Source organism: Pseudovibrio sp. W74, from assembly GCF_001623085.1.
Classification (GTDB): Bacteria; Pseudomonadota; Alphaproteobacteria; order Rhizobiales; family Stappiaceae; genus Pseudovibrio.
This window is the reverse complement of sequence record NZ_LMCJ01000007.1, coordinates 43062-100195: the sequence shown is the minus strand read 5'-3', so window position 1 is coordinate 100195 and position 57134 is coordinate 43062. Positions and strand designations below refer to the sequence as shown.

Sequence of the window (57134 nt, the reverse complement as noted above, 5' to 3'; positions counted from 1 at the left end):
GGGCGAGATTATCGGGTTTATTGATGCTGCAGAGCGCTCGCTCGACATAGCAATTCAAGAAATAGACAATAAACGCATAACCAACGCACTTATCAACGCAAAGCGGCGCGGGGTGCGGGTGCGAGTGGTATCCGAGGCGGATTACTTAAGTGTGGATGAGCCTGCTGAAGACCCGCATTCGAGCGACCCTCGTGTTGAGAACGAGGTGAACCGGCAACTTCATGCGGCGTTGCTGCGCTCTAAGGTGTGGGTTCGGACCGACTTTAACCCACGGATATTCCATCAAAAATTCATTATCCGGGATGGCAATTCTGTTCTGACAGGTTCTACAAACTTCACTGAGACCGGCACACATCGCAATCTCAATCACCTTCTCATCATCAAAGATGAGAAGGTTGCCGATATCTTTGAACGGGAATTCAGGGAGATTAAACGCGGACGCTTTGGCCGATATAGCGTTGATGAGAACGAATCCGAGAACACGCCGAAAGAAGTGATTGTCGACGACATCCGCGTGAAAGTTTGCTTTGCGCCGGACCACGCGCCAGAGATGGAAGTCACCAAACAGATGACAAAAGCTAAGGAACGGGTAGATTTCGCGATCTTCACCTTCTCCAAGAGCTCCGGTATTGATGATGCCATGTTGCTGTTGATGGAGGCTGGACGAAAGGTACGTGGTGCGCTTGATGCCCGGCAAGGCGGTCAGGACTGGGCAGCGACCCAACCCCTTGCAGAAGCTGGTGCTGATTTGCATTTCGTTCGCGGATCAAGCCGAATTGGTAAGCTTCATCATAAGCTTATGGTGATTGATGATAGCATTATGATTGTTGGTAGCTTCAATTACACAGGCCCGGCGAACCGGTTTAATGACGAGAACATCGTCGTTCTGGGGGATTCTGTTGTGCCAACCGAGAACCAGAAACGGTTTGCGATGGCAGCACGGCAAGAGATTGACCGGATCATCAGTGATCATGGGCAGCCAATCGTCATCAACTAAATTTGCGCAGGCCTTTCTTAAAGGCGTGTATGTTTATCTTTTGGTAACCATTCAGCCAGATTTGGCGCTTACACTTTGCGAATGGCAAATTCCCTTGATAGCGGCGAAGACTTACTCATCATCTGCAAACCAGATGTTACCGCAGCGATTGAAGACTGGATTGATCATCTGGGATCTGAACGGCGACTGGCTGAACGGACACTGGAAGCGTATGAGCGCGATACCCGTCAGTTCCTGCGCTTCATGACCAGTTATGAAGGTGAACCGGTTGCCCTGCGGCATCTGGAGTCTTTGAAACCAAAGGACTTTCGCGCATTTCTGGCAACCCGCCGGAGGGATGGCGCACAAACGCGGACGCTTGCCCGTGGCCTTGCTGGCATCCGCTCCTTCCTCTCGTTTCTGGAGGAGCGCGGTGAGGTGAATGCGGCTGGTGCTGCGGCGGTTCGTACGCCGAGACTTCCCCGCAGCCTGCCCAAGCCTATCCCCGTTGAGGAAGCCAAAGCGATTGTCAGCAGCGATCTCGCTTTTGAGGACACTCCCTGGGTTGAAGCCCGAAACGCAGCGGTGTTCACACTGCTCTACGGTTGCGGCCTCCGCATTTCCGAAGCGCTGTCTCTGACATCGGCCTCCGCGCCGAAGGAGGGGGATAAGTCGCTGAAGATTCGCGGTAAAGGCAACAAAGAACGGCTTGTTCCGGTTCTGCCAGTGGTAATAGAAGCTATTGAGGCCTACAAAAAGCAGTGCCCTTATGATCTGTCGGGCAGTTCACCGCTGTTTCGCGGCGTTCGTGGCGGCCCGCTGAATGCGCGCATGATCCAGCTGGCCATGCAAAAGATCCGCAGTGCTCTTGGTCTACCAGACACCGCAACTCCTCACGCTTTACGCCATTCGTTTGCAACTCATTTGCTGTCTGAAGGCGGGGATTTGAGGAGCATTCAGGAGCTACTGGGGCACGCAAGCCTTTCTACCACACAGATTTATACGGAAGTGAACAGTGCACAGCTGTTGGACGCTTATGACAAGGCACACCCGCGTCGTTGATAGGTTGTCCCCCTCCCTCACATCACCTTGATCTCCCTTAGCAGATCCCCTAGGTTCATCGATGTGAAACGGGGTGCCCAACACGTTTGTTGTGGCTGAGATCATACTCGAAGAACCTGCTCTGGATAATTCCAGCGAAGGGAGCACTCACGCCGTGTTGGGGGATAGATTGTCTGGCAGTTTGCCAAGTCCCTGATACCAGCTCTCTTTCGCACAACAAGACCGAGGATAAAAATGGGTCGTGTCGAAAGCGCTTGCGCAACTCTTTCTGCAATTCGTGACAACAGTCCACTCGTCCATAACATGACGAACATCGTGGTGGCCAACACCACAGCCAACGCCCTGCTGGCCATTGGCGCCTCCCCTGCCATGGTGGATGGCCCGGAAGAAGCCCCTGAACTTGCAAGTGTTACAGGTGCATTAGTGGTCAACGTTGGCACGGTTACCCCTGCTCAGGCAGAGACCATGAAGTTGGCTACTGCTGCTGCCCACAAAGCTGGTCGCCCTTGGGTGCTGGACCCGGTGGCTGTTGGAGCGCTGACCTTCCGCACCGAGCTTGCTGGTGAATTGCTGGAGAATAAGCCGAGCGTCATTCGTGGCAATGCCTCTGAAATCATGGCACTTGCTGGTCAGGGTGCAGGTGGAAAAGGCGTTGATAGCACGGATAGCTCTCAGGCTGCTCTGGCAGGAGCGAAAGAACTGGCGAAGCAGACGGGCGCTGTTGTTGTCGTCTCTGGTCCTGTCGATTTTATCACTGATGGTGCGCGCACTGCTGAAGTCGCCAACGGGGATAAGATGATGCCTTATGTGACTGGTCTTGGCTGCACGGCAACAGCTTTGACTGGCGCGACACTGGCTGTTTGCGATGACCCGTTTGATGCTGCTGTTGATGCAATGGTTTTCCTCGGAGTGGTTGGTGAGATTGCTGCAAAAAATTCAGCAGGACCAGCAAGCTTGCAGCTGGATATTATTAACGGCCTCTATCAGCTGAACAGCGATATCCTCAACGCAACTGCACGGGTTGAAATGCATGAAACCGTTGCTTGATCTTTCCGTTTATCTGGTGCTGGGGCCGCAAGACTGCGCCGGTCAGGATCCCGTCGACATAGCAATCGCAGCCGCACAAAACGGCGCTACTGTTGTGCAGCTTCGTGACAAGACTGGCAGCACGCGCGAGCAAATTGAGCTGGCAGAGCGGTTGATGCAAGCGTTGAAACCGCTGAATGTGCCGCTAATCGTCAATGATCGCGTAGATGTTGCCTTAGCGGTTGATGCGGACGGTGTTCATGTTGGGCAGGATGATATGGATGCCACGAAAGCCCGGGAGCTGATCGGCTCTGATAAGCTGCTTGGTCTATCAGTCAGCACTCAGGACGAGCTGGATGCTGCGGACTTTTCCGCCTGCGATTACCTTGGCATAGGCGCCTGCTTCCCGACAAACAGTAAGGATGATGCGGCTGACATGGGTATGCAGAGCTTTGCCGGTTTAACGGTTCAATCTCAGTTGCCTGTGGTTGGAATTGGCGGAATTTCGCTTTCTAATGCGGATCAGGTGATCAAAGCTGGGGCAGATGGAGTTGCAGTTATTTCTGCAATCTGTGGGGCATCCAGTCCATCCGCAGCTACGCGCAAGCTTCAGGACATCGTCAAAAGCGTAAAAGACCTAGGGTGATAGGATAAAACACGCATTTACTCCTCGCAGAGCCCATCTACATTGATATATGAGAGGACTAGGCAGGGAGCTTTTAGTCATGAAACTTAGACAAACAACATTTATGTGCATTTTCTTCTGCACGTTTGCTTTTCTTGTTTCAGCAGCTCAAGCTCAAACAGCCTGTGAAGTCCGCAAATCAGAGATGGCGGAGCTGGGGGACTGGGAAAATCCCAAAGCACGTTTGAAAGAGCTTTCTCAGATTGAAGTTCAAGGCCAGTGCCTTGATGGGCAACTGGTTGTGCGCGCCCGCGCATTTACCAGCTGCTCCCCTCGCGATTGCAAATGGGGTTGGGCTCCAGGGCAGCTTAGTTTTTCTGGTGTACTAACGTTCCGGTTTGGCGGCTTCTTCAAAGCGCAACACATTGAGCTTCGGCCAATGGGAGAGCGTATTCAGGCTTACGTGCGAACAGAAAACCACGATCCAACGTTTCCCAATAAGACACGCAGCTACATCCTTGTTCGCCAATAGCAAAAAAGCCGCCTCAGTTTCCTGAAGCGGCTTTTTCTTAATCTGGAACTTCCAGATTACATATGGATTGGCTTGGCGAATGTCGCCATAGCAGCTTCTTTCACTGCCTCAGACATTGTTGGATGCGCATGACAGGTGCGACCCAGATCTTCAGAGGAACCGCCGAATTCCATCAGAACGCATGCTTCGTGGATCATTTCGCCAGCCCCAACGCCAACGATATGAACGCCGAGCACGCGATCTGTTTCAGCGTCAGCCAGAACTTTCACAAAACCGTCGGTGTGAAGCGTTGCTTTCGCGCGACCGTTTGCGGAGAACGGGAACTTGCCGGACTTGAATTTTATGCCAGCAGCTTTCAGCTCTTCTTCAGTTTTGCCAACGCTGGCAACTTCTGGAGAGGTGTAAACAACGCCAGGAATGACGTCATAGTTTACGTGACCAGCCTGACCTGAGAGCATTTCTGCAACTGCAACGCCTTCGTCTTCCGCTTTGTGCGCAAGCATTGGGCCCGCAATCACATCACCGATAGCAAAGATACCGTCAACGTTGGTTTTGTAGTGATTGTCTGTCTTCACGCGACCACGCTCGTCCAGTTCAACACCTGCTTCTGCCAGACCAAGGCCTTCTGTATAAGGACGACGGCCAATTGCGACGAGAACCACATCTGCATCTAGAGCTGCGGCGGCGGCTTCACCCGCTGCTGGCTCAACGGTCACTTCCAGAGCACGGCCTTTTTTCTGAACCGCAGTCACCTTGGAGGACAGCTTGAACTTGAGGCCTTGCTTTTTCAGCATGCGCAGGAACTGCTTGGAAACGTCTGCATCCATTGGGCCGAGTATCTTGTCCATGAACTCAACAACGGTCACTTCAGCACCGAGACGGGCATAGACGGAACCAAGCTCAAGGCCGATAACGCCAGCGCCGACAACAGTCATGCGGTTAGGCACTTTTTCCAGAGCCAAAGCGCCGGTTGAGGAGACAATAGTTTTTTCGTCAATCTCGATACCTGGCAGAGGCATCACATCAGAACCTGTTGCGATCACGATGTTCTTGGTTTCAACGATGGTAGTAGAGCCGTCTTCAGCTTTTACTTCTACGCGACCAGCGCCAAGTACACGGCCAGTACCAGTGTGAACGTCGATCTTGTTCTTTTTGAAGAGGTAATCGATGCCGGTTACATTGCCGTCGATCACTTTGTCTTTGTGCGCCAACATTGCCTTCCAGTCCACTTTTGGCTTGGAAGTTTTGATGCCCAGGGCTTCAAAGCTGTGGTTTGCTTCCTCAAACATTTCAGAAGCGTGCAGCAGAGCTTTGGATGGAATACAACCGATGTTCAGGCAGGTACCACCATGGGTCTTACGCTTCTCAACTACAGCAACTTTCATGCCGAGCTGAGCTGCCTTGATTGCACAAACATAACCGCCTGGGCCGGTACCGATGACGACGAGATCGTAGGACATTTGCAAATCCCTGTAAGTAGGCGGGAGAAGGCTGCAACGAAGAGAAGTGCGCCAATTTCCCTTAAAACAAATGTGCCCGGCCAGTGCCGGGCACGTTTACATCAGAGGTCCAGAATCAGACGCTGTGGATCTTCAAGGCTCTCTTTAACGCGAACCAGGAAGGTCACTGCCTCTTTGCCGTCAACGATACGGTGATCGTAGGACAGAGCCAGATACATCATCGGACGGATTTCTACCTGACCGTTGATCGCAACCGGGCGCTCCTGAATTTTGTGCATGCCGAGGATACCGGACTGCGGTGCATTCAGGATTGGAGAGGACATCAGGGAGCCGTAGACGCCACCATTGGAAACGGTGAAGGTACCACCCTGCATGTCTGCCATGGAGAGCTTGCCATCACGGCCTTTACGACCGAGGTTGCCGATTTCTTTTTCGATTTCAGCAATAGACATCTGGTCTGCATCACGAACAACAGGAACCACAAGACCCTTCGGAGTGCCAACAGCAACACCGATATGCGCGTAGTTTTTGTAGATGATGTCAGTGCCATCGATCTCAGCGTTTACAGCCGGGATTTCTTTAAGAGCATGGGTAATTGCTTTGGTGAAGAAACCCATGAAGCCAAGTTTTACGCCGTGCTTCTTCTCAAAGATATCCTTGTACTGCTTGCGCAGGTCCATGATCGGCTTCATGTCCACTTCGTTGTAAGTGGTCAGCATAGCCGCAGTGTTCTGAGCATCTTTCAGGCGGCGCGCAATAGTCTGGCGCAGCTTGGTCATGCGAACACGTTCTTCACGAACTTCATCGGTTGGAGCTGAAACGGCGCGCACCCCAACAGGAGCTGGAGCGGCTGCCGGAGCAGCGGAAGCGCCAGCAGCAATAGCTGCTAGAACATCACCCTTAAGAACCTGACCGCGCTTGCCAGAGCCTGCAACCTGATCAGCGGAGAGGCCTTTTTCAGCCATCATCTTTGCAGCAGAAGGTGCTGCTGGCATGCTTGTGCCAGAAACAGTTGGTGCAGGAGCGGCAGCTGCCGGAGCAGCAGCGGCAACAGCTGCGCCGTCACCTTTAGCGATTTTGCAGAGCAGGTTACCCGGCTCAACAGTTGCGCCAGTTGCCTGAGCGATTTCAACCACGGTACCTGCAACTGGGCTAGGTACTTCCTGAGCAGCTTTGTCTGTTTCCAGCTCAACGAGGATATCGTCAGCCTTTACAACGTCACCAACTTTAACTGACCATTCGCCAACTTCAGCTTCGGTAACGCTTTCACCAGCGTGTGGTACCAGAACTTCAACTGTTTCAGCAGCTGCAGCAGGCGCAGCTTTAGCAGCCGGTGCAGCTTCGGCAGCAGGAGCGGGCACAGCACCAGCTGCGCCCTCTGCGATGGAACCAAGAAGGGCGCCAACTTCAACTGTATCGCCTTCTTTCACATCAATGCTGTCCAGTTTACCGGCTACAGGCGCAGGTACTTCAACAGTTACCTTGTCTGTTTCCAGCTCAACCAGTGGCTCATCTGCATTCACCGCATCGCCCGGCTTTTTGAACCATTGAGCGATTGTTGCCTCGGTTACGGATTCACCCAGAGTGGGTACTCGAATTTCCGTCGCCATTGTCTCTATCTCTTTTCGTTTCAGGGCCCCTGAAAGGCCTGTCGGACTTACCTGATTACGAGGTACTTACTCGGCGAATGCATCGTCGAGGAAAGCTTGTAGCTGAGCCAAGTGCTTTGACATCAAGCCGGTTGCTGTTGCAGCAGCTGGTGGACGGCCAACGTAACGCGGGCGATGCACTTTTGCATTCACATGCTCCAGAACCCATTCAATGTACTGTTGAATGAAGAACCATGAGCCCATGTTCTTTGGCTCTTCCTGACACCAGACTACGTCTGCATTCTTGAAGCGGCCCATCTCTACGCACAAGGACTTGGTCGGGAACGGGTAGAGCTGCTCAACGCGGAGGATGTAAACATCGTTGATGTTACGTTTCTCACGCTCTTCGAGCAGGTCATAGTAGACCTTACCTGTACACAGGATCACGCGACGGATGTCTTCATCCTTCTTCAGCTCAACAGTTGAACCCGGGTTCGTTTGAGCATCATCGTGAAGGAGACGGTGGAAGCTTTCGTCTGCGCCGAAGTCTTCCAGTTTGGAAACTGCACGCTTGTGGCGAAGCAGAGACTTTGGCGTCATCAGAACGAGTGGCTTACGAATGTCACGCTTCAACTGACGGCGAAGGATGTGGAAGTAGTTAGCCGGTGTCGAACAGTTGGCTACCTGCATGTTGTCTTCCGCGCACATCTGCAAGAAACGCTCAAGGCGTGCTGAGGAGTGCTCAGGACCCTGACCTTCATAGCCATGCGGCAGCAAGCAGACCAGACCGGACATACGCAGCCATTTACGCTCACCAGAGGAGATGAACTGGTCGAACAGTACCTGCGCACCGTTTGCGAAGTCACCGAATTGTGCTTCCCACATGGTCAGCGCATTTGGTTCTGTCAGCGAGTAACCGTATTCAAAGCCCAACACTGCTTCTTCAGAAAGCATTGAGTTGATGACTTCATAACGGCCCTGCTTTTCACCAACGTGGTTCAGCGGGATGTAACGGCCTTCGTCTTCCTGATCATACAGGACGGAATGACGTTGAGAGAAGGTGCCGCGTTCACAATCCTGACCGGACAAGCGAACGGAATGGCCTTCTTTCAACAATGCACCGAATGCCATTGCCTCACCCATTGCCCAATCGATACCTTCTCCGGTCTCGATCATTTTGGCACGGTTGTTCATGAAGCGGCGGATCGTGCGGTGTGCATTGAAATCATCAGGAACATTGGTCAGCTTGCCGCCGAGTTCCTTGAGTTCATCCATTGGAAGACCAGTCGAACCACGACGCGGCTCGTCAACTTCCTTCGCAACCTTCATCTTAGACCAACGGCCATCAAGCCAGTCGGCTTTGTTTGGCTTGTAGGTTTGGCCTGTTTCGAATTCACGATCCAGATGCGAACGCCAGTCAGCTTTTGCTTTATTAACGTCCTCAGCAGACATCAGACCTTCTTTGACCAGCTTGTCAGCATAGATCTGAAGGGTTGTTTCATGCTTGCGGATCTTGCGGTACATGATTGGCTGCGTAAACGCAGGCTCGTCACCTTCGTTATGGCCGAAGCGGCGATAACAGATGATATCAATCACGACCGGACGACCGAACTTCTGACGATATTCAGTTGCAATCTTTGCAGCAAAAGTAACAGCTTCCGGATCATCACCATTTGCATGGAAGATCGGCGCTTCAATCACTTTCGCGGCGTCAGAAGGATAAGGTGAAGACCGTGAGAAACGTGGGTTGGTTGTAAAACCGATCTGGTTGTTGATGATCACATGGATCGAACCACCAGTGCGGTGACCACGAAGCGCGGACAGACCGAAACATTCAGCAACAACACCCTGACCAGCAAACGCAGCATCGCCGTGCAGAAGCAATGGGAGGACGTTACTGCGGTCAATTTCTGATGTCTCTTTCCAATCAGAAAGCTGGTCCTGCTTGGCACGAACCTTACCCAGAACAACCGGGTTTACGATCTCAAGGTGAGACGGGTTCGCTGTCAAAGACAGGTGAACGTTGTTGTTGTCGAAAGAGCGGTCAGAAGAAGCACCGAGGTGGTACTTCACATCACCAGAGCCTTCCACATCATCAGGAGCGTATGAACCGCCCTTGAACTCATGGAAGATCGCGCGATGTGGCTTGCCCATCACCTGAGACAGAACGTTCAAACGGCCACGGTGTGCCATGCCCAGAACGATGTCTTTAACACCAAGAGCACCACCGCGTTTGATGATCTGCTCAAGCGCCGGGATCAGTGCTTCACCACCGTCCAGACCGAAACGCTTTGTACCGGTGTATTTCACATCAAGGAACTTCTCGAAGCCTTCGGCCTCAACAAGTTTATTGAGGATCGCTTTCTTACCTTCCGGTGTGAAGGCAACATGCTTGTCCGGACCTTCAATGCGCTCCTGGATCCATGCTTTTGCAGCTGGATCAGAAATATGCATGAACTCGACACCAAGGGTGGAGCAATAGGTCCGTTTCAGAATTTCCAGCATCTCACGGATGGTGGCGAATTCCATGCCCAGAACGTTGTCCAGGAAGATCTTCCGATCCCAGTCCGCTTCAGAGAAGCCATAGGTCGCGGGATGCAACTCTTCATGGTCACCAGGAACAGCAAGGCGGAGCGGGTCAAGATCAGCATGCAAGTGGCCGCGCATACGGTAAGCACGGATCATCATGATCGCACGAACACTATCGCGAGTTGCCTGCAGCACCTGATCTTCGGTTAGCTCAACACCATTCTTCTTGGCCGTGGACTTGATCTTTTTGCTGACTTCTTTTTCAGCGGGCCAGTCGCCATCAAGAGCTGAAACCAGTTCACCATTTGCTGGAACTGGCCAATCAGAACGCTGCCAGGTTGCTCCGCGAGCTTCCTTGATTACGTCTTCTGGATTGTCCTGAAGCGAAGAAAAGAATTCTTTCCACTCGGGGTCGAGTGAATTCGGGTTTTCCTGATATTGAGCATAAAGCTCTTCAATATAAGGAGCGTTGGCGCCGTAAAGAAACGACGTCAGCGCGAATACGTTGTTCGCGTCCTGCCGAGCCATCGTTTTTAAGCGGACTGTTGATCCGCCCTACTTTCTTTGGGCGGGTGTCACACACCACATACCCTTGGGTCCCGCGACTGACAGCAAGCCTGGGGACTTACTGCCTTCTCAAGACTGTCGATGAAAGTGATTCACCGACAGTCGATTTAGTATGCCTCCTAAATGGTATAGGAGGTGTAATTTTTAAGCACCCTGCTTCAACTCTTCGAGAAGAGCAACAAGGGTCTTGCCAAGCTTAGCTGGGGATGGAGATACACGGATGCCCGCGTCTTCCATTGCAGCGATCTTGTCGTCCGCTCCGCCTTTACCGCCAGAGATCACAGCACCTGCGTGACCCATGGTGCGGCCTGGAGGCGCTGTACGACCAGCGATGAAGCCAACCATTGGCTTAGAACGGCCTTTTGCAGCCTGTTCTTTGAGCCATTCAGCTGCTTCTTCTTCTGCAGAACCACCGATCTCACCGATCATAATGATGGATTCTGTTTCTGGATCATCCAGGAACAGGTCCAGCATATCGATGAACTCAGTGCCCTTTACAGGGTCACCACCGATGCCGACTGCAGTGGACTGGCCGAGGCCTTCCTGCGAAGTCTGGAAGACTGCTTCATAAGTAAGTGTACCTGAACGGGAAACAATACCTACAGAGCCCTTCTGGAAGATGGAGCCTGGCATAATGCCGATCTTACACTGTTCAGGTGTCAGAACGCCTGGGCAGTTTGGACCGAGAAGACGGCTGTCGGATGCGTCGAGGCGAGCTTTAACCTTCACCATGTCTGCAACCGGGATACCCTCAGTGATACAAACGATGAAAGGAATGCCAGCGTCGATAGCTTCGATGATTGCTGCGCCTGCACCTGCTGGTGGGACGTAAACAACAGAAGCGTTTGCACCGGTTGCGTCTTTCGCTTCTTTAACGGAAGCAAAGATTGGCAGTTCAGCAGCAGATTCAAGTCCGGAAGACCAGGTTTCGCCGCCTTTTTTAGGGTGTACACCGGCAACCATTTGGGTGCCGAAGTATGCCAGTGCCTGCTCAGTGTGGAATGTGCCGGTTTTACCGGTCAGACCCTGAACGATGACTTTAGTGTCTTTGTCGACGAGGATAGACATTATGCGACCTCCTTCACAGCAGCCACGATTTTCTGAGCTGCATCGTCGAGATCGTCAGCAGGAATAACATTCATGCCGCTTTCGCTAATGATCTTTTTGCCAAGCTCAACGTTGGTGCCTTCGAGGCGCACAACGAGAGGAACCTGAAGACCAACTTCTTTAACAGCAGCCAGAACGCCTTCTGCAATCACATCACAGCGCATGATGCCACCGAAGATGTTGACCAGAATGCCCTGTACGTTTGGATCGGACGTGATGATCTTGAACGCAGAGGTTACTTTCTCTTTGGTAGCGCCGCCACCAACGTCGAGGAAGTTTGCAGGCTCAGCACCATACAGCTTGATGATGTCCATGGTCGCCATCGCCAGACCAGCACCGTTCACCATGCAGCCGATATTCCCGTCGAGAGCAACGTAAGCGAGGTCGTGCTTGGAAGCTTCGATCTCTTTTTCGTCTTCTTCGGTCTTATCGCGCAGAGCAACAATGTCTTCGTGGCGGAACAGTGCGTTGCCGTCGAAGGATACTTTCGCATCCAGAACGCGCAGACGACCACTTTCCATAACGATCAGTGGGTTGATTTCGAGAAGCGCCATATCCTTTTCTACAAATGCTTTGTAGAGGATTGGGAACAGCTTCATGCCATCCGCGCGTGCTTCACCTTCAAGCTTGAGGGTGTCACAAAGAGCAGATGCTTTGTCTTCGGTCACGCCCTGAAGCGGATCGATTGGCAGAGTGAGGATAAGCTCTGGCGTATTGTGCGCAACTTCCTCGATATCCATGCCGCCTTCAGTGGATGCTACGAAAGCAACCTGACCACATGTGCGGTCGACGAGCAGAGAGAGGTACAGTTCGCGGTCAATGTCCGCACCGTCTTCGATGTAAAGACGGTTCACGACTTTACCAGCATCACCGGTCTGTGCAGTCACCAGTGTGTTGCCGAGCATGTCAGCAGCGTGGGACTTTACTTCATCCAAGTTGAATGCAAGACGAACGCCGCCTTTTGCTTCTGGGCCGAGTTCTTTGAACTTACCCTTACCGCGACCACCTGCGTGGATCTGAGACTTCACAACCCACAACGGGCCTGGAAGGCTTTTTGCAGCAGCTTCAGCTTCATCAGCGGAGAAAATTGCAACACCTTCAGCAACAGGTGCGCCGTATTCCTTCAGGACCTGTTTGGCCTGGTATTCATGTATGTTCATCTGCCCTTCCCATTCTAAGGGGCCCTGCCGAAGCAGGGAGCTAGACTGGCAACGCCTAGTGCTGCCAGTCTTTCAGATCATAGCTCGCGTGGCTTATGCCAGAGCAGGCTGGATTTTCTTACAAGCGTCAACAAGGCCGTTTACAGAAGAAACGGATTTGTCGAACATCGCTTTTTCATCGCTATTGAGATCAATTTCAATGATACGTTCGATGCCGTTTTCGCCAATAACAGTTGGCACGCCAAGGTACATGTCTTTCTGACCATACTGGCCATCAAGGTATGCAGCACATGGAAGAACGCGCTTTTTGTCTTTGAGGTAGCTTTCTGCCATTGCGATAGCAGATGCAGCTGGTGCGTAGAATGCGGAACCAGTTTTCAGAAGACCAACGATTTCTGCGCCACCATCACGGGTGCGCTGAACGATTTCTTCGAGACGCTCTGCAGTGAGCCAGCCCATTTTCACCAGATCGGTGAGTGGAACGCCAGCAACAGTGGAGTAGCGTGTCAGTGGAACCATTGTATCGCCGTGACCGCCAAGAACGAATGCGGTTACGTCTTCTACGGATACTTTGAATTCTTCTGCAAGGAAGTAACGGAAGCGAGCGCTATCCAATACGCCAGCCATGCCAACAACTTTGTTTGCTGGGAGACCGGAGAATTTCTGCAGAGCCCAAACCATCGCGTCGAGTGGGTTGGTGATGCAGATTACGAATGCGTCTGGAGCGTACTTCTTAATACCAGCGCCAACCTGCTCCATAACCTTCAGGTTAATTTCAAGCAGATCATCACGGCTCATGCCAGGTTTACGAGGAACACCTGCAGTCACGATGACGACATCAGAACCAGCGATGCCTTCATAGGTGTTTGTGCCAGACAGACCAGAGTCAAAGCCGTCAACTGGAGAAGATTCTGCCAAGTCCAAAGCTTTGCCCTGAGGCATACCTTCAGCGATGTCGAACAGAACGATATCACCCAGTTCTTTCAGACCAGCGAGGTGTGCGAGTGTGCCACCAATCTGACCGGATCCAATCAAAGCAATCTTGTTGCGCGCCATGAGGAGCTCCCCTTTACGTAACATAGAACCATGATATATGGTGCCTATTTGTCGCAGTGGGTAGCGGTTTTGACGGATGTGCGCAACCCAAATGAAACACACATCCGCGTTATTTTCCGTAAAATGACGTTTTTTTAGCAGTTTGGATAAGCTCTCAATACGTCATTTCTGAATAAAATTAAATTTTTTCAGTTTTCGGTATTAAGCTCACGCATCAAGTACTCTTCCGAACGCATTTCGATCAGGCGCGAAGCTGTTCGATCAAACTCAAATGCTTCGGTTCCAGATGAGGCAACATAGAGGTCCTGCGGCTCTGCGCTTGCCTGAATCACGAGATGAACGTGATTGTCGTAGAGCGTATCAATCAGGTTGATGAATCGCTTTGCTTCGTTCCTACGTGCCTTGTCCAGTACGGGCACACCTTCGAGGAAAACTGTGTTGAAAGCATGTGCAATACGCAGGTAATCAGAGGGCCCTAGCGGGGTGCAGCACAATTCCTGAAATGTGAACCAGGCAATCGCGCTACAAGTGCGGCTTACTGGTATTTTCCGGCCTTTGTTTTCTAACTCAACAAGATGACATTGAAGGCCGTAGGTCATGCTGGCCCAAAGTTTCTCCATCTTCTGGAGGCTCTCAGGACCAAGCGGCTCGAGGTACGTATCTGAGCCGGAGAGCTTCTCAAGGCGGTAATCGGTCGGCGCATCCAAGTGAATGACACTCATTCGCTCGTTCAAAGAACGGATGAATGGAAGAATGTGATTTCTATTCAGTCCGTCTTTATAGAGCTCATCCGGCACCACGTTTGAGGTACACACGACGACAACGCCAGCCTCGAACAATTTGCCGAAAAGCCGTCCGAGCAACATAGCATCGGCGATGTCGGTTACAGTGAATTCATCAAAGCACAGGAGGCGCGTTGTGCTGATGATCTCCTCAGCAACCGGGATGATCGGATCGCGGTCCTTGATCGTCCCAGCACTGATCTTCTTGCGGACCATAAATATGCGATCGTGGATCTCCTCCATAAACTCATGGAAGTGGGAACGATGCTTTTTAGGTTCAGGACTTAGATCGTAGAACAAATCCATGAGCATGGTTTTGCCGCGTCCTACAGATCCCCAAATATACAGGCCTTTGATGTAGTCTGGCTCTTCCTTGCTTTTTCCAAGCAGGCGACCTAACAGCCCCTTCTTTTCTTCCGGCTTTCGCTGCACCATTTCTGCAGTCAAAGCATCCAGAGACTTTGCCACCTGAATTTGCGCCGGATCGGCTTCCAGGTCGCCCCGCGCCACCATCGCTTCGTAGTGGGCAAGGACGGTTGTTAGGTTAGACGTATTCTCAAGCACGGAGCTCACATTCCTTAAGCTGTATTTCAGAGGGCAAATCACGCCGATCCGATGGGCTATATTTGCCCATGGCATAAAGGAGAGCGCTACCCAGACGCAAGTACAATAGGGTTTATTCGTAAAACCAACGTCTCACATCCGATCAACTTCTGCGGCGCACTTAAGCAAACACAAAAAGCGCTGCACCTGATATTGGCGCAACGCTTCGAAATTTATAGAATCATCATCTGATGATTAGCGGGCGAAGTTGATTGGAGCGCCGTTCGCTGTTTGACCAGAGAAGTTGGTTCCAGCACCAGAGAGCGTCGCAACATTTCCGCCGCCAGCGTCTTTCAAGACAACCTGACTGCCGTTCAGATTCCATGCAGAGATCTGAGAGAGCGTTGCATCGCTACAGCCGCGTGTATTCGCACGGTAGCCGCCGCTCCACTTGGTCAGCGTCATGAAGAGCTTACAGTTGTCGCCACCTGAAGAAACGCTCCAGCCGCCAAGCAGATCGGTACGACCCACAGAGCCACCTGTTGCATTGACGTTTGGAGCAGGAGGTGCAGAAACAACCTGCGAATTAGCGTTCGCGTCCTGACCGTCAACCAAGATCTGGCCTTCAGAGCCTGGCTGACCAGGAGTGATCGGCGACAGGGTCTGACCTTCGATTGGTGAGATCGGAGAAGCAGGCAACGGAGAGACATAGCTACGGGTATACGTCGTCCGTTGGCACGCTATTGTGGAAAGTGCAATTACAGAAACAAATGCAATCGTCAAACTACGATTCATAGTGGTGTCATCCCAGCCTTGTGAATTAAGGCGTATTAACCATAAAGACCTTAAGAAACTGCCCCTAAAACAAGGCAGGTGAAAGGTTTACCACTCAAAAAAATGTGAGTTTCCCACTGAAACCCCTATTTCCTAAGGGAAACATGGGAAAATCTGACAACTCTCATAAAGCATTGGGCCAGCCAACCTTAACAAGCAGCACGCCAATTTAGAGAATCACTAGAAAAAACCTTAGAGGAGATTGCAAGATCTATAGATTCTTTAATTTTGCAGAATGCATCTGTTGCCTCTTTTATGTTCCGGGGAACATCTTCATCTAGGCAGATATCCCAGTTCAACTTTACTGGATGACCGGGCCACATTGGTTGCTTGTCAAGAAGCACACTTGTCTGAAGTCTTATTATGTAGTCGGGTTGAGGCGCATGGGGCAGCGAAAAAATCGTCCAGGGCTTCGGATGCAATCCTCCCTCATCCATACCGTTGGCGAAAAGAACTTTCTTGGTGAGCGAAACCATTTCCTCTCGTGGCAACGGGCCACCAGAGAAGGCACGCAACTCTCCCATGGAGGTATGGTTTAAGTAGGCTTCTGCAGCCAGACTCAGAAATGAATTATCTACGCAAACAAACAGTACATTTGCCTTAGTCATAGGCACGTCTCCACTGGAGCGCCGGACAATGTCCAATCATTCGGTGTCACTCGATTCCAGCACTTCATAGTGCCCTTTTTCTTCGGATCGATGACAACCAGACGATGCGCTTAAAATAATTGCGATTAGAATTGGAATGAGCGAAGCCAAAGTGCGGAAATATTCGCAATGGAGGCTTCAAACCTAAGTGAACTCAGTTCACTTTGCTTCTTTATGCCTGTATAAAGGCTCCGATTTTTCTGAGTTTATTTGGAGCTGCACAATGTCTTTCCCTTTATGGACCATACTGATTGCCGGTCTGATGCCATGGCTTTCTGTTCTTCCTGCCAAATTTTCCCGCAAGTTCGACAACTCAAACCCAAGAGACCCAGAATATTGGAAAGAAGGATTTCGCTTGCGCGCGCGCTCCGCAGAGATCAACGGCCTCGAAGCTTTCCCTCTTTATGCAGTATCTGTGCTCGTTGCCCTCGCCTATGGCGGTGACCCAGACTGGATTGAAAGACTATGCGGTTTGTTCATCGCAATGCGCGTGCTGTTCGTCGCATGCTATTGGCTTAACCGCGCCACCCTGCGTTCTCTTGTCTGGTTCGTTGGTTTGATTTGCGCTGTTGCGCTGTTCACGTCTCCGGCGTGGTCATAACAGCAAGCGCTGGGGGTCATAATCCCCGCGATTTCAAGGTATTGTGAGAAAGGTAAAGATCTTTCTCACGCAAACTGGCACGGTTCTGCTGTTTCTGCAGGACTACAGGTGAGAGAAGTAAACAGAAGGCCCTGTGAGACCCTTAGTTTTTAGGGATGACCGCCCATTTCAGGAAGAAACGATCTGCTTGGGCAGCCGTTTCCTGAGTAAACTGGCGACGACGGCGGGCCAGCAATGCAGGGCCAGCCTCCAATTCAGCCAGGATAAGATCGTTGATAGCGCCAGCAGGGCGAACGACATCCTTGATCATCCCAGCCTCGCTACGTTCTACCAATTCTTCAATCTCACCACGAAGCACAGGGCGAATAAAGGTCGCCTCGGCAATATCTGAGAGGCGAGAAGGCGGAACACCCTGATAGCGATTCTGATTGTACCAGCGCAGCACCAGTGATGAGCGGATGAGGTCATACAAGCGTTCAGGCACAATCTCGCCGAGTGACACACCGTCAAACCGATGCTTCTGTCGCTCAATCCGATTGTAATGATAAAGCGCAAAGCGAACCGGGTCACAATGCTCAAGGGCAAAGGAGATCAACGACTTCGGAAATTCGTCATGCCCTGCATATGGATCCTTCAACTGAACCCAATCAAGCGGTTCAGGATTGCCTTTTAACAGCGCAATGAGCGTTTTTTTCAAGTCCCAGCCAGACACATTTGCCGGGACATTCACATCAACATCTACCGTCTCATCGACCGGAAAAAGAGAAAGGTAGTGCTCAATTGATCGTATGTAGATGAACCGACAATTGGCGTAGTGAGCTTCAGACTTTTTATGAAGATACAGGTGCGAAAGATCGCCCGCGTGCAGAACACGCAGATTTCTTTCGTTTTCCAAGTCACGAAAGCTCTTTTCCAGCTCCATATAAACAGAAGAGCTTTCCGAACCAACCTGTGAAGGTGCACCCACCAATATTGCCTACCTGAAATCTAAGAGGCTTCCCCTCGTTGCACTTACCCTTGAACGCAATTCAGGGCAAGTGCACGCAAGCAGTTTGCTCTCTAAGTTTTAGGAAAACAGAGAGATTGGGTGAAGATACACCTTCTCTTACTTGGCTTCGGCAGAAAGGGCATCAAATGCGCTGAGGGCCTCTGCAGCGTACATTAGGGAAGGTCCACCACCCATGTAAACAGCCACACCGAGAGCTTCCATCAACTCTTCACGGGTTACACCATACTTGATGCAGGCTTTTGCGTGGTATCCAAGGCAGGCATCACAGCGTGCAGCAACACCGATGGAGATCGCGATGAGCTCTTTTTGCTTCGGTTCAAGAGCGCCAGTTCCAATGGCGCTTTTTGCGATTTCGCCAAACCCCTTCATCACACCAGGAATACCCGGGCGCAGTTCAGCGATGCGACCATCCGTTTGGGTGAGGAATTCTTGCCAATTTTCTACAGCCATGCTTCGACTCCTTTTATATTAGATATTACTAATACTAATAATTCGCAAAAATCCAACAATGACTAAAATCAAAGAAATCGCGCTTAGCGCATTAATATCATTCGTGTTTTTACATAATTTGTCCGTTAATATGACGCATACGTCATTGCAATCTCTACTCAGCTATGATTACTGAAGGAACTCTCGTTTTTTCATTTTCGGAAATTGATATGTCCATCGCAGAAATCCTGACTGCAAAGGGCCGTGCTGCTGACCTGCTCGCTGCCGCCCGTGATGCATTCCTCACCCAAGGGTACAAGAAAACCTCGGTGAGCGAGATTGCAGATGCCTCAGGTATCTCAATGGCACACATCTATAACTTCTACCCAAGCAAGATAGACCTTGCCTGTGCTGTTGTCGCTGCAGAGGTGGTGAAGCTGGTTGCGCGCCTTGAAACAGCGACTGACCCCAACGCCAGTGCCTCAGCACGTCTGAGCAAGTTTCTCATGATGGAATTTGAAGAGACATATCGCCTGCTGGAACTCAACAAGGGTCTGGCAGACTGCTTGCAGGTGCTGGAACAGAAGCGCCCGGAAGACTTTGAAGAACTGTTCCGGCTTGTGCGACAACCAATGCACACTATCCTGCATTCCGGCAACCTTGCTGAGGAATTTGACCTACGAGAAGTCAGTCAGGTGGCAAGACACATTCACGCTGCGACGATGAAGTTCCGCTTTCCTCAACTGCACAGCCACGAACCCTATGAGATACAGCGCAAAGAATGCATTGGCGTTATCAAGCTGGTTCTGCGAGGCGTTGAGCGACGCTAGAGAGTTGCTGACTTTTTCGTAAACCCGCCATGAGCTCATTGACGGTTTCGTAAGGATTGCAGGTATCGCCCCCTTAAGATTGAGAAATCAGCACATCAGTGCCTGTCAATTCCAACTAGCCTTAACGCAAATTTTCCTTTTTAAAATCAAGCATTTATAAAGATCGCAGTTCTAGACTTATTTGTATCAAGTTACCTATCACGTCTGATTATTTAGCCGTGTCATCCTCTTGCGTATTTTGGGGGAACCAATGAGTCGCTTAAGAGTATTTGCGTTTGCGGTATTGGGATTGCTCGGCTTCAGCAGCCATTCCTATGCTGTTGAATACCCACCTGGTGTAGAGGTGGAAGAGCCCTATGAGGTTTACGAGGAAGAAGTTGTCGATGGGCTGATCACCCCACCTGAATATGACTGGGATGGCTTCTATCTCGGTGTGCAGGGTGGCTGGGCCCGCCTTCATGGCACGAACCGCTTCAACAACAGTGGTACGCAGTATAACGGCGGGACCGTTGGGTTATATGGCGGCTACAACTACACTTATCAGAATATTCTGATCGGCGTAGAAGGCGAAGGCGCTTACTGGTCTTTTGGTGAGCGTTCTCGCGGTGAAATGTCATTGCGCTCTGATTACTTCGCTGCCGCAAAGATCCGGGCCGGCCTCACCTACGATTGGTTCATGGCGTATGTGACTGGTGGTGCAGCTGTTTCCACCTTCCGTGCTTCTAACCCGAATTTCGGTCCTGGCTCTGACAGCAACACGATGCTTGGCTGGGTTGGCGGTGCTGGCCTTGAGATGTTCGTCACCGAGCGGGTGATTGTACGCCTGGACTATGAGCGCATTGTCTTTCCCGGTCGTAGCTTTACCGTTGGTGGAACGCGCTTCAAGGAAGACATTGACAGCGACGCTATCCGGATCGGTGTTTCCTATAAGTTTTAGGCTATTAGCCTCAAATGAAAAAAGCCGCCTCATTTCAATGAGGCGGCTTTTCTTGATTTTACAACGTGCTTACACACTGATTATACGCGGCGCTCGACCATCATCTTCTTGATCTCAGCAATTGCCTTTGCAGGGTTCAGACCCTTTGGACATGCCTGAGAGCAGTTCATGATGGTGTGGCAGCGGTACAGACGGAACGGATCTTCAAGATTGTCCAGACGCTCACCAGTTGCCTCATCACGGCTGTCGATCAACCAACGGTAAGCCTGCAGAAGGACTGCAGGGCCGAGGTAGCGATCACCATTCCACCAGTAGCTTGGGCAAGAGGTGGAGCAGCAAGCACACAGAATGCACTCATAAAGACCATCCAGTTTCTGGCGATCTTCATAGGACTGCAGCCATTCTTTCTCAGGCTCAGGTGTCGTGGTTTTCAACCATGGCTCGATAGAGCGATGCTGCGCGTAAAAACGCGTCAGATCCGGCACAAGATCCTTCACAACAGGCATGTGCGGCAGAGGGTAGATTTTGACGATCTCGTGAGAGCATTCGTCAGCACCCTTTGTGCATGCCAGTGTGTTGGTTCCGTCGATGTTCATCGCACAGGATCCGCAGATCCCTTCACGACAAGACCGGCGGAAGGTCAATGTTGGATCGACCTTATCCTTGATGTAGATGAGCGCGTCCAGCACCATTGGGCCACAATCGTCCGCATCAACGTAGTAGGTGTCGATGCGTGGATTGCGTCCGTCATCCGGAGACCAGCGGTAGATGCGGTACTCACGGGTGTTAGTGGCGCCTTCCGGCTTTGGCCAGACTTTGCCCTCTCCCATCCGGGAGTTTTGTGGCAGTTTGAATTCAGCCATAACAGTTACTCCAGATTTCGGCGCCTTAGTAGACGCGGGCTTTCGGTGCGATCTTCTTCATGTCGATGCCACCTTGATCGTAGGTAGTCAGCGGCTCGAGAACAACCGGACGATAGCTCAAGGTCACCTTACCATCCTCAGAGAGGTGTGAGATGGTGTGCTTGCGCCACTCGTCATCGTTACGACCACCGAGAGGACCATCTTTATAGTCTTCACGAGCATGTGCACCACGGCTCTCTTTACGCGCTTCAGCGCCATAAACAGTGGTGATTGCGTTGGCCATAAGGTTTTCAAGCTCAAGCGTTTCGACCAGATCAGAGTTCCAAATCATGGAGCTGTCAGAGACGTGCAGTTCGCTCATTTCATCCCAGATAGCGGAGATGCGCTTACATCCCTGCTCCAGGCTTTCCTGAGTACGGAAAACAGCCGCATCTTCCTGCATAGTCTTCTGCATCTTAGAGCGCAACTCAGCAGTTGGGGTAGAGCCCTTAGCAAAGCGCAGTTTGTCGAAACGAGCCATGATTTTCTGACTGGAAGCTTCGTTAGGCTCTGGAATTGGAGCTTCACGATCAACAACTTCACCAGCGCGGATTGCTGCTGCACGACCAAACACAACAAGATCGATCAGGGAGTTTGAACCGAGGCGGTTTGCACCGTGAACGGACGCACACCCAGCTTCACCAACAGCCATCAGACCCGGCGCGATTGCGTTTGGATCTTCTTTGGTTGGGTTCAGCACTTCCCCCCAATAGTTGGTTGGAATACCACCCATATTGTAGTGAACAGTTGGCAGAACCGGGATCGGCTCCTTAGTCACGTCAACACCAGCAAAGATGCGTGCGCTTTCGGAGATACCTGGAAGACGCTCTGCCAGCAGATCAGGATCAAGGTGATCCAGGTGCAGGAAGATGTGGTCTTTGTTTTTGCCAACGCCACGACCTTCGCGAATTTCCATCGTCATACAACGGGAAACAACATCACGAGAGGCGAGATCTTTCGCGGAAGGAGCATAACGCTCCATGAAGCGCTCACCCTCGGAGTTTACGAGGTAGCCGCCTTCACCACGAGCACCTTCCGTGATCAAACAGCCTGAGCCGTAGATACCAGTTGGGTGGAACTGAACGAACTCCATATCCTGCAGAGGCAGACCCGCACGAGCGATCATGCCGCCGCCATCACCTGTACAGGTGTGGGCAGATGTTGCGGAGAAGAACGAACGTCCGTAACCACCAGTGGCCAGAACAACCATCTTCGCAGAGAAGCGGTGGATTGTGCCGTCATCGAGGTTCCAGGCGATCACGCCCTCACATACGCCCTCTTCTGACATGATCAGATCAAGTGCGAAGTACTCGATGAAGAAATCAGCGTTGTGGCGCAGAGACTGACCATACAGCGTGTGTAGGATCGCGTGACCAGTCCGGTCAGCAGCAGCACAGGTGCGCTGTACCGGGGGACCTTCACCGTAGTTCTGCATGTGGCCGCCGAATGGGCGCTGATAGATCTTGCCTTCTTCCGTACGGGAGAAAGGCACACCGTAGTGCTCAAGCTCATAAACTGCCTTTGGTGCTTCACGCGCGAGGTATTCCATCGCATCCGTGTCACCGAGCCAATCAGAGCCTTTAACAGTGTCATACATATGCCACTGCCAGCAGTCTGGCGTCATGTTCTTCAAGCTTGCTGCAATACCACCCTGTGCTGCCACAGTGTGGGAGCGAGTTGGAAACACCTTGGAGATACAAGCTGTTTTCAATCCCTGCTCAGCCATACCGAGCGTCGCCCGAAGGCCAGCACCACCAGCACCTACAACCACAACGTCAAACTTGTGGTCTACAAACTCATAGGCCTTGCCGCTCTGGCTTGGCGCTGTCGATACACCGGTCTGTTCAACCATCTAGATCAGCCTCCGAAGCTGATTTTAAGCACTGCAACCACGGAAGCGAGTGCGATAAAAGAAGCGAAGAAAATGTTTCCCATAAGAAGAAGAAGCTTGAGCCCTTCTGAATGGAAGTAATCTTCGATGATGACTTGCATGCCCAGCTTCATGTGCAGGCAGCCGACCAAGATCACCAAAAGCAGCAAGGTGGAGATGATCGGGTTTTGAAGTGCTTCAGTGAAACTCGCATAATCAGCGCCTTGCAGCGCGATGACGAGGATAACAAAGAAGGAAATAAGGAACACATTTGCTACAGCGGTCAAACGCTGGCGCCAGAAATGCGACGTGCCGTCCTTAGCTGAGCCAAGGCCGCGAACTTTCCCGAGCGGAGTGCGCATATCGGTCATTGATCTCTCCTTAAGCGACGATGAAACCGATGATCCAGAGGATCACGGTAAGAGCAACAGAGCCTACGATTGTCGCGCGAGCCATCCAGTTCGCTGCAGACAATTCAAAGCCATGCCCCATGTCCCAGATGAAGTGACGCAAACCGCCAATCATGTGGTGCACAAGTGCCCATGTGAAGCCGAAGAGGACCAGACGGCCCAGGAAGGAACCGAAAACGTCCATTGCGAATTGATAGGACTCAGGACCTGCTGCTGCGCAGATGAGCCAGAACGCCATCAAAATCGTTCCAAAATAAAGCGCCGCCCCGGTGATGCGATGTAGAATGGACATCACCATCGTCACGATCGGCTTATAGATCTGAAGATGGGGCGATAATGGCCGGTTGGCCTTGAGGTCAGCGTTCGCCATAAATCTCTCTCCCGTCCCTGGTTACAGTTACGCTTACGTAAACGTAACAAAACAAGGCGTTGTATGAGGTTCTAATACCTTCAGTTTCGGGGTGCGTCAAAGCATCCTATGCGACTAAATGCTTTTTCTACTAGGTTTGCCCTTAAAATTGGCCGAAATGATTAGATTTTGCGGTGTAAATTTTGTTGGTTTCTACCCGATCAAGTAACAAGAATCTGGTAGTTTATTATCTTGAGTTTTGTAGTCATGTTTTAATTTACTGAAATTGTGCGAAATTTTTCAGAAAATCACTTAAAGTCAAATTACGTTTACGTAAACTTTATTCAATGGGAGTGAGCTGACGCGACCCTCTACTTCAAATTTAGAGCAGCCGATCTTGATTTCCAGTTTAGGCAACTATCCCGTGCTCTATTCACTGGTAAAAAGAGGCGGAGCAGGTGTGGCCTGCCCCGCATTGGTGATAAGCTACTGCAGATCAAACTCACAATACTCAACGCCGCTATCATACAGCGTTGAAGAGGTACATTTGAGCTCGATCTGCTCAGAGACATTTGCAAATAACGGTGTCCCAGCCCCGCAGAGGACAGGTGTAACTTTCAGGCGCAGGACATCAATCAGTTTAGACGCAGCCAGCAAACCAGCAAACATCCCTCCGCCGCACAGGTAGATGTCGCTGCCCTGCTCGTTCTTCAGCTTAGAGATGTGCGTGGTGAAGTCTGCTCGCACTGCCTCAACCTGAGTGTCTTCAGGCAGCTGAATTCCTTCTGAGAAAATCAGATGCCGCATATGCGGGTAAGCTTTAGCGCCTGCGGGAAGACCATACTGGTAGGCAAACTCATAGGTATGGCGTCCCATGATCACAGTATCATAGGTCGCTAATCGCTCTTTGTAAGCGTCTACATGATCACCAGTATGAGGGAAAATTGAAACATCGCCATTTGGGCCAGCAATAAAACCGTCGCGACTAACGGCGACGTCATAAATAATGCGTCTCATAAAGACTCCATCAAAAACAAACAGGCATCAAACACCACCCACGTTGATTGTGGGAGTGCTGTTCAACAGAATTGAGTTGCCTTAGTTGTTCACTGACAGAGTCCTCCTCATTGCTGAATTACATGCTGAAACAGATTTCTCATTGGGTCAACCTACGCGAAACAAAGAGCAGTCAGATGGAGTAAAAAGAGAGTTGATGTGATGTTTGAGTAACAAGGGACAGCCAAGCTTCGCTCCCTTAAATCTCATAGATCAACACTCTTCAGAGCGCTTTTCCCATGTATCTGACGGTCTTTCCTTTTCCTTCCAGCTTAGCTTCCCCGACGATTTGAAAGCCTCGTGAAGCATGGAATGCGTCTGATGCCAGGTTGGGAGGATCTGAGTTTACTTCACATACAATGCGCTCGTATCCCTTCTCTTTCGCGAAGTTGAACAGGTCATCGTAGAGTTTGCCTGCAATGCCTTGCCCTCGTGTAGCTTTAGAAATCACAATCCGATCAACATAGAGAAAATTGTCGTAGCCTGCGCAGAACCATTTGAAATTAATCGAAGAATAATCACCGTCCTTGTCGTATGCAATGAGAAGGCCAGCTTCCTTGTCAGCAATCCTTACATAGGTTGCTTTCTTGATAAGCCCTGCAAAGCCATCACGTGTCAGAGAAGACAATTCGACAGCATGCTCTTCGTTTAGGGCGTGCGCCCAGGTTAGATCGTCAGCAATAAAGCTTCGAATAGGCAGCGCAGCTACTTCCTGTTATTTCTTAAAATTGTAGTTATTTTTGAGTCTAGACGGATAGATTGCGTTTTGTTCGCAATGTCTTGAAAACGTGCACCATAAAGATCGTCGCAAAGAGTGGCGTGATCAGGTTCACGATTGGAATTGCAAGAACGAATGCAACAATGAGTCCGGCTGCAAATACGGTTCCGCCTTGCGATTTACGAAAAGCTTTTGCTTCTTGCGGCGACATAAAGCGCATTGCCACAAACTCAAAATATTCACGGCCCAACAGATAGCCATTCACGAGCAAGAATGCGATTTGGCCGATACCGGGAATGAAGAACAGCATCAGAGCGAAAATGTTGGCGACAATGATAACGCCGACAAAACGGAGAGCCGTTACAATAGACTCGCCAAGCGGCAGTGCTTTGCCTCGTCTTTCATTGGGATAAGAGTGCTCTTCAACAAGTTCGGAAATCTGATCTTGATAGAAGGCTACAACCATCGCTGAAACCGGGGCCAGGATATAGCCGAGACCGATTAATGCACCGATGCCTGTTACGATACTAACGGTCGTATCCTGCCAGTCCTGTGGTAAGTCTATGAAGTAGCCGACTACGCCCTGAATTGCGATCCAGACGACAAGAAGAAGAAGCAATGTTAGCCCTAAGGCTTTGAAAAAGATGCTTCTGAAATGCGGTTCAAAAACCTGCGAAAATGATTTTATTGCTGCCGATAACATCTCTTGTGCCAAATTTATGAAAACAGATGGCACTTAGATAAGCATTTCCCCGAGCTGCAACAAGAGCTGACGCTTGTAAAGCAGCTTGCCATCCATCAGGATCAACAGGCTGCTCCAGTTCTTTGCGCCAGAACACTCCCAAGTTTACTGAGCGAGTTCCATCTCATCGATCAGCTGCCACTTCAGGTTCTCGAGACTAGCGGAACACTTCTCAAGATCGACTGGATCAAAACGGAACCAGCAACCACCTCCAACATTTGGAGGCTGATCGAAGGCGCGATCGATGGCATTGTTGGCGAGGTGGCATTTGAGCAGTGTTCCCACGCCTCCATGGCCAGAAAATAGAACAGGTTCGCCACTGGGTATTGTGGTGAGCGCCTGTTTAATTGCAGTGACGACACGACTTTGCGCATCCAACGCCCGTTCCCAGCCGCGAACGCTCACTGCGGGGCGACTGAAGAACTCATCAGCGACAAGCTCAAACTCATCTGGCTCAAGAAAACCGGTTGAGCTGCGATCATTTTCGTGGAGGCCTGGGGCTGTAATCAACTCCATACCCAAATGGCTTGCGATAATCTGGCCCGTTTCGATAGCCTTTTTTTCGCGGCTGGAAATGACGTGATCAATTTCCAAAAGCCACGGCTGGCGTAGACCTTGTTCTAAACGCTCGCGGCCTTTATCCGACAAATCCCAGTGCGGAACTGGGGTTGCCGGGTCGATGTCGACATTTGGGTGGGTCAAATATATACAGTAAGTCATGGCACCTCCCCGGTGCCATCAGGCACCTGTTAAATAACCACTGGCTCTACTCGTCCATGGGTCATTTTTCCTCGATATATTTCTTGATCAAATGATGCGCGATAGAGATGTCAGGGGGACAAATTAATCCCGACTCTGCTTCGCCTTGGAGCATCTTCAGTGTCTCCTCTTTAGAAAACCACTGACAATCCTCCATTTCTTCATAGTCGATATTCAAGTCAGTCGTCAGCGCTTCACCGTGGAACCCGATCATAATATTTGATGGGAATGGCCAAGGCTGGCTGGCGACGTATTCCACTTTGCCGACTTTAACGCCTGCTTCTTCAAAAACTTCTCGGCGGACGGCGTCTTCAAAGGTTTCGCCCGGCTCAACAAACCCAGCGAGTGTTGTGTAGACATTTTCCATCAGATGGTAAGGACGCCCCATCAGGCATTTGTCCCCGTGGGTGATCAACATTATCACCGCGGGGTCCGTTCTTGGGAAATGCTGCGCTGAGCAAGACGGGCAATCCCGTCGATAGCCAGATTCGGCGAGTTCCGTTGGCTGTCCACACTGGGAACACATCTTATGGGAGGAATGCCAGCGGCCTACAGAAGCAGCCTGTGCCATCATTCCAAGCACTTCCTGACTGGCTGCTCGTTTCATCGCTATTCCGCGCAGTCCGTATGCCGCGAATGCTCCGAGTTTTTCCAGTTCCTCATCAAGCGTTTCAGCATCCACTGTGTAACGCACACTAAAGTATGGGCGGTCTCCATCAGTTTCGTCAATGCCAAGAAAGATGGTGGTCGGATCAGTGATATTCAGAGTTCTGAGTATCTCAACGGAATAAATGAAAGGCTCAGTCATGACCTCTTTATTGAAGATGAAAGCGTCGTTTGCCTGAATTAAAAAGCGGGCATCCGGGCTCGTCATTAGCGAGTTAACCCATTCAGTATCTTTACGTTTTTCACCACAGCGATTAAGCGAGTTGGCAGAATAACAAAGAGCTGCAGAGGCGTCATACACCTCAGCTGTTTCGGCCAGCATTTCGAATTCCTTAAATTATAAACTTATGTAAAGTGAACCCGAGATAGCACTGAAATGCAATGTTGTGGCGACATTTTCTGAATTCGGATTTGGCAGAACTCTTCGAAAATTCACAGTCTCGTCCACAGTAGCAAGCGGTAAACATCAATGAACGCTTGCAAAATATAGGTAAAGCGACCATATACACGTTCGGGAGGTTGGTGGTGGACGAGCCACTCGCCAACCGGGTCAGATCCGGAAGGAAGCAGCCCTAACGAGTCCATGGCACGGGTCATCGTGCCAGCCTCCCACCTAATTTTCCCCGCGCCCATACTCGACAAGCGGCCGGTCTTCGTCTTGAATGGCCGGGAGTAAGTTTTACCTTGCCTTTGAAGTGGCTGAGGATTTGGGCAATATGGACGGAATAGACCTTCAAGACGAGCACCAGACAACAACAAGCGCGGAAGATAATTCTTCCAGCAGCGATGGTGCATATCGCGTTCTCGCCCGTAAATACCGACCTAGTTCGTTCGATGATCTTTATGGTCAGGAGCCGATGGTTCAGACTCTGCAGAATGCATTTGAGACTGGACGTATCGCTCAAGCCTGGATGCTGACCGGGGTTCGCGGTGTCGGTAAAACGACCACAGCGCGTATTCTTGCCCGTGGCCTGAACTACGAGATCGCAGGTGAAATTGATAAGCCTACCATACACTTAGATAAACCCGGCGTTCACTGTCAGGCGATCATGGAAGGTCGTCATGTCGATGTGATCGAGATGGACGCAGCGTCTCATACTGGCATTGACGACATTCGCGAGATTACCGAAGCAGCGCGGTATCGTCCGGCGAGTGCGCGGTACAAAGTGTACATCATCGATGAGGTGCATATGCTCTCCAAGTCGGCGTTCAACGGGTTGTTGAAGACGCTGGAAGAGCCGCCGGAGCATGTGAAATTCATTTTTGCGACCACAGAAATCCGCAAGGTTCCTGTGACTGTCCTCTCTCGTTGTCAGCGGTTTGACCTGCGCCGGATTGAGAGCTCTACGCTTGTTTCTCTGCTGCGCGAGATCTCTGGCAAAGAGGGCATAGAAATTTCTGATGAGGCGCTGGCTCTGATTGCTCGCGCTGGTGAAGGGTCTGCCCGAGACAGTTTATCCCTTCTGGATCAAGCCATTGCGCATGGTGCAGGCCGCATTGAGCCGAATGAAGTGCGCCAGATGCTGGGCCTTGCTGACCGCAGCCGGGTGATAGATTTGTTTGAGCACGTGATGCGCGGTGACATAGCCAGCGCTCTTGATGAGCTCAAAGCCCAGTATGATGTGGGCGCCGATCCGGCAGTTGTCCTCTCTGACCTTGCAGACTTTACCCATTTGGTGACTCGCCTGAAAGCAGTGCCGAAGGCGGGTGAAGAGAACTCTGTGACTGAGAGCGAACGGCAGCGTGGGCGGGACTTTGCTGAAAAGCTTTCCATGCGCGTTCTTTCCCGAACATGGCAGATATTACTGAAGGGAATTAACGAAGTACAGAACGCGCCTAAGCCGTTGGCTGCGGCTGACATGGTTCTGGTGCGCTTGTGCTACGCCTCTGATCTTCCGGATCCGGAAGAGGCGCTGAAGCTGCTGAAGTCTGGCAAGTTCTCCCCTGCTGGCGGCAATGCGCCTGCGGGCAACGCGCCACAGGGCGGTGGCGGATCAAGCGCAAGCGCTGTTCCATCCGGTGGCGGCTCAGCCCCTCAGTTACGTGCTGTGGCTGGCGGCCAGCCGATGACGCAAGCTATTGGCGCTGCACCGCAATCAGCTCCTCAAATGCGGCAGGCTGAGGAACTTAAAGAAAAGATTGCGATCCGCTCCTGGGCTGAGGTTGCTCAACTTGCGGCCCGCATGAAGGACATTCCAGTCAAGGTTTCGGTTGAGCGCGCGCTGCGTCTTGTCAACTTCCAACCGGGCCGTATTGAAGTACAGCCGACTGAGATTGCGACAGCTGATGCAGCTGGAGAACTGGGCCGAAAACTGACAGAATGGACGGGTCGTCGCTGGATTGTTGCGGTTAGTCGTGACCAAGGCCGGCCGACTTTGCATGAAGAAAAAGAAGCTAACCAAAGACAGTTGGTTTCGGATGCACATTCTGATCCGGAAGTGGTGAAACTTATTTCTGCCTTTCCCGGGGCTAAGGTTGTTGACGTGCGCATTTTGAAGCAGGAGGAAGATCTCCCCCTTGAAGCGGCGTCCGAGCCTGTCGACATAGAAGACATGGACTCTATGGATTTCACCCAAGATTTCTAAGGTTTCTGTGCTATGAAACCTTATGACCGAATTGATAGAGCGCTGATGTGCGCTCAAGAGACGTTTAAGGAGCGAGTCGATGGACTTTCTTAAAATGATGAAGCAAGCCAAGCAGATGCAGGAAAAAATGGGCGAGCTTCAGGAGACTGTAAACGACCTTTCTGTTGAGGGAACCTCAGGCGCAGGCATGGTCACCGTTACGTTGAATGGTAAAGGTGAAATGACTGGTTTGAAGATTGATCCTTCTCTCATCAATGCTGATGAAGTTGAGATCCTGGAAGATCTTATCCTCGCTGCGCATAATGATGCGAAGGGAAAAGGCGAAGCTTTGGTGCAGGAGCGTACGCAGGACATGATGTCCGGTATGGGTCTGCCAGCTGGCATGAAACTCCCGTTCGGCTCTTAAGTTCTTCAAGGCTACGTGTTGCCAAATCACCGCGACCCTGCGCAGATTTGGCCGTAGACCTGAAACGGATTTATTCCCTCTTGCCCGCCTCTTCAGGCGGGCATAGTTTATCTGGCATTGTCTCGCAAAACTGCTTTGCGGGTGCCTTTTCTTTCTCGCAGAGAGCATAGATTTTAGATGAGTACACGCAGGGTTGCTGGTCCCGAAATTGAACGCCTGATACAGCTGCTGTCCAAGCTGCCCGGCCTCGGCCCGCGCTCGGCCAGACGTGCTGCTTTGCACCTGGTTCAGAAGAAAGATCAACTGCTTATCCCGCTGGCGGAAGCCATGGGCGTGGCGGTTGAGCAGGTCGGCATCTGCTCAGAATGCGGTACCGTGGATACCAGTGATCCTTGCACCATTTGCTCTGATCCGCGCCGAGATGGAGCCACCATTGTGGTGGTTGAGGACGTCTCTGACCTTTGGGCGCTGGAGCGGGCATCCGCTGTGAGTGCGCATTATCATGTCCTCGGTGGCACCCTGTCTCCGCTGGACGGTATTGGCCCGGATGATCTCAACATTTCCAAGTTGGTTGAGCGTATTGAGGGCGGTGCAGTGAGCGAAGTTATCCTCGCTGTTAACGCGACCGTTGAAGGGCAGACTACTGCACATTTCATTACGGACCAACTTGCGCGATTTGAGAATGTGAAAGTGACCCGCCTTGCCCATGGCGTGCCGGTTGGTGGGGAATTGGATTACCTTGACGAGGGTACTCTGACGCAGGCTTTGCGAGCAAGAACAAAGTTTTAGCAGGTTTCTTGCTCTGTGCTTATGCGGGTATTTCCGCCGCATAAGTCGTTTGCGTTGCTATGTGCGTTGATTTGAAAGATTTGCGTATTTATTGCGTTGAACAGGATTTTTGAAAATGGACACATCTTCCGCCAAACCAACCCAGTTTTTCATCCGTAAAACCCAGCGCAATGATGTGGACGAACTGCTCGCCCTGCTCAACCGGATTATTGAGGCCGGGGGGACAACTGCGCTTGAGAAGCCGTTGAACAAAGGTGAGTTCATCGAGTGGTTTCTTGAAGCCAAAATTCTGGAGAGCAGTGTTTGCGCGATTGACCGTGACAGCGGTGAGCCGCTTGGCTTCCAGACTGCCAGCCATTACGGAGATATCCCCGCTGACTGGGTTGATATCGGCACCTTTGTGAAACCGGGTCTGCACAAGAGCGGCATCGGCAGTGCGCTGTTCAAAGCAACACTTGCCAATCTGGAAGGCAAAGGCCTCGTCGCTATCACCGCCACCATCCGCGCCGACAACACCGGCGGCCTCGCCTACTACACCTCCCGCGGCTTCAAAGACTACAAAGTGCTGGAAGCAGTTCCGTTGGCTGATGGGACACCGGTAAACCGGATTTGTAAGCGGTTTGATTTGGGGTGAGTTGGCTGCGTATTTTCGCAAGACATCACAGAACAAGCTCTGATGAGAACACTCAGTTCTGATTGTGTCGCTCTAGGTCCCGCATCGCGCTTTGCTTGTGCGGGATGACGTCATGGGGTTGGGGTAACATTGAAAATGCATTCCCCCTCGGTGTCTTCCCGCACTTGATGCGGGATCCATAACTTACATCTCTACATAGTTAAAAAGAATGCTTTTATGTTTCATGTTCTAAATTGCCAGTTTTCTGGCATGATGCATAGATGGGTTTAAACGCCGATTTTTCATTATTGGATTGCCATGCAAATTCTTATTTCATTCGCACTTATTGCCTTTGGTGGCGTTTTAGTTTTCTCCGCATTACAGCAGATCAGTAAGAAAGAGGGCACCGAGAGAATTAATCGACTAGCTCTGCTTGGTTTTCTGGGAGTGCTCGTCCTTTTCGTACTTCATGCTCTGTCTGTCTATTCAAACTGGTGGGGCGTTACCGAAGACCTAGCTAAAACACTCGGCCCCTTTGGCGATAGCTTTGGTCCATTAACCTCTCTTTTTTCTGCCCTTGCTTTCGCAGCATTAATTTGGACTGTGTTTCTACAAAGAGAGGAACTTCAGTTAAGTCGAAAAGAGCTAGCACTTACTAGACAGGAAATGGCTGACCAGCGATTTGAAAGCATGTTGATGCGTATGCTTGAAGTGCATACTAGTCTCGTTGCAGATATGGACGTTGACGTTAATGGAAGTAATGCTGCCTCACGCAAAGACTGCTTCAAGATATTCCTGTTACATAAGCTCCTTCCTAAAAAATATGGAATTTATGAAGAAGAAAAAAACCAAACAGGTACAACATCCAGTGATTTCAGAATTTATCAATCAGGCTCTGAAACAGATCGTATTTCAATCGGCTCAGACACTTTTACTATGCGCGCTTACGATCAGATGTACATAGAAAATAGGAGCGATCTAGGACACTACTTCCGTAGCCTATACAACATACTTCGCTTTATTTCGGAAAGCAGTCGACCAGATATATTTGAATACGCCCGTATTATTCGTGCCCAACTTTCAGATTTCGAACTAGCAATAATTTGCCTGAATTGCTTAAGTGACAATGGCACCAAATTAAAACCCCTCGTTGAGGAGTTCAGCATTCTCGATAACTTGCCGAAAGATCTGTACCTCTCCAAAAGCTTGATGGATCAATTCGACCCCAAGGCACTACAAACGCCAGAGCAGCAAGTATGACTCCATAGATCCCGGATCATCGCTTCGCTTGTCCGGGAAGACGCCGGTGGGTGGTGAGGTTGTTGCGGTTGCTTCAACGCCGTCGTCCCGCACTTGATGCGGGATCCAGTAGGTGGGGCGGTATAAGGAATGCTACCCCTGATTTTTCATGGGATAGACGCACTACTGTTGGCACTGGTATTTTTAAGGAGGCGCTGGCCTGCGGCGGGGTGGTATTGCCGCAGACCAGCAGGGCACCGTTTGGCGAGGATGCGGGGTGGATTTGCGTTTCGCCATTGGTACCGGAGGCAAGTGGCACGGGTTTGTGCCATTTACCCATCACAGTGCTGTTGAACGAGCTCTGCGTGGTCAGGGGTACCGATCACGTAGAGCGCGCTGCACGATCAAGCCATTTTGTGAGCCAGTCCTTTATTATGAGGCTGGCTTTTTTCTTTGCTCCTGTGCATCTCCCTGATCGAAAACCGATGGGGCTTTCGGGAGGGTGCCAGCGAGCAAAGAGCTGCACGGCTTAATCAGGAAGCGGAGTTTTTGTGTTTATTGGCTGCGGATGAGCGACTCGCTCTAACATTCCGCAGCTTTTCTTGAGCGCTTCGAGGCGATCGCGGAAGGCGTGATGCAGAGTGAACAGGGCATCGCGCTCACTGGAGTGCTGCATTCTCTCTGTCAGCACAAGATGCTGAATATACGAGAGGTTCTGCAAATCCGAGACAGCGACGATGACTTCGTCAATTTCATTTTGGAAAGTATTTGTGGTGCCACAGGCACATGCGGAGTCGATCATTCTCAATCCCTCTGTAAGTAGGGTGTTGAACAACCGCGCGACAACAAGGCTTTCGACGGCCCGCTGGCGAGCGGGAGGTTCGAAACCTGCAAACAGACAGGCGAGTTTATTCCCCTCCGAAGAAGGTATTGTATTCACCGCCCTCCCGCTCATAGCAATAGATTTGCGCGCTACCTATAAAGCAGGCACAAAAAATCCGCTAGTCGACGGGAGCGGTAACCGCTGTTTGGAGAGGTTTCGAAGCCTCACAGATGAATGTGGAATGAAAACCAGCGGTTGTCAAATTGACAGTTTTTACAAGGTTGTGGATGACGTGGTTTGCGAGGTGTTTGTGTCGTGGCTTATGCCTGAGCATGTCGCTCTGGATCCCGGATCTGCGCTGTGCTTGTCCGGGAAGACGAGGGTGGAGTGAGAACTCTTTGGCGAGCGGGAGGCTAGAAACCTGCAAACAGACAGGCGAGTTTATTCCCCTCGAAAGGGTATTCTATTCACCACCCTCCCGCCCATAACAAAGGACTTGTGCGCTTCATGCATGAGGATGGGATGAGGCAATTACTCTGTCAAACTGGTAGTTTTGACAGGGACATGGATGGCGGGGGTTAGCAAGGTGTTTGTGTCGTGGCTTATGCCTAAGCGTATTGCTCTGGATCCCGGATCTGCGCTGCGCTTGTCCGGGAAGACGGAGGGTGGTTGTGGTTGCTCGTTAAAGCTTGTAATCACCACCCGATAAGAAGAAGGGGCGGTGTCCTGGCTCAATGAGCATAGGAATTATAATCGGAGTTCCCTTATTCGCTTTGAAGATAAGGAGCTGCGGGATCGATGAAGAAGTATGGCCGCACCTATCACTTACCCAGCTCTCCCGGTGTAATGAGCGATGACAAGATCCTGCGGGATTTGGCGGCTCTGGAAAGCGCGGCAGAAGTCGTCTTTACCGAGAAGATGGACGGCGAGAACACGACTATCCTGCAGAGTGGATGCCATGCGCGTAGCCCTGACAGTGGGTATCATCCATCACGTGATTGGATGAAAGCTTTTGCGGCAGGTATTTCGCCGTGTCTTGCTGAGGATGAGCGGATCGTCGGTGAGTATCTGTTTGCCCGTCATTCCGTCGCTTATGACAGGTTGCCTACTTACTTTCTAGGTTTTGCATGGATTGTTGGCGGCATCACACAGAGTTGGGATGCGACGCTGGACCGTTTCTCAGAGCTGGGCATTGCTCCTGTTCCGGTGTTGCACAGGGGCGTTTTCACTCAAGCAAGCGTTGACAGAGTGCTGAACGGGCTCAACCTGAGCAAGCAGGAGGGCTTTGTCGTGCGAACCAGTGAGGCATTCCAAGAGCCTGACATGACGACACATATGGCCAAGTATGTGCGGGCAGATCACGTACAGAGTGACACCCACTGGATGCATAGTGAGATTATCAAGAACGGGTTGCGAAAGAGCTAGGAGCAAATGAGCTCGTGGCTCTAAGTCCCGCATCTAGTGCGGGGTGACTTTGGTGTGGTGATAGCTGCTATCAACAGCACCTCAGGTCTATTCTCGAAAGCGCTTGCAATTGAGGTCTGCAAAATTCAGTATGCGGGCCTATGGTTTCTGAGGTGCGAAAGGCCTCGGGATTAAAAGGGAACACGGTGAAGTGTAGCCAACAGGCGCTAATTCCGTGACTGCCCCCGCAACTGTAAGCGGCGAGCGACGCCAAGCATGCCACTGGAGAAATCCGGGAAGGCTGGCTGAACACAGACCCGCGAGTCAGGAGACCTGCCATTATGTTTCACTTCAACCCGGGCGGGGCGTCCCGGAGGAGGCCATAATGGTTGCATTGGCGCAAGCCTCTCACATATCCGGTTTCTGTTTGCCCCTGCCGTTGCGCGGAGGGCGTTATGTTACCTGTTTCCTCAAGACTTAAACTTTATCCCGGATCGTTTTGCGAACCGCTGATAGTCGACGCGCGCGTGCGCTTGACTTTTGCCTCAGGATTCGACAATCAATGTAACGTTATAACGTTACATTTATGATGTGTAGCGTTTCACTCAGGTGGGTTGGTACAATGCTGGATCCTGTTTCTCATCATTTAGGCACCTTCGGCTGGTTGATTGGGGCTGAGCTGCGCAAGGGTGCTTTGGCATGAGCGCGGCTTTTGTTTCTGTTCGCGATGTTTCGTGGGCACCTGATCGTAAGAGTTCGTTGGTTTTGCAGCCATTGAGTTTTGAGCTGGCTGCGGGCCAAGTGCTTGGCGTGGTTGGCGCGAACGGAGCTGGCAAGTCTACGTTGTTGCGGCTGCTCTATCGGTTCAACAAGCCGATGAGCGGGCAGATTTGCGTTGGTGGTGATGACATCTGGTCCCTCTCCGCCAAAGTGACGGCGCAGCGGGTGGCGGCGGTGTTGCAAGAGCAGCCAACGGACTTTGCGCTGAAGGTGCGTGAGATCGTGGAGCTGGGGCGCACACCGTATCGCAGCGGTCTGGCGGCATCTGGCGAGCGCGACCGGCAGGTGGTGGACCGTGCTATCCGCGCTTTGCAGCTGGACGGGTTGGCCGGGCGGTTGTTTGGCACGCTTTCTGGCGGGGAACGACAGCGGGTGATGGTGGCGCGGGCGTTAGCGCAAGAGCCAGAGCTGCTCATTCTGGATGAGCCGACCAACCATCTCGACATTCGCCATCAGCTGGAAATTCTGAAGCTCATTGAAGAGCTGGATCTGACGATCATCACCAGTTTGCATGACCTGAACATGGCGGCGCAGGTGTGTGACCAGATCCTGTTGCTGGACCACGGGCAGATGCTTGGCTTTGGGGCGCCGGAGCAAATCCTCTCCCCCGCTTTGGTTTCCAAGGCTTTTCAGGTGCGTACGACACGCGATCAGCTGATGGACCGACAACACTCTCTTCTGACATTCGATCTTCATTCTTAAGGGTATTTTTTCATGAAAAAACTTGGTTTGGCGCTGGCTGTGGCGCTGCTTTCCTCTTCTGCTGCGCTGGCAGAGGTTTCCGTCAAGAGCTGTAACCGCACCGTCACATTTGATGGTGTTCCGCAACGGGCCATTTCCAACGACTCCAATCTCACCGAGATGATGCTGGCGTTGGAATTGCAGGACAACATGGCGGGTTACACTGGCATTTCTGGCTGGAAAACGCTGGATGCTGAATTGACAGACCAGGTGGCTGTATTGCCGGAGCTTGCTCCCAAATACCCAAGCAAAGAAGTGTTGATTGGGGCTGATGCAGACTTTTTTTTTGCCGGATGGAATTACGGCATGAAGGTTGGCGGCCCAGTTACGCCGGAAACTTTGGCACCGTTCGGGATCAAGGTTTATGAGCTGACCGAGAGCTGCATCCATATTGGCGAGAAGCCAAAGGTTTCCATGGATGACATGTACAATGATCTTTTGAACCTTGGCCGCATCTTTGATGTTGAAGAGCGGGCGGAAGCGTTGGTGCAGGCTTATCGCGAAGACCTTGCGCAGTTCAAAGCTGGCTTGAAGGCTGCTGACACACCTCTGCGTGTGTTTGTTTATGACGGAGGTGAAGATTCTCCGTTCACTGCTGGTCGTTATGGGATGCCAACCGCGCTGATTGAGGCTGCTGGCGGCACCAACGTGACGGATACATTGGATAAGAGCTGGGTGCGCGTGAACTGGGAGGCTGTGGTTGAGACCAACCCGGAAGTGATCGTGATTATCAACTACGGCGAAGTGACTGCTGCACAGAAGCGTGAGTTCATGCTCAACAACCCCGCCTTTGCGGATATGGATGCGGTGAAGAATGACCGGTTCGTGACGCTGGAATATGCTGAAGCAACTCCGGGCCCACGGAACATCAAGGCGATCAAGAAACTCGCAACCGCATTCTGGGGTAACTAACAATGAGCGAAGGAACCGGCGTTGTTGTAGCCTCCAAAGAGGGCTCTTCTCATCATTTGCTGCAGATTTGCTGCGTGGGATTGGCTGCGCTGGTTCTTTCTGTTTGCCTTGCGGTCTCCGTTGGGGCGGTTTCCATTTCCATGGAGACTGTATGGGGTGTTCTTGCCAACAAACTGGTGCCGGGGACGATTGAGCCGAGCTGGTCGCTGGGGCGGGAGAGCATTCTCTGGGAAATCCGCCTGCCCCGTGCGCTGCTGGCGATTATGGTGGGGGCCGGGCTTTCCATCGTGGGAGCTTGCCTTCAATCCGTCACCCGCAACCCGCTGGCGGACCCGCACCTAATCGGCATTTCAGCTGGTGGTGCGTTTGGTGCTGTGCTGGCTCTGCTGCATACGGGGTTGTTTTTGGGGATGCTCACCGTGCCATTGCTGGCGTTTTTGGGTGCTCTTGGGGCGACACTTATTGTGATTGGGGTGGCGAAGTTTACGAGTGCGACCAGTGCAGATCGGCTGGTGCTGACCGGTGTGGCGGTGAGCTTTGTGCTGATGGCAGGCGCGAACATTCTCATCTTCCTGGCAGACCCGCGGGCAACGCACAGTGTGGTTTACTGGATGTTGGGTGGGTTAGGTCTGGCGCAGTGGGGACACCTTATCTATCCGTTGGTGGTGCTGGTCCTTTGCGGGGTCTGGCTGTGGCTGCGGGCCGGGCACTTCAACGCCATGACCATTGGCGATGAGACAGCGACCACGCTTGGCATCTCCGTTGGTGCATTCCGGCTGGAGACCTTTGTCATTGGGGCTCTGATTACCGGTGTTATGGTCGCGTTCTCGGGTATGATCGGGTTTGTTGGGCTTATGGTGCCTCATATTGTGCGGTTGTTTGTGGGCGGTGATTATCGGCGCCTGATCCCGGTCTCAGCATTGTTCGGGGCAATCTTTTTGCTGCTCGCGGATGTGGCGGCGCGGACACTGATGAAGCCGGAGGACACGCCGATTGGCATTATCACCGGGCTTGTTGGCGGGGTCTTCTTTATCTGGTTATTGAGAGAAAAGCGGTAGGTCTGCCGCTTTTCAAGCACTCCGGCATCTCGTAGTTGCTGTGATATGAGCTTGAGCTTGCCGTCACCACGACACAGTTTTTTCGCGTTAGACTCATACAAGGCCCATCTGGCAGCATGGCAGAAACACGGATTTTGAAAGGTATTTACTTTTATTCCGGTTGGTTTCGGCTGCTTTTAATTATGGTTTTGTCGCATATTCCTAGGCGTTGATCAGAGGTCTTGTTCGGGAACATGTGTTTGATGCGGAGTACGTGAATGACATCTCGGTTGTATAGCGATTTTGCCGAGCAGTATGATGAGGCCATTCAGGAGAACATCTACAACGCTCTTTTAGAGCGCCCCACCCTGCTTGGCATGCTGCCACCGCTGCAAGGGCTGAAGGTGCTGGATCTTGGGTGCGGCCCCGGCGTGTATGCGCAGTTTCTCTATGATCACGGAGCTGATGTAACCTGCATTGATGAATCCGAGCAGATGCTGAAGCTGGTGAAAGAGAAGCTGGACGACAACGTAAAGTGCTACACCTCTGACCTGTCTAATGGGTTGCCGGAGAAACTGGAAGGCACGTTTGATATCGTGATCTGTCCGTTGATGATCCATTACGTCGAGGACCTGAACAAGCTTTTCAGAGACATCGGGAACGTGTTGAAGCCGGGTGGTTACTTCGTGTTCTCAACCCATCATCCGCTGGTGGATGCACAGTGCTCTCCAAGCGGTAGTTATCTGCGTCAGGAACATGTGACGGAGGAATGGAACACCATTGGTATGCCGGTGAAGGTGAGTTTTTATCGCCGCCCACTCTCCATGCTGTTTGGGTGGCTCTCAGCTGCCGGAATGTGTGTTGTGGACCTGCGCGAAGGGATGCCAGCTGCCGAGATGAAGGAAAAATCTCCAATCCACTATGAGAAGCTGCAGAAGAACCCGAGCTTCATCTTTTTCAAATGCCAGAGCCACTGCAGCAAGTAGGCTGCCTCCTGGCCCGCTTCAGACTCACTGGCTACTTACAGTTTTGTGAGTCTCAATGTTTCTGCGGTTTATCTCCCGCAGAGTCAGTGCGCTGTATGAAGTCGGGTAGATTCATGAGTCATTTCAAGGGGATATTGACTCTGCGAAACTCACAGGTGTGTTAGTTGCCTCTGAGTCAATTCTCAACATCGGTGAATGTGGAATAAATGCTTCTGAAACGCTCGTAGCGAGCCTTGTTGGCGCCCATATCGCTGTAGCCAACGCGGGATTGAGAGCGGTAGTGCACGACGCCTGCTTCTTCATCGATCCAGAGCTCCACATCGTCGTTGTAACCCATGCTTGAGCTTGTGAAGACGGCGTGGAGGTATGATCCTTCCACCTTGCTGATCTTGTTCTTGCCCATCTCCTGCAAGGTGTTGGTGAGAGCTGCCTGTGTGATCTCAAAGGAGGAGAGCATGGGCAAAGGCTCCACACGGCGGGCTGTGTCTTCTGTTTGAGAAGAGACGGCATTGGGGGAGTTGGGCAGAGCCGCAAACTGACCATCTTGCACGCCAACATAATCCGGCACTCTGGAGTTTTGCCAAATAAGTTTTGCAGTGACGCCAACCACAAGCGCGACCAGAAGAATTGCAATAACAGCCATTTTAGAAAGACCTTTGAATATCATCGTTCCCGAATTTCCCACTTGCACAAAGCATAACTCATTCAGAGGTTGCGGGCGAAATGAATTTCTAGTGTTTGAGAGTGCGACACAATCTGTTGGCATCTCTTACAGGTTTGCGTGAGGGGTAGGAGTGAGGTCTGAAATTTAACTTCCACTCCAAACCAAGTAGTTCACGCTTCTTCACTGCAAGATGAACGCATAATTAAGGCTGTAGCCCCTCAAAACGGCTATATTGGTGCCATAAAACTTGACGATTTTGCAATTTCGCTCTTAATTGCCCTTTTAATAGCAAAATTGCTGCTTAAATCTCTCAGGTCGGGAGAAAAGCAACAAAAGGAAGCCTTTGCAGATGAATTCAGAACGCTCTACGCAGACAACTGAGCGCCAAGACGTTTCGCCACTTTTGAAACTGGCCCTTGAGCTCGGTCCATTGGGCGTTTTCTTCATCGCCAACTCCAGAGGCGCACAGCTTGCCGAGATGTTTCCTGCATTGGGTGCTCTTGGTCAGCCGATCTTTATTGCAACTGCTGCCTTTATGGTGGCAATCACCATCTCCCTCACCGTGTCCTATATCCTCACCCGTCATCTGCCCGTGATGCCGGTGGTGTCTGGTGTTGTAGTGCTCGTGTTTGGCGCACTGACGCTGTATTTGCAGGATGATCTGTTCATCAAACTCAAGCCGACCATTGTGAACACCCTGTTCGGTTCGATTTTGCTGGGTGGGCTGTTTTTCGGTAAATCTCTGCTGGGCTATGTGTTTGACAGCGCCTTTAAGCTGGATGCGGAAGGCTGGCGCAAGCTGACTATGCGCTGGGGTGTGTTCTTCTTTGTGCTGGCGCTGATCAATGAGTTTGTCTGGCGCAACTTCTCAACGGACTTCTGGGTGGACTTTAAGGTCTTTGGTTTCATGCCAATCACCATGGTCTTCACCATGATGCAGCTTCCGTTGATCCAGAAGCACAGCTTAGAGAGCGAAGAGAAGAGCTAAAGCTCTCTCACTTTCCCGAGTACAGACAAAATTAAAGCGCGGTTTGAGCCGCGCTTTTGTGTTTTTGTAGCAATGAATGCCGCTGGATTAGCGCGGTGCGCGCTTTGCCAGGATACGCTGGAGCGTTCTGCGGTGCATGTTCAGGCGTCGGGCTGTCTCTGAAACGTTGCGGTCACACAGTTCGTAAACACGCTGGATATGCTCCCAACGAACCCGATCAGCAGACATTGGATTGTCTGGTGGTGGGGCTTTATCGTTTGGACGGCGGGTCAGCGCTGCCAGAATATCATCGGCATCAGCAGGCTTTGCGAGATAGTCAATGGCACCAAGCTTTACCGCTGTTACAGCAGTTGCGATGTTGCCATAGCCGGTCAGGATGATTGCACGCGCGTCCGGCTTTTTCATGCGGATGGCTTCAACCACGTCCAGACCGCTGCCATCTTCGAGGCGCATGTCTACGACAGCATAATCAGGTGCCTGTGCTGCAACTTTACTCAGCGCTTCTCTTACGCCGTCAGCGGTTTCCGTGTGAAACCCTCGTTTCTGCATCGCACGTTCCAAGCGCTGCTGGAAAGCACGATCATCATCGACGATTAGAAGGCGTCCAAGAGGTGCAACTTCTGGTTCTGTCATTTTGCAGGTCCGATTAATCTACGGTATTCACAGGACACTTTAGTATATTTTTCAGTTAAGGGAAGTTCCCATGGGCTTTTATAGCCAGATTTCGCTAAAGTATTTTTACTAGGATACGTAGAGATTTACTCTCAGGATTCTGGAGTTTGCGCTCCCTGATCCATAGTTTCACGTAGCCAGCGGATATGAACCAGAGCGCCGCGGTCGGGATCTTTTCGATTATGAAAATTCACTCTTCCGCCAGACCGCTCCAGCAATGTTTTGGCAATGAAGAAGCCAAGGCCCAAGCCACCACCTGACTGGCGTTCAACCTCATCCTCAAATTCTTCCAGACCATCCTCTGAGATTGCTGGTGCAGAGCGCTTGGACACATATGGCTCGCCCATTCTGGCAAGTACGTCCGGCGCAAAGCCCGGTCCGTCATCCAGAATGAAGATCTCGACGTGCTTTTCGTCCCACTTTGCTTCAAAAAGAACAGTGGTTTCTGCGAAATCTACAGCATTTTCGAGCAGGTTGCCGAGGCCATAGCTGATGGCAGCATCACGGACGCCGACTGGCTCTGGTCCAACGCCTTCAACCTTGATCTGGATTTCAATGCCGAGGCCTCTGTGCGGCTCAGATACATCTGCCAGCAACAACGAGATTGGCATGCGCTGGAATACCTGATCGGCATCACTGGACAGGCTTGTGAGCTTCTTCAGGATTTCACGGCAGCGTGCGGCTTGAGAATAAACCAGCTCAGCATCTTCGCGTAGCGGGTTCCCCTCTTCAAACTCAGTAGAGAGCTCTTTGGCTGTCAGATAGATCGTGCCCAGCGGTGTGCCGAGTTCATGTGCAGCAGCCGTTGCAAGGCCGTCCAGCGCGGACAGGTGCTTCTGGTGCGCCAGGACCATGTCACTGGCTGCCAATGCGTTGGAGAGCTGACGTGCCTCTTCAGCAACCCGCAAAGAATATGTTGCCATGAAGAACATGGAGCACATGAGCGAGAACCAGACGCCGACAAGATAGAGCGGTGGCAGATCGATCTGCGTACCATCATACCACGGCAGCGGCATGTGAAACGCGGTGAGCAGTGTGACGACTGCCCCAGCCAGCGCACCGAGAATGATGGTGTTGCGGGAAGAAAGCGCGGTTGCTGAGACGACAACGGGTGCAAGAATGAGGAAACAGAACGGGTTGCCCAGACCACCGGTGAGGTAGAACAGGCCTCCGAGCTGAATGATATCGTAGGCCAGTTGAGCTGCGGCTGCATTTTTGGATATGCGCGTGCTTGAAGGCCAGCGAATTTTCAGGATGACATTGAGCCAGGCGGATGCAGCTACCAGAACGTAGCTGTAGCCAATGGGCAGCGGGAAGTTGAGCAAATAGTGCACCACAAGCAAAGAGACAGTTTGTCCTGCCACTGCCAACCAACGCAGACGCACAAGCGTATCCAGCTTGATCTGCGGGTCTAACAGTCGCGACTGCCCTTCCGGTGTGCCTATCATTTAATCTTGCTCCAATATGTCACAGAGGCCCTTCATAAATCACAGGTGATCCACTTGCCAATGGGTTATGTGGCAGAACTATCTTGTTTTGCCGCTGAAATGTTAGCATAGTCTTGTATCCGCCTCTGGGGCATGCTAGCCACCATTTAGTTGCGCAGGTACGGCAAACAAACGCTTAAGAGTGACAGTCTGTTGTACCAGTGATTATTATTGCGACACGGGAAAAACGATATGAGTGAAGCTAATACTGCTGGTGAACAGGGTGAAGAAGCTGCTCCAGGCATGAACATCCTGGCTCAGTACATTAAAGACCTTTCTTTTGAAAACCCTAATTCTCCAAAGTCTCTTCAGCCGGGTGAACAGCCTAAGCTGGACATCAACGTGAATGTTGGTGCGAACCCAATTGGCGAAGACCAGTTCGAAGTTATTATTACTTTGAACGCAAAAGCGAACACTCCTGAGCAGGTTCTGTTTGCTGTTGAACTCGTTTACGGTGGCGTATTCCAGATCACCGGTGTTCCTCAGGAGCATATGCACCCGTTCATCCTGATCGAGTGCCCACGCATGCTGTTCCCGTTTGCTCGCAACATCCTTGCAGACACCACACGCAATGGCGGCTTCCCTCCTTTGCTGCTCGATCCAATCGACTTTGCAGCTCTGTACCGTCAGAACCTCGCTCAGGCTGCTGCTGCTCAGCAAGCAGTACCTGCTGGCGAGAACGGCGAAGCAAAGCCAAACTAAGAATTTTAAGTTTCCGGCACACCGTCGGTACTTTGACAAAGCCACGTTGGATCCCAGCGTGGCTTTTATTTTGCCTGCAATTCGACATTTCGATCTAGGAAGATATTTATGTTCGCCGCCTAGGATCTCCGCGATAAACGGATAGAGGCCTCAAGAGACTTAAGATGCGGCATCCAAAACTTCGAAGTATCGCTGGTGCTCTGGGCATTGTTGCCCTCATGATGACACCTGTTGGTTCCCTTGCTCAGGACGAGCCGGAAATTGCCGGCCCGGAAGACTGGCACGCCTACAGCTTTTCTGCTGAACAAATCACCGGAGATATTATTCTGGCTCCCGGGACGATCGAGATGGGCAAGTCGGGAATTCTGACAATTACAGGAGTTGAAGGGTATACTCCCAACCTCTTCTCCTTCTCTGGTGCAACTTCTCTCGATCTGCCTGAGGGCAAGTTTTTCTGCGAGGAAGGCGTCGATAAAGGTTTCATGATCATCGACCGATCGCAGCCAGATTTTCTCGTGATTGATGTCTTCGGTGGTGATGTGCCGCCTGAAGCTGGCAAGAGCGTTGATCAGCAAGCCGGTTTCTGTGGCTCATTTACCTACAACAAATCGTAGGGGCAACCTACGCCCTGACTGGTTCAATCAAGGTGGTTCCAAATGAAAATCAAGATGACTTCTGTCTTTTTGGGCTTGTCTCTCGCTTCCATTCCGCTTGCTTATGCTGGCGAAGCTCCTGATAAAAAATGGGGTGCCTCCAGCACCACCGCAACGAGTATTACCGGTGATATCGTCTTAGGGATGACCTCCATCACTATGGCGACAGGAAGTGTGCTGCGTATTAAGCCTGTAACCAGCGACGTTCCCAATCTCTACCGCTTTACGGGTGCTGATATGCTCATGCTGATCCGTGACAACAATCTCTGTTTGCCCGACACGACAGATGGCTACCTCGTTCTCAGCTACCCAAGCAAGAACATGCTGGCAATCGATGTTTTTGACGGAGATATGCCGCCTATGACGGTAGAAGGGATGGAAAGCCAATCCAATTTCTGCGCTTCTTACAGCTATGAAATGCCTGGCTAAAACTTCACATTGCACCTGAGTTAGCACTATGCAAAATACGGAGCATTCTGTCGGTTGCACGAGCCTGATATTCAAACCAAAGGCGCTAACTTCTATCGGAAACACTGTATGAGGTATCATGTCGCGCGAGATTTTCTCCTGACTGACCTCTTTGGCGGGCTCCCTCTGCGAAGAAGCTTGCAAGCCTTGGGACCAGCTCCGCGCAATAGGGCTCCGTTAAAGTTTGGACCCTTATTTCAACTGGTCTTCAATTGCTCTTGGGAAAAGTTAGTCTGTCCTGGAGTTTGTGGCACTCACGTGCTGCGCTCTAATATTTGATTTGAGTAGACCGATGCGGTTTGATTGAATCCGGCCGCATGGGTCATACTTTCTCTCTTCTCTTGAGGCGGCGGTTTTTCTGCGATGTCTGAAAACGCATACGCGCAAGAAGTTTGTTACAATTTGCGCGGTGGGAACCGCGCATTGCTGATGGATGCGTTTGCCACTGTTCGCAAAGAAGATTTCCTCTTTCCTCCTCCTTGGCGTGTCGCTATCACAACGCAGGGATATGGCCGCAGGGCGGTTCTGGAGGATCCAGAGGACCTTTATCAGGACATGCTGGTAGAGCTTGTGCACGAGGCCAATATCAATACTGGTCAGCCGTCTTTATGGGCGCAGATCTTCAACTGGTCAGACCTCAAGCCGGGTATGGCAGTTTTTGAGTCAGGTTCTGGCCTTGGTTATTTCACTGCCATCATTGCTCATGTGGTTGGCGCTGAAGGCGTTGTCTACTTCGATGAACCGCATGACAAACTGCATGATCCGTGTCGTGAGAATCTGGCGTCCATTGCGAACGTTCATGCAGATTACAAAGGCGCGCCGTTAGACCGGGTCTACCTTTGCTATGGCACAACAACGATCCCGGCCCAGCTTTATCTCAATACCAAGCTGCGGGGGCAAATCGTGTTTCCCTTTACCAATGACTGGGGGCATGGCTTCTTTATCAGCTTGAAGAAGAAAAAGAAGGCGTGCGAGCTGAAGGTCAGCTCCCCGTGTGCATTTGTTGTCAGCCACACATACAAGAACAGTCCGTTTACAGACGATTTTGGCGAGCTTTATGACATGACGGTGGACATCAACTTGGTTGAGCAAGCGCTGAATGATGACGTGCTGGACGTTGCGAAAATGATCCATCTGGCACTCGAAGCCAGGTCGAATTCTTAGAACACATCGCGCTCCAAAATCTTTAGTACAGCGACTTCTTGTAGTTTGACTGAAGCCAATCAGACACAACGCGCTTTAGCCATTATGCCGCACGGGAATCCTGCTTGCCAAACACCCGGTAGCTCTATAAGCTCATAGATGTTGCACAAGAGTGTGATGCCCGAAACGTAACCAAAGGAGGTGTTTGATGATTGTAATAAAGGTGCCTCAGGCAGGTTCGTTTAAATAGGCAACACGCCTTACCTGCCTGACCCACTTTGGGGTCCGTATGCGATAGCTACGGCGACCCTATGGTGCTGTTCTATTTCAGGCAGATAAATGTCCCATAAATTGATTGAGCTGGGTTGGTCGGCTCATTTTATGATGCAGCTTCGCTATGACGAGCTGCAATCCCTTTCTGTTGCGCGCATTATTCAGGTTCATAGGAACCAGATGGTCGCCATCAGCAGTGAGGGAGAGTTTTCTTTGAGCGTCCCAGGCCATGGTTCTACTGGCTCTTATGCCGTTGGTGACTGGGTGATCTATGATTCTCAGTTTCAGGTTACGCGTGTTCTTGACCGCCTTACTGTCGTGGAACGACGGGCCGCAGGCGAAGATGCACGCACGCAGCTGATTGCGGCTAATCTGGATGTGCTGTTCATAACCACCTCCTGCAACAAAGACTTCAACATTGCGCGCCTTGAGCGATATCTGGCTGTTGCCCAGCAAGCTGGCATTCAACCTGTTGTGCTGTTGACCAAAGCCGATTTGGTGGAGGACACGCGGGACTTTGAAGTGCAGGTGCAAAAGATTGATCCTTTGTTGCCGGTCATCGCGCTGGATACCCGCGATGCCTCTCAAATCACGCCGCTCTTTGACTGGTGGAAAGCCGGACAAACAGCAGCCTTGGTCGGGTCGTCTGGTGTTGGTAAGTCTACTATTCTCAACAGCTTGAGCGGATCTTCCGCCAAAACCTCTGGCATTCGTGAAGATGATGCCAAAGGCCGGCATACAACGACCGCACGCTGCCTTTACCCGATTGGTGAAGGACGCTGGCTTATGGACACGCCGGGTATGCGTGCCTTGAGGCTCTATGAGGTTTCCGAAGGCGTTTCGGCGGTGTTTCAGGATCTGGTTGATCTTGCTGAGGACTGCCGGTTTGGTGATTGCAGCCATGATGCAGAGCCTGGGTGTGCCATCCAGGCTGCGATTGAGTCGGGTGAGCTGGATGCTGCCCGGTTGAAACGCTGGCAGAAGCTGGTGCGGGAAGAGCAATACAACAGTGAGACTGTTGCGCAGTCCCGGTCCCGTTCAAAAAACTTCTCAAAAATGATCAAACGCGTGCAAAGCGGTAACCGACACATGAAAGGTGACGCCTGATACTCATACAATGCGCTCCCGTGAATGCTAGTTTGCGGGAGTGCATAAGGGCGGTTTCCTGCGATTTTCAGCATATCCAAGGGGGAGCCGACCCACGAATTTGGCAGTTTCCGCAGGTCGGCCAGATGTCTTTGAAGTGTTGTTGTGTTGAGGCAACTTCAAAGACCTCGGGAGGCTTATCCACTCGGTAAATTTGCTGTCTGACCGAAGTGGTGACGCTCACCTATTTTTAACCGAATGCAGTGCTGCAATACCGTATTCGGTGTGGCAGCCTTGTTTTTGCAGCTGCTTTAGATGAGTGTCGCGCGGATCCATGAAACAAGCTGTCCTATAAAGAACAGCGCAAGAATTTTTTTTAGGCTAGACGCTCCCCGCGAAGCAGGGGGAAGCCACACACAGATTCGGGATTATGCGTCCTGTGGCAGGACTTTGGGCAGCTCAACACAGAAGGTTGTTTCTGCACGATCCGCCAAAAAGGTGAGAGAGCCGTAGTGAGACTTCACCATAGATTGCACGATGCCAAGGCCCATTCCGGTCCCACCTTCTGAGCGGCGGGTTGTGAAGAACAGGTCAAAAATTTTCCCTGCATTCCCCTCAGAAATACCGCTTCCATTGTCGCAAATGTAGAATCGCAGTGTTGTCGGCGTTTCTTCGATTTGGATAGTAACTTTTGTGGCCGCGTGGTTGATCGCATTGTCCACCAGGTTGAAGAAGATGATTTCTGCATTTTCAAGCGTGATCGGCACTTGGACCGAAGATTGGCTCTTACAGTTCACTTCAAGACTAGCGTATTGATTTTGAAGGTGGTCGAGCAGGTTTTCCAGATCCAGCTGGCCCGTTGATTTCGGGTTATCTGCACGCGCCAGATGACGCAAGCGATCCAGCAGAGCTGTTACCCTGTCGGAGTCTTTGAGTATATTATTAAGAAAGCGGTTTCGCTGTTCCTTCGACATGTCCTCACCAGACTCCATGAGCAGCTCTACCGCGCCCTTGGTTGCTGTGATCGGAGACTTCAGTTCATGCGCGGCGTGTGAGGCAAATGTTGAGATGTAATCTGCTCTCTCGGATATCTTGCGCGCCATAGACAGAAAGCTATCTGCCAGCGATGCAAACTCACGTGTGCCGTTGTGTTTGAGCGGGGCGATTGCGTTTGCATCACCCGTACTGATTCGCTGCGTGCGCTCTATGAGCTCATGGATTGGCTTCGTGATTACCCGCAGAAAGACAAAGCCAATCAGCGCTGTCACCAGCAATGTGAATGCGCTTGCTATGGCAACAATTTCCCATTGCTTGAAGAGCTGTCGCATTGTGTTGCTTGGGGTTCTGGACGCATAAATCACGCCGACAACCTTGTTGTGCAAGATGACTGGCATTGCGGAGAAAATACGCGTTGCCGTTCCGCGGCTTAAGGATGAGAAAGCTGGAGCGGGTTCATCTGAAATGCGTTCTCGTAAAACGCTCTTGTATTCACCCGAAAGAGCTGCCTGAACCTCTTCAATGTGGCTTAGAGAGAGCCCCAGTTCGCTGCGCCCAGCGATGACATTTCCTTTGTGGTCCAGCACCCGGAAACCGGCCAAAGTGACCTTTTGAGTTTCTACGAGCAAGGGAGACAAGCGGCTCCCGATCTCTTGCATAATGTCGCTCGATGAATCACCTGAAGGACGCGCTTTTGCCCGGCGTGGGTATGTTTTTGCAGAAAACAGATAGGTGCGGGGGGTGATGGGTTTGTAGGGGCCATTTTCAATGGAGATGGTTTGTTCAACGGCTGCAAACTCACCGAACTCTATCTCCTCTTGCTCTGCGACCATGCGTGACATGACTGCAGACAGGACAGCGCTTTGGGCGATCAGTGCATTTTCTGTTTGCTGGAAAATCTGGTGCTCAAAGATGCGGAAGAACAGGATGATGGCGAATGGCAGCAGAAGCACGCTTAGCAACACAGCAATGACAACCATGCTCAGGGTCGGGCGCCACTTTTTGCGGGTTGTGGCAGCCTTCATGTTGCAGCAGACATGGCTGCTAACCGAAACCCGACGGCATGAACGGTTTCGATGAGGTTGGGAGCCCCTGCATTTGTCAGCTTCGAGCGCAGATTGCGGATGTGGCTGTCGATGGTGCGGTCGGAGACATGGATATTCGGCGGGTATGCGAGATCTATAATTTTGTCGCGCGAAAACGTCATTCTTGGACGGTCGAGAAACAGTTTCAGGATCTCAAACTCGATAGATGTCAGCTCCACAGGTTGCCCGCGATACGTCACAGATCGGTACGCGGCATCCAGTTGCACGCCTCCGGCTTCTCGTTGAGCAGAGCTTGCCGGTTCTGCGAGCTTAGGGCCTTTCGTTCTCTTCAGAATTGCGCCAATACGCGCGACAAGCTCCCGAGGGCTGAATGGCTTGGTGACGTAGTCATCACCGCCCATCTCCAAACCGAGGATCCGGTCAATTTCTTCATCGCGCGCTGACAGGAACAGGATTGGTACTTCTGAGTGCTTGCGGATTTCCCGACAAACCTCAAAGCCATCCATTTCAGGCATGCCGATATCGAGGACGATCAGATCTACCGGCTCGTTCCTGAAACGGGCGACAGCTTCGAACCCATCTTGAGCAACACTTGCTTTGTAATTGGCTTTTTCGATTGCGAAGGTGATGACGTCGCGAATATGAGCGTCATCATCAACTACGAGAATATTTTGCATTATCAGAGGCCCGGATCATCACGATATCGAGTTTTACTGTCGCTCGGTTCGGTTTGCAACTTGGTTGGGGTTTGCAATTCGACCGGGACCTCATTCTCTTGCAGATAATCGAGCAGCAACTGATTTCTAAGGCTCCAAAGGCGCCAGTCTCTTGCGTCGAGCCGCACGTGGAGAGCCATATAACGCCGGGAGGACTGCAACTTTATCAGATACTTACTTTTGCCTTCACTTTCGCGGTCCAACTCGCTTCTGATCTTAGCATCAATTGCGGGGATTGCCTGCGGACCAAGCTTGATCAGATACCAATGGTCAAACTTGGTGCCCTCGGCGTAGGTCACATTGTAGTTTGCGATCAAAGCGGCAGTGTTTGTGAGGCTGAGGGAATACAGGATCACCGCGACCACAAGCATGTTCACCCGAACAAGCCAGCTGTTGTTACGCTTCAGCGCGAGCTTCACAACAATGCTAAGCACCCCGATAAGCACCAGCATCACCCAGATCAACGCGTAAAAGCGCAGGTAAGTCATTGAATACTCGCTGACGTAATTGCCGAGGCGAGCAAGACAGGAGACCACAAGCAGAGTGGTTTGAACTGTCCATGCCAGCAGCAGTACCTGCACGAGCTTGGATTTTGCGGTCGCAGCCCCTGAACGGCTGGCAAACAACACGAAAATTGCAGCAAGCAGAGCGGCGATGATGAGCGTATAAACGCCTGAGTGTGCGTAATCGGCGTATGTGGTTCCTGCAGGAAGTTCTTGAGAACCCCACAGGTAGACAGCATCCAACACCGTTTGCAGGGCGAAGAGACCGTTGAAAAGGACCAGTGAGCGAACCACTGCCTTGTAGCCAAAGAGATCATCCATCACTGATTGATAGGCCTGGACGACTTCCTGCTCCGGTGTTTTGACACTCGGTACAGTAGTTTTCTCTTTCTTCAGCTTTTTTCTGAACTTGACCCGCAGAAACGGCCAGACCAGAGCAAAAGCAATGGACCAGAACACGATGCGTGCCATGTTCAGTTTTTCGAAGAACTTTCCAGGATTGATGTTGAGCAACCACTGCTCAATGACCGGGTTTGATGAGCTGAACAGGTAGAGGAAGACCGGGAACAGCGTTAGCGGCAAGAACCAGGCGAACGCCAGTTTTGCGTAGTTGGAAAATGGCCGCTTGCGACGCTTCACGCGACTTAGGGTGATCATGTCCTTTACAAAGCCCAGCGGCCAGCGGCGCAGGAAAACGAGCAGAACTCTTAGTAACTTCAGGTCGAAGGCGTTTATGCGCAAGTTCATGATCAGTGCGCTTATGGCTAATGATAGGATCGCAATAAGGCCGCTGAGGAAATCCCACTGGAGCACGCTTGGAGCAACGCCAGCCATCACTGTCAGTCCTGCGATCCATGCACGGTGAGCACTTACCCTGCCCGCACCTGCCAGCATGATTGCAAAGGCAACGGCCACGATGAAGATGCTGAAGCCGATTTCTGCGCGGTGGCCAAAGAACAGGAAATCTGCGAGCAGGCAGAGCCCCAGGCCGAGGATAAGACGCGCCTGAATGCCAAGGACAGGCATCCATGGCAGTTGTTTGCGAGAGGTCGATAACATTGATTTTGCCCCAAAATCACTTGAAAGAATGAAGTTGGGGGAGATCTAGAGGCCTCGATTGCAGGGAGTTGGGCAAAACACATGAGATCGCGTGCAGATTTGTGCAGTTTCTGTGCAGGCGGTTTTCATGATGTGTTGGGCAGCGGAAAAGGCAGCCTACACTGATGTGCAAACTGCCTTTGGTTTGTTGTTTCAGTCTCCCTAAGCCGCTTTTATGTCGCCGAGGAACTGGTCGATTTCCGTGCGGAGGTGATCAGCTTCCGTGCGGAGTTCTTCGGAAGCGATGAGGACTTGCTTGGAGGTTACGCCGGTTTGGATGGCGGCCTCGTTGACCTTGGAGATGTTTTCCGTGACCTCCGCCGTTCCACCTGCAACTTCGCTGACGTTGGTTGCAATTTCCTGCGTGGCGAACTTTTGCTCACTGATTGCGCTGGAGACAGCACTGGCACGTTCGTCGATCTCACGAATGATCTTGTCGATGTCTTCCATTGCCGTGAGAGAGCCCTCTGTTGCGCTCTGGATATCTGCAATCTCGTTGCGGATCTGCTCGGTGGCCTGAGATGTCTGCTCTGCCAGCGACTTCACCTCGCTTGCCACCACAGCAAAGCCTTTGCCTGCTACCCCTGCCCGCGCGGCCTCTATTGTGGCGTTGAGCGCAAGCAGATTGGTTTGCTCGGCAATATCTGTGATGATGCTGACCACATCCCCCACACTTTGCGCAGCCTTGCGCAGTTCTGCTGCATCGGAGTTGGCGCTGTGTACTTGCTCCACGGCCTCTGAGGCCGCTTTTCGGCAATGGTGCATCTGGTTACCGATTTCGGCGACAGAACTGTCGAGTTCCTCCGTTGCTGAGGCGACGGACTGGACGCTGCGGGATGCTTCTTCAGCTGCGGAAGCCACAGCTTTGGATTGAGAGCTTGTGAGCTCGGAGATATTCGACATTTCCTGAGAGGAGAGCTGCATGGTCTGCGAGTTGCGGCCCATGGTCTCCAGCACGTATGAGACAGCCTGCTCAAAATCAGCGATACGCCCTTCCAGAAACTCGCCACGCTCAAGCTGGGCTACGTGCTGAGTGTCTTGCTCGTGCTTCAGATCACGCGCCAGGATCATATTTTCCTGGAATACGGATACCGCCTTGATCATCTGGCCCACTTCGTTTTTAGCAGACTCCGGCAGTTTGATGTTCAGATTGCCACTCGCAAGTTGCTCCATGGCTTCAATGATACCTGCGAAGGAGCGCTGGATGGATTTGATAAGGATGAAAGACATCAGGAACACCAGTAGGAAGGCAGCTGCTGCTATACTCATGTGAAGTGTCAGGCGTCCGTTGGCATTGGCCTGAAGATGCTCCGTATCTGTGATCAGGCTTGCGGCGATGGTGTTTTCCAGTGTCTTGAGCTGATTGATCTTCTGGGAAGCTGTTTCAAACCACTCCGGACCGCTTATTGCTTTCAGGCCAGTTGTGGAGTTTGCACCATCCAGCGCGATGCTGCGGTAGGTGTTCAGCTTCGTGTTGGCGGCCCCTTCCTGCACCTTTGTGAAGTCTGCAAAGATTTCACGTGTGGCATAGGTCTGGAAGATATGGGTAAAAGCCTCTTGTTCCACGATCAGCTTTTGAAACTTCTTCATAGCTGCAGGTGGGAACGCGTTGCTTGCAAAGCCAGCAGCACCAACCGCCCGCTCCAACCCTGCCCGCTCCTTTGCCAGAAGGAAGGCATGATAACTCACAATTCGATCTACAATTTCCGCGTTGGGGCTGAGCTCGCTCATGGAACCGATGATATCCAACTTCTCGGAGTTTAGTTGGGTGTAGAAACTGACAGCCTCTCCAATCTGCACGTTGAGGTCATCTACTTTAGAACGCATGGCTGGTGTCTTTTGCAGTTGCGCGTTGATGCCTTCCAGGCCTGCTGCAAATTCTGACTGATAGATGGTCAGGTCAAAGCCATTTAGAAACTGCAGGTAGTCGATGCGCGCTGTATCGGTTGCCCGGCGTTGCTCTTTCAGGTCAACCGCAAACTGCTGGCCTTTGCTGGCGAGGAACAAGGCGGTGGCTCCACGCTCCTTTTGCTGCTCATGCACCAGACTGCCGATTTTGACCGACAGGCGCGTGAGCTGAGACAGTGCTGCCAGCTTCTGCTCGTCCTCGGTATCCACCTTGATGAGCTGATAGAGAAAAACGAGAGCTGCAATACTTGGAATAATTGAGAGCAGTGTAATGGTATGAACAATTCTGAGCTTAGCTAAATATGCAAACATGATAATATGGGTCCGCTGAAATCTAGCTAAGCATTTGCCCTTGTTTATTTACGACCAGTTAACGATACAGGGCCGATTTCATGCATGCGAGTAGCATTTGGGATCGTGTGAAAGCTGCACTTTTGATAGAGCCTTGTTCAGAAGTTCTTTTTCTGGAAATGAAGTCCTTTTGTTATTCAGATAAAAAACATTAGTTATTTCGTATATTCTTTAAAAACAAACATTAGAGACATCAGTAAACTGATTAATCAGGTCAACAATTATTCGCAGACAAACTTGAATCAGAGCAGAGATTCGAAATAAAACGCCTCATTCAGTAAACTAATACATTCTGATTAAGAGTTTTACTTAGCTGAGCAAAATGCACGACTTACGTTACGTAGCATGCGCCAGGAAATGAACTTGTGGGCCGGACCAACGGGCAGCATGTAGAGGTTGCCGAACCAGTTGTGGGTGATGACTGAGGACGTGATGCGGACCAGCGTCCCTTCATTAGCGGCATCGACACTAAGGGTGGTCATGACTGAGAGGTGCTTGTCTCTTGAGGTAAGCACTAACTCGCGATCCTCGATATGTTCCACCAAAAAGAAGTCGAGATATTCTCCCGCAGCAGGCGGAGTGGCTGTACGTTTGTCTCCAAATCCTTTTATCTTTGTGACGCCCGCTAATGCGGAGATTTGGTCTCTCACCCAAAACGCAGCGCTGAGCCAAGCGGAGCGTTTGCTGAACAACGCACGGTAGACTTCAAATGCGGTTGGCTGTGCGCTTATCTTCAAAGAATTGACGTGATAGAAGTTAAGCTCTTCGCGTGGAGCAACCAATTGAGGGACCGGGAGGGATGAGATTTCCGGCATTTCTGATGCTCCTTCAATGCAGCCATGACTAATGTGACCATCTCTTTAGAATAATCTAAAGTACTTTTATAGACAACGGATTAGATCCTGTTACGCAGCTTGCCTGAAACTATAATTATATATCTTAGGTGCCACACTCTCGCCTTATGATTGCAGCACACTTTTCCTTGCACCAGTTCGGTGTTTCTATTTTTATATTACGGGCAGATCACGTTGAGTATGAGGTACAGCAAGACAGGCTTTTCTGTATGGCTCTGTGCGCTTGCTGGGTATGCTCATGGGGGAATTTATGCAATCTAGTTTGCTTCGTGTTGCTATTGGGTGTTCCGTTCTCTTCACTGCTCAGGCCGCTTTTGCATCAGGCCTTTATCTTGTGCGTGAAGACGGCAGTGAGATCACAATCTATCTGAAATCCCAAAGCCCGAAGGATGCGACCGACCTCCTTGTTCTCATTCAAGGCTCTGACTGCAACAGCGTTGCTCACAATACTCTGATCAATGAGGAATTCTCGCAGGTGCTGCCAGAAGCGGATGTGTTGACTGTTGAAAAATACGGCATCACTTCGGATCTTTCCTGGGATCGTAATGATGAACGGCCAGATTGCCCAGCGGATTACATCGAGAATGATTCACCGGAACGCCGAACAGCAGATTACATCAAGGCTATCAATCAGCTGAAAGAAGGCGGGATTTACGAGCGGGTGTTTCTGTTGGGCGGCAGTGAAGGTGCTGTGGTTGCCAATATGATTGCTGCAAAAACTGATTTTGTGACGGCCAGTGTTGCTCTGAATGGTGGAGGGCGTCACTTTATTGATGATATCCTGCACAACATGAAGTCCAGCGGCATGCCTAATGAGGCGTTTAAAGAAGCCTCTGCTGGGTTCAAAGGCTTTGCGCAGCAGATCACCACAAGCAAACCGTTTGACGTCAACATGAGCGGGCACGGCTATAGCTGGTGGAACGCTATGCTGAAACTAGATCAGTTAGAGATTCTGGCTCAGGTTGAGAACCCTTTATTGATTGTGCAAGGTGGGCAAGACCAAAGCGTTTCACCTGAAGCTGTTGATCAACAGATTACGAAACTCACGGAGTTGAGTAAGACCAATATTACTTACAAATCCTACCCAGACATGACCCACTCCTTTGAAGGGGCTGGAGGGGAAAGCATGGTCGAGCAGGTCATCACCGACATTGAGGGATGGTTGGCGCAGCTGGATTGATCCATCGAAGGGCAGTTTTCTGCCCTTTTCTTTTTTGGTGGGGGATGGATTGTCAGCTTGGGGTGCTGACTAATGCAGTTCCAACTTTGCCTTGGCGCTATCCTGCGAGTGACATATACCATCGCGCTTCATTTTGCGCTCGCACTGACGTTGGGAGGCAGGGGTGAACTTTGGCTTCCACGCACGGACAACTTCTTTAAATTCTGCGAGGAACAGTTTGAGTTCTGTGGCATCAAGCTCTTCAAGAGCGATGCAGGA

Annotated in this window: 55 protein-coding genes, 1 other RNA gene and 2 riboswitches (1 of these 58 only partly in view); of the genes, 26 read left to right on the top strand and 30 right to left on the bottom strand. The window is 51.4% G+C overall.

Going from position 1 to position 57134, the window contains the following annotated elements; all coding sequences use genetic code 11:
• The 5 genes from PsW74_RS06240 to PsW74_RS06220 all read left to right on the top strand — a co-directional run.
• Nucleotides 1-997, top strand: the 3' portion of a protein-coding gene (locus PsW74_RS06240) for a phospholipase D-like domain-containing protein (protein WP_063286417.1). 89 nt of this gene lie to the left of the window's left edge; the window shows 997 of its 1086 coding nt (coding positions 90-1086); its start codon lies off the left edge, out of view; the stop codon is at nt 995-997.
• An 81-nt stretch (nt 998-1078) separates the two neighbouring features.
• The gene (locus PsW74_RS06235) at nt 1079-2038 is read left to right on the top strand and encodes a tyrosine recombinase XerC (RefSeq protein WP_057462974.1); all 960 of its coding nucleotides are present in this window, start codon (nt 1079-1081) and stop codon (nt 2036-2038) included.
• 59 nt (nt 2039-2097) lie between these two features.
• Nucleotides 2098-2200: riboswitch (TPP riboswitch) on the top strand.
• Between the two features lie 72 nt (nt 2201-2272).
• Nucleotides 2273-3085, top strand: coding sequence for a hydroxyethylthiazole kinase (gene thiM / locus PsW74_RS06230; RefSeq protein WP_063286416.1), 813 nt, complete (start codon nt 2273-2275; stop codon nt 3083-3085).
• On the top strand, nt 3069-3710 hold the full coding sequence (gene thiE / locus PsW74_RS06225) for a thiamine phosphate synthase (RefSeq protein ID WP_063286415.1): 642 nt from the start codon (nt 3069-3071) through the stop codon (nt 3708-3710). The genes thiM and thiE overlap by 17 nt, the downstream gene beginning before the upstream one ends.
• A 79-nt stretch (nt 3711-3789) precedes the next feature.
• Nucleotides 3790-4221: a hypothetical protein gene (locus PsW74_RS06220; RefSeq protein WP_063286414.1), complete on the top strand. Its 432-nt coding sequence runs from the start codon at nt 3790-3792 to the stop codon at nt 4219-4221.
• Between the two features lie 56 nt (nt 4222-4277).
• Here PsW74_RS06220 and lpdA read toward each other — a convergent pair whose 3' ends face one another.
• From lpdA to PsW74_RS06175, 9 genes are all read right to left on the bottom strand, one after another.
• Nucleotides 4278-5681, bottom strand: coding sequence for a dihydrolipoyl dehydrogenase (gene lpdA, locus PsW74_RS06215; RefSeq protein WP_063286413.1), 1404 nt, complete (start codon nt 5679-5681; stop codon nt 4278-4280).
• Nucleotides 5682-5782: 101 nt separating this feature from the next.
• On the bottom strand, nt 5783-7291 hold the full coding sequence (gene odhB / locus PsW74_RS06210) for a 2-oxoglutarate dehydrogenase complex dihydrolipoyllysine-residue succinyltransferase (protein WP_063286412.1): 1509 nt from the start codon (nt 7289-7291) through the stop codon (nt 5783-5785).
• A 66-nt stretch (nt 7292-7357) separates the two neighbouring features.
• Nucleotides 7358-10327, bottom strand: a complete 2970-nt coding sequence (locus PsW74_RS06205; protein ID WP_057462980.1) for a 2-oxoglutarate dehydrogenase E1 component — start codon at nt 10325-10327, stop codon at nt 7358-7360.
• A 183-nt stretch (nt 10328-10510) separates the two neighbouring features.
• On the bottom strand, nt 10511-11434 hold the full coding sequence (gene sucD, locus PsW74_RS06200; RefSeq protein WP_057462981.1) for a succinate--CoA ligase subunit alpha: 924 nt from the start codon (nt 11432-11434) through the stop codon (nt 10511-10513).
• Nucleotides 11434-12633 (bottom strand): ADP-forming succinate--CoA ligase subunit beta, encoded by a 1200-nt coding sequence (gene sucC / locus PsW74_RS06195; RefSeq protein ID WP_057462982.1) that lies wholly within the window; start codon nt 12631-12633, stop codon nt 11434-11436. The genes sucD and sucC overlap by 1 nt, the downstream gene beginning before the upstream one ends.
• 93 nt (nt 12634-12726) lie before the next feature.
• Nucleotides 12727-13689 carry a malate dehydrogenase gene (mdh, locus tag PsW74_RS06190; protein ID WP_057462983.1) on the bottom strand — a complete coding sequence of 321 codons (963 nt, stop codon included), beginning with the start codon at nt 13687-13689 and terminating at the stop codon, nt 12727-12729.
• Between the two features lie 188 nt (nt 13690-13877).
• Nucleotides 13878-15035, bottom strand: coding sequence for a cell division protein ZapE (gene zapE, locus PsW74_RS06185; protein WP_063286494.1), 1158 nt, complete (start codon nt 15033-15035; stop codon nt 13878-13880).
• Between the two features lie 234 nt (nt 15036-15269).
• On the bottom strand, nt 15270-15809 hold the full coding sequence (locus PsW74_RS06180) for an AprI/Inh family metalloprotease inhibitor (RefSeq protein WP_057462985.1): 540 nt from the start codon (nt 15807-15809) through the stop codon (nt 15270-15272).
• Between the two features lie 188 nt (nt 15810-15997).
• On the bottom strand, nt 15998-16456 hold the full coding sequence (locus PsW74_RS06175) for a hypothetical protein (RefSeq protein ID WP_063286411.1): 459 nt from the start codon (nt 16454-16456) through the stop codon (nt 15998-16000).
• A 262-nt stretch (nt 16457-16718) separates the two neighbouring features.
• On the opposite strand from PsW74_RS06175, the gene PsW74_RS06170 reads away from it, so the two are divergent.
• Nucleotides 16719-17096 carry an MAPEG family protein gene (locus PsW74_RS06170; protein ID WP_063286410.1) on the top strand — a complete coding sequence of 126 codons (378 nt, stop codon included), beginning with the start codon at nt 16719-16721 and terminating at the stop codon, nt 17094-17096.
• A 142-nt stretch (nt 17097-17238) separates the two neighbouring features.
• Here PsW74_RS06170 and PsW74_RS06165 read toward each other — a convergent pair whose 3' ends face one another.
• Together PsW74_RS06165 and PsW74_RS06160 are read right to left on the bottom strand one after the other, a co-directional pair.
• Nucleotides 17239-18063, bottom strand: coding sequence for a nucleotidyltransferase domain-containing protein (locus PsW74_RS06165; RefSeq protein ID WP_208987867.1), 825 nt, complete (start codon nt 18061-18063; stop codon nt 17239-17241).
• A 138-nt stretch (nt 18064-18201) separates the two neighbouring features.
• Nucleotides 18202-18555 carry a carboxymuconolactone decarboxylase family protein gene (locus PsW74_RS06160; RefSeq protein ID WP_063286408.1) on the bottom strand — a complete coding sequence of 118 codons (354 nt, stop codon included), beginning with the start codon at nt 18553-18555 and terminating at the stop codon, nt 18202-18204.
• A gap of 209 nt (nt 18556-18764) precedes the next feature.
• Here PsW74_RS06160 and PsW74_RS06155 point away from each other — a divergent pair, with 209 nt between their 5' ends.
• Together PsW74_RS06155 and PsW74_RS06150 are read left to right on the top strand one after the other, a co-directional pair.
• Entirely contained in the window at nt 18765-19364 is a 600-nt protein-coding gene (locus PsW74_RS06155; protein WP_057462990.1) for a TetR/AcrR family transcriptional regulator, read from the top strand.
• Nucleotides 19365-19614: 250 nt separating this feature from the next.
• Nucleotides 19615-20301 carry an outer membrane beta-barrel protein gene (locus tag PsW74_RS06150; RefSeq protein WP_063286407.1) on the top strand — a complete coding sequence of 229 codons (687 nt, stop codon included), beginning with the start codon at nt 19615-19617 and terminating at the stop codon, nt 20299-20301.
• An 80-nt stretch (nt 20302-20381) separates the two neighbouring features.
• Here the strand turns inward: PsW74_RS06150 and PsW74_RS06145 are convergent, their stop codons facing one another.
• The 9 genes from PsW74_RS06145 to nudC form a co-directional block, all read right to left on the bottom strand.
• Nucleotides 20382-21164: a succinate dehydrogenase iron-sulfur subunit gene (locus PsW74_RS06145; RefSeq protein WP_057462991.1), complete on the bottom strand. Its 783-nt coding sequence runs from the start codon at nt 21162-21164 to the stop codon at nt 20382-20384.
• A 25-nt stretch (nt 21165-21189) separates the two neighbouring features.
• Complete coding sequence (gene sdhA, locus PsW74_RS06140; RefSeq protein ID WP_063286406.1) at nt 21190-23055, bottom strand: succinate dehydrogenase flavoprotein subunit; 1866 nt, start codon at nt 23053-23055, stop codon at nt 21190-21192.
• Nucleotides 23056-23060: 5 nt separating this feature from the next.
• Complete coding sequence (gene sdhD, locus PsW74_RS06135; RefSeq protein WP_063286405.1) at nt 23061-23444, bottom strand: succinate dehydrogenase, hydrophobic membrane anchor protein; 384 nt, start codon at nt 23442-23444, stop codon at nt 23061-23063.
• 10 nt (nt 23445-23454) lie between these two features.
• Nucleotides 23455-23853 (bottom strand): succinate dehydrogenase, cytochrome b556 subunit, encoded by a 399-nt coding sequence (gene sdhC / locus PsW74_RS06130; RefSeq protein WP_057462994.1) that lies wholly within the window; start codon nt 23851-23853, stop codon nt 23455-23457.
• A gap of 465 nt (nt 23854-24318) precedes the next feature.
• Entirely contained in the window at nt 24319-24849 is a 531-nt protein-coding gene (locus PsW74_RS06125) for a dihydrofolate reductase family protein (RefSeq protein ID WP_063286404.1), read from the bottom strand.
• A gap of 262 nt (nt 24850-25111) precedes the next feature.
• On the bottom strand, nt 25112-25516 hold the full coding sequence (locus tag PsW74_RS06120; RefSeq protein ID WP_244271705.1) for a GNAT family N-acetyltransferase: 405 nt from the start codon (nt 25514-25516) through the stop codon (nt 25112-25114).
• 118 nt (nt 25517-25634) lie between these two features.
• A complete protein-coding gene (locus PsW74_RS06115) occupies nt 25635-26309 on the bottom strand; it encodes a sulfate transporter family protein (protein ID WP_057462997.1) in 675 nt (224 codons plus the stop codon).
• Nucleotides 26310-26453: 144 nt separating this feature from the next.
• A complete protein-coding gene (locus PsW74_RS06110; protein WP_063286402.1) occupies nt 26454-27068 on the bottom strand; it encodes a histidine phosphatase family protein in 615 nt (204 codons plus the stop codon).
• 61 nt (nt 27069-27129) lie between these two features.
• Nucleotides 27130-28095, bottom strand: coding sequence for an NAD(+) diphosphatase (gene nudC, locus PsW74_RS06105; RefSeq protein ID WP_063286401.1), 966 nt, complete (start codon nt 28093-28095; stop codon nt 27130-27132).
• A gap of 192 nt (nt 28096-28287) precedes the next feature.
• Here nudC and ffs point away from each other — a divergent pair.
• From ffs to PsW74_RS06075, 6 genes are all read left to right on the top strand, one after another.
• An RNA gene (gene ffs, locus PsW74_RS06100) (signal recognition particle sRNA small type) lies at nt 28288-28386 on the top strand.
• 103 nt (nt 28387-28489) lie between these two features.
• Complete coding sequence (locus PsW74_RS06095) at nt 28490-30358, top strand: DNA polymerase III subunit gamma/tau (protein ID WP_208987866.1); 1869 nt, start codon at nt 28490-28492, stop codon at nt 30356-30358.
• A gap of 79 nt (nt 30359-30437) precedes the next feature.
• Nucleotides 30438-30764 (top strand): YbaB/EbfC family nucleoid-associated protein, encoded by a 327-nt coding sequence (locus PsW74_RS06090; RefSeq protein WP_057463002.1) that lies wholly within the window; start codon nt 30438-30440, stop codon nt 30762-30764.
• A 177-nt stretch (nt 30765-30941) separates the two neighbouring features.
• The gene (recR, locus tag PsW74_RS06085) at nt 30942-31553 is read left to right on the top strand and encodes a recombination mediator RecR (protein WP_063286399.1); all 612 of its coding nucleotides are present in this window, start codon (nt 30942-30944) and stop codon (nt 31551-31553) included.
• A 115-nt stretch (nt 31554-31668) separates the two neighbouring features.
• Nucleotides 31669-32187: a GNAT family N-acetyltransferase gene (locus tag PsW74_RS06080; protein WP_063286398.1), complete on the top strand. Its 519-nt coding sequence runs from the start codon at nt 31669-31671 to the stop codon at nt 32185-32187.
• A gap of 297 nt (nt 32188-32484) precedes the next feature.
• Complete coding sequence (locus PsW74_RS06075) at nt 32485-33426, top strand: putative phage abortive infection protein (RefSeq protein ID WP_063286397.1); 942 nt, start codon at nt 32485-32487, stop codon at nt 33424-33426.
• 508 nt (nt 33427-33934) lie between these two features.
• Here the strand turns inward: PsW74_RS06075 and PsW74_RS06070 are convergent.
• A complete protein-coding gene (locus PsW74_RS06070; protein WP_057463006.1) occupies nt 33935-34207 on the bottom strand; it encodes a hypothetical protein in 273 nt (90 codons plus the stop codon).
• Nucleotides 34208-35026: 819 nt separating this feature from the next.
• Between PsW74_RS06070 and PsW74_RS06065 the strand changes: the two genes are divergently transcribed.
• From PsW74_RS06065 to PsW74_RS06045, 5 genes are all read left to right on the top strand, one after another.
• On the top strand, nt 35027-35653 hold the full coding sequence (locus PsW74_RS06065) for an RNA ligase family protein (RefSeq protein ID WP_063286396.1): 627 nt from the start codon (nt 35027-35029) through the stop codon (nt 35651-35653).
• Nucleotides 35654-35777: 124 nt separating this feature from the next.
• Nucleotides 35778-35988: riboswitch (cobalamin riboswitch) on the top strand.
• A 343-nt stretch (nt 35989-36331) separates the two neighbouring features.
• Nucleotides 36332-37114 (top strand): ABC transporter ATP-binding protein, encoded by a 783-nt coding sequence (locus PsW74_RS06060; protein WP_063286395.1) that lies wholly within the window; start codon nt 36332-36334, stop codon nt 37112-37114.
• A gap of 12 nt (nt 37115-37126) precedes the next feature.
• Complete coding sequence (locus PsW74_RS06055) at nt 37127-38065, top strand: ABC transporter substrate-binding protein (protein ID WP_063286394.1); 939 nt, start codon at nt 37127-37129, stop codon at nt 38063-38065.
• A gap of 2 nt (nt 38066-38067) precedes the next feature.
• Nucleotides 38068-39123, top strand: a complete 1056-nt coding sequence (locus PsW74_RS06050; RefSeq protein WP_063286393.1) for an iron ABC transporter permease — start codon at nt 38068-38070, stop codon at nt 39121-39123.
• Nucleotides 39124-39380: 257 nt separating this feature from the next.
• On the top strand, nt 39381-40088 hold the full coding sequence (locus PsW74_RS06045; RefSeq protein ID WP_057463012.1) for a class I SAM-dependent methyltransferase: 708 nt from the start codon (nt 39381-39383) through the stop codon (nt 40086-40088).
• 175 nt (nt 40089-40263) lie between these two features.
• On the opposite strand, the gene PsW74_RS06040 is transcribed toward PsW74_RS06045, so the two are convergent.
• Nucleotides 40264-40731, bottom strand: coding sequence for a DUF1499 domain-containing protein (locus PsW74_RS06040; protein WP_063286392.1), 468 nt, complete (start codon nt 40729-40731; stop codon nt 40264-40266).
• A 370-nt stretch (nt 40732-41101) separates the two neighbouring features.
• On the opposite strand from PsW74_RS06040, the gene PsW74_RS06035 reads away from it, so the two are divergent.
• Complete coding sequence (locus PsW74_RS06035) at nt 41102-41740, top strand: septation protein A (protein WP_063286391.1); 639 nt, start codon at nt 41102-41104, stop codon at nt 41738-41740.
• An 87-nt stretch (nt 41741-41827) separates the two neighbouring features.
• Here the strand turns inward: PsW74_RS06035 and PsW74_RS06030 are convergent, their stop codons facing one another.
• Entirely contained in the window at nt 41828-42373 is a 546-nt protein-coding gene (locus PsW74_RS06030) for an ActR/PrrA/RegA family redox response regulator transcription factor (protein ID WP_057463014.1), read from the bottom strand.
• Nucleotides 42374-42504: 131 nt separating this feature from the next.
• Nucleotides 42505-43860, bottom strand: a complete 1356-nt coding sequence (locus tag PsW74_RS06025; protein ID WP_063286390.1) for an ActS/PrrB/RegB family redox-sensitive histidine kinase — start codon at nt 43858-43860, stop codon at nt 42505-42507.
• Between the two features lie 231 nt (nt 43861-44091).
• Between PsW74_RS06025 and secB the strand changes: the two genes are divergently transcribed.
• From secB to rsgA, 5 genes are all read left to right on the top strand, one after another.
• Nucleotides 44092-44601: a protein-export chaperone SecB gene (gene secB / locus PsW74_RS06020; protein WP_063286389.1), complete on the top strand. Its 510-nt coding sequence runs from the start codon at nt 44092-44094 to the stop codon at nt 44599-44601.
• Nucleotides 44602-44765: 164 nt separating this feature from the next.
• Complete coding sequence (locus PsW74_RS06015; RefSeq protein ID WP_063286388.1) at nt 44766-45215, top strand: hypothetical protein; 450 nt, start codon at nt 44766-44768, stop codon at nt 45213-45215.
• Nucleotides 45216-45257: 42 nt separating this feature from the next.
• Nucleotides 45258-45683 (top strand): hypothetical protein, encoded by a 426-nt coding sequence (locus PsW74_RS06010; RefSeq protein WP_063286387.1) that lies wholly within the window; start codon nt 45258-45260, stop codon nt 45681-45683.
• Nucleotides 45684-46085: 402 nt separating this feature from the next.
• A complete protein-coding gene (locus PsW74_RS06005) occupies nt 46086-46886 on the top strand; it encodes a protein-L-isoaspartate O-methyltransferase (RefSeq protein WP_063286386.1) in 801 nt (266 codons plus the stop codon).
• A gap of 318 nt (nt 46887-47204) precedes the next feature.
• A complete protein-coding gene (rsgA, locus tag PsW74_RS06000) occupies nt 47205-48245 on the top strand; it encodes a ribosome small subunit-dependent GTPase A (protein WP_063286385.1) in 1041 nt (346 codons plus the stop codon).
• A gap of 407 nt (nt 48246-48652) precedes the next feature.
• On the opposite strand, the gene PsW74_RS05995 is transcribed toward rsgA, so the two are convergent.
• From PsW74_RS05995 to PsW74_RS05975, 5 genes are all read right to left on the bottom strand, one after another.
• Nucleotides 48653-50245, bottom strand: a complete 1593-nt coding sequence (locus tag PsW74_RS05995; protein ID WP_063286384.1) for a HAMP domain-containing sensor histidine kinase — start codon at nt 50243-50245, stop codon at nt 48653-48655.
• Nucleotides 50242-50943 (bottom strand): response regulator transcription factor, encoded by a 702-nt coding sequence (locus PsW74_RS05990; protein ID WP_063286383.1) that lies wholly within the window; start codon nt 50941-50943, stop codon nt 50242-50244. Before PsW74_RS05990 ends, PsW74_RS05995 begins: the two co-directional genes overlap by 4 nt.
• A gap of 2 nt (nt 50944-50945) precedes the next feature.
• Nucleotides 50946-52544, bottom strand: coding sequence for a DUF4173 domain-containing protein (locus tag PsW74_RS05985; RefSeq protein ID WP_208987865.1), 1599 nt, complete (start codon nt 52542-52544; stop codon nt 50946-50948).
• Between the two features lie 201 nt (nt 52545-52745).
• Entirely contained in the window at nt 52746-54803 is a 2058-nt protein-coding gene (locus PsW74_RS05980; RefSeq protein ID WP_063286382.1) for a methyl-accepting chemotaxis protein, read from the bottom strand.
• A 344-nt stretch (nt 54804-55147) separates the two neighbouring features.
• A complete protein-coding gene (locus tag PsW74_RS05975; protein WP_063286381.1) occupies nt 55148-55657 on the bottom strand; it encodes a DUF2867 domain-containing protein in 510 nt (169 codons plus the stop codon).
• Nucleotides 55658-55946: 289 nt separating this feature from the next.
• Here PsW74_RS05975 and PsW74_RS05970 point away from each other — a divergent pair, with 289 nt between their 5' ends.
• Complete coding sequence (locus PsW74_RS05970) at nt 55947-56876, top strand: prolyl oligopeptidase family serine peptidase (protein WP_063286380.1); 930 nt, start codon at nt 55947-55949, stop codon at nt 56874-56876.
• A 69-nt stretch (nt 56877-56945) separates the two neighbouring features.
• On the opposite strand, the gene PsW74_RS28815 is transcribed toward PsW74_RS05970, so the two are convergent.
• A partial coding sequence (locus PsW74_RS28815; RefSeq protein WP_193777950.1) for a hypothetical protein occupies nt 56946-57134 on the bottom strand: 189 nt, incomplete at its 5' end.

Bases quoted from the DNA above. Each gene is read 5' to 3' on its own strand.
- PsW74_RS06235 (WP_057462974.1), top strand. From the start codon at position 1,079: ATGGCAAATTCCCTTGATAGCGGCGAAGACTTACTCATCATCTGCAAA.
- thiM (WP_063286416.1), top strand. From the start codon at position 2,273: ATGGGTCGTGTCGAAAGCGCTTGCGCAACTCTTTCTGCAATTCGTGAC.
- thiE (WP_063286415.1), top strand. From the start codon at position 3,069: ATGAAACCGTTGCTTGATCTTTCCGTTTATCTGGTGCTGGGGCCGCAA.
- PsW74_RS06220 (WP_063286414.1), top strand. From the start codon at position 3,790: ATGAAACTTAGACAAACAACATTTATGTGCATTTTCTTCTGCACGTTT.
- lpdA (WP_063286413.1), bottom strand. From the start codon at position 5,681: ATGTCCTACGATCTCGTCGTCATCGGTACCGGCCCAGGCGGTTATGTT.
- odhB (WP_063286412.1), bottom strand. From the start codon at position 7,291: ATGGCGACGGAAATTCGAGTACCCACTCTGGGTGAATCCGTAACCGAG.
- PsW74_RS06205 (WP_057462980.1), bottom strand. From the start codon at position 10,327: ATGGCTCGGCAGGACGCGAACAACGTATTCGCGCTGACGTCGTTTCTT.
- sucD (WP_057462981.1), bottom strand. From the start codon at position 11,434: ATGTCTATCCTCGTCGACAAAGACACTAAAGTCATCGTTCAGGGTCTG.
- sucC (WP_057462982.1), bottom strand. From the start codon at position 12,633: ATGAACATACATGAATACCAGGCCAAACAGGTCCTGAAGGAATACGGC.
- mdh (WP_057462983.1), bottom strand. From the start codon at position 13,689: ATGGCGCGCAACAAGATTGCTTTGATTGGATCCGGTCAGATTGGTGGC.
- PsW74_RS06180 (WP_057462985.1), bottom strand. From the start codon at position 15,809: ATGAATCGTAGTTTGACGATTGCATTTGTTTCTGTAATTGCACTTTCC.
- PsW74_RS06175 (WP_063286411.1), bottom strand. From the start codon at position 16,456: ATGACTAAGGCAAATGTACTGTTTGTTTGCGTAGATAATTCATTTCTG.
- PsW74_RS06170 (WP_063286410.1), top strand. From the start codon at position 16,719: ATGTCTTTCCCTTTATGGACCATACTGATTGCCGGTCTGATGCCATGG.
- PsW74_RS06160 (WP_063286408.1), bottom strand. From the start codon at position 18,555: ATGGCTGTAGAAAATTGGCAAGAATTCCTCACCCAAACGGATGGTCGC.
- PsW74_RS06155 (WP_057462990.1), top strand. From the start codon at position 18,765: ATGTCCATCGCAGAAATCCTGACTGCAAAGGGCCGTGCTGCTGACCTG.
- PsW74_RS06150 (WP_063286407.1), top strand. From the start codon at position 19,615: ATGAGTCGCTTAAGAGTATTTGCGTTTGCGGTATTGGGATTGCTCGGC.
- PsW74_RS06145 (WP_057462991.1), bottom strand. From the start codon at position 21,164: ATGGCTGAATTCAAACTGCCACAAAACTCCCGGATGGGAGAGGGCAAA.
- sdhA (WP_063286406.1), bottom strand. From the start codon at position 23,055: ATGGTTGAACAGACCGGTGTATCGACAGCGCCAAGCCAGAGCGGCAAG.
- sdhD (WP_063286405.1), bottom strand. From the start codon at position 23,444: ATGACCGATATGCGCACTCCGCTCGGGAAAGTTCGCGGCCTTGGCTCA.
- sdhC (WP_057462994.1), bottom strand. From the start codon at position 23,853: ATGGCGAACGCTGACCTCAAGGCCAACCGGCCATTATCGCCCCATCTT.
- PsW74_RS06125 (WP_063286404.1), bottom strand. From the start codon at position 24,849: ATGAGACGCATTATTTATGACGTCGCCGTTAGTCGCGACGGTTTTATT.
- PsW74_RS06115 (WP_057462997.1), bottom strand. From the start codon at position 26,309: ATGTTATCGGCAGCAATAAAATCATTTTCGCAGGTTTTTGAACCGCAT.
- PsW74_RS06110 (WP_063286402.1), bottom strand. From the start codon at position 27,068: ATGACTTACTGTATATATTTGACCCACCCAAATGTCGACATCGACCCG.
- nudC (WP_063286401.1), bottom strand. From the start codon at position 28,095: ATGCTGGCCGAAACAGCTGAGGTGTATGACGCCTCTGCAGCTCTTTGT.
- PsW74_RS06095 (WP_208987866.1), top strand. From the start codon at position 28,490: ATGGACGGAATAGACCTTCAAGACGAGCACCAGACAACAACAAGCGCG.
- PsW74_RS06090 (WP_057463002.1), top strand. From the start codon at position 30,438: ATGGACTTTCTTAAAATGATGAAGCAAGCCAAGCAGATGCAGGAAAAA.
- recR (WP_063286399.1), top strand. From the start codon at position 30,942: ATGAGTACACGCAGGGTTGCTGGTCCCGAAATTGAACGCCTGATACAG.
- PsW74_RS06080 (WP_063286398.1), top strand. From the start codon at position 31,669: ATGGACACATCTTCCGCCAAACCAACCCAGTTTTTCATCCGTAAAACC.
- PsW74_RS06075 (WP_063286397.1), top strand. From the start codon at position 32,485: ATGCAAATTCTTATTTCATTCGCACTTATTGCCTTTGGTGGCGTTTTA.
- PsW74_RS06070 (WP_057463006.1), bottom strand. From the start codon at position 34,207: ATGATCGACTCCGCATGTGCCTGTGGCACCACAAATACTTTCCAAAAT.
- PsW74_RS06065 (WP_063286396.1), top strand. From the start codon at position 35,027: ATGAAGAAGTATGGCCGCACCTATCACTTACCCAGCTCTCCCGGTGTA.
- PsW74_RS06060 (WP_063286395.1), top strand. From the start codon at position 36,332: ATGAGCGCGGCTTTTGTTTCTGTTCGCGATGTTTCGTGGGCACCTGAT.
- PsW74_RS06055 (WP_063286394.1), top strand. From the start codon at position 37,127: ATGAAAAAACTTGGTTTGGCGCTGGCTGTGGCGCTGCTTTCCTCTTCT.
- PsW74_RS06050 (WP_063286393.1), top strand. From the start codon at position 38,068: ATGAGCGAAGGAACCGGCGTTGTTGTAGCCTCCAAAGAGGGCTCTTCT.
- PsW74_RS06045 (WP_057463012.1), top strand. From the start codon at position 39,381: ATGACATCTCGGTTGTATAGCGATTTTGCCGAGCAGTATGATGAGGCC.
- PsW74_RS06040 (WP_063286392.1), bottom strand. From the start codon at position 40,731: ATGGCTGTTATTGCAATTCTTCTGGTCGCGCTTGTGGTTGGCGTCACT.
- PsW74_RS06035 (WP_063286391.1), top strand. From the start codon at position 41,102: ATGAATTCAGAACGCTCTACGCAGACAACTGAGCGCCAAGACGTTTCG.
- PsW74_RS06030 (WP_057463014.1), bottom strand. From the start codon at position 42,373: ATGACAGAACCAGAAGTTGCACCTCTTGGACGCCTTCTAATCGTCGAT.
- PsW74_RS06025 (WP_063286390.1), bottom strand. From the start codon at position 43,860: ATGATAGGCACACCGGAAGGGCAGTCGCGACTGTTAGACCCGCAGATC.
- secB (WP_063286389.1), top strand. From the start codon at position 44,092: ATGAGTGAAGCTAATACTGCTGGTGAACAGGGTGAAGAAGCTGCTCCA.
- PsW74_RS06015 (WP_063286388.1), top strand. From the start codon at position 44,766: ATGCGGCATCCAAAACTTCGAAGTATCGCTGGTGCTCTGGGCATTGTT.
- PsW74_RS06010 (WP_063286387.1), top strand. From the start codon at position 45,258: ATGAAAATCAAGATGACTTCTGTCTTTTTGGGCTTGTCTCTCGCTTCC.
- PsW74_RS06005 (WP_063286386.1), top strand. From the start codon at position 46,086: ATGTCTGAAAACGCATACGCGCAAGAAGTTTGTTACAATTTGCGCGGT.
- rsgA (WP_063286385.1), top strand. From the start codon at position 47,205: ATGTCCCATAAATTGATTGAGCTGGGTTGGTCGGCTCATTTTATGATG.
- PsW74_RS05995 (WP_063286384.1), bottom strand. From the start codon at position 50,245: ATGAAGGCTGCCACAACCCGCAAAAAGTGGCGCCCGACCCTGAGCATG.
- PsW74_RS05990 (WP_063286383.1), bottom strand. From the start codon at position 50,943: ATGCAAAATATTCTCGTAGTTGATGATGACGCTCATATTCGCGACGTC.
- PsW74_RS05985 (WP_208987865.1), bottom strand. From the start codon at position 52,544: ATGTTATCGACCTCTCGCAAACAACTGCCATGGATGCCTGTCCTTGGC.
- PsW74_RS05980 (WP_063286382.1), bottom strand. From the start codon at position 54,803: ATGTTTGCATATTTAGCTAAGCTCAGAATTGTTCATACCATTACACTG.
- PsW74_RS05975 (WP_063286381.1), bottom strand. From the start codon at position 55,657: ATGCCGGAAATCTCATCCCTCCCGGTCCCTCAATTGGTTGCTCCACGC.
- PsW74_RS05970 (WP_063286380.1), top strand. From the start codon at position 55,947: ATGCAATCTAGTTTGCTTCGTGTTGCTATTGGGTGTTCCGTTCTCTTC.